Consider the following 42,443-nt stretch of genomic DNA (forward strand, 5'->3'; position numbering starts at 1 on the left):
TAATCAATGCACTAATTTTAAATAATGAATGATCAATTTTAAATTACAAATGCAATTCAACATTTAACATCAAAAATTCAAAATCAAATGCCTAACTACAATCCGCAAAAATCTTTGCTCAAAGTATTTAAGTATCTACATTTTATATCTCTTTAAACATCTTAGAAACCTTGATAACAAGGCATTCCACCGACCACTCTCAGTGAGAACAGGAGTCAATTCTACAGATTTTTTTTTACTTGGCAAGCTGTTTTTGAGCGTTTTTTAAAGTTTGTGTTGACCTGTATTTTTTACACTCAAAGCATCTTTGATTTAGCACCCCTATACCTAAGTTTCAGTTTTTACCTATAATCCAGTTATATAATGTATTGTTTTTACATTATACTAACTCTGGGTGACAAAATATTAATGGAGTAATCAAATATGCCTGGAATATTAATTGTTTTTTTCTTATTAGTAGTAAGTGTTATCAGTGTATGGTTGCATCGCACAATAGGAATACTCTTTTTCTGCATTTTTCTCATTGCAATGAGTCTTGTGTTTTTGCACCACGCAACAGATCATCTTGGTTTGTACTTTTAATGGCAAAAGGAGCTTCAATATGCAACGATCCAAAATAAACAACTTTGTAAAGTGTCTTAATGCCATTGAAATACTTGCCATTATTCTTGTAATTGTAATGGCCTTCTCTTTTCAATTTATTTTAGGAGAGCTTCCTTGTCCACTATGTTTACTGCAACGCCTTGGGCTTTTAGGTATCGCTTTTGGTTTTTTACTTAATATAAGGTACCACGTGCGCCCTGCTCACTACAGCCTCTCATTACTCTCAGCTGTATTAACCTCATTCATTGCTATGCGTCAGATTGCACTTCACATCAATGACCCGCATGGCTACGGCTCGGCAGTTTTAGGATTACACATGTATACATGGGTATTTGTACTTTGTATCGTTGCTATTATTTATATTGCTATTACGCTAGGGCTATCATCACAATATGACATCAAAGCAAATAAAGGTGAAATCGCAGAAGCCAAAAGTAAAAAAATAAAAATATTTACGCATGCTGTCTTTGCTCTATTTGTCATTATTATAGCGGCTAACTTAATTTCTACTTTTGCCGAATGTGGATTAAGTGAGTGTCCTGATAATCCAGTTGTTTATACGCTATGGCATTAGCAGTTCGTATATAAGCTCTGAGAATTCGGGGCAACGCAAATAACCATAAGATTTGTGAGGATTATGATGATATCTACCAAGCTTTTTGTTGAAAATTCCATATTCATTAAATACTAGTTGATCAACTACTTGTACCCCTTGATGATTTGGGCCATAAAGCGGCCCCATCTTCAAGCGATAACATGCAACATCACGTGGGTCAGAAAAATTATACCAAGACTTTACAGCACTTGGAGTGCGTGGCTTATTTCTAAAATGCCCATCTGTAAGCTCTAAAAACGGGTGTTTATAGGTAATTGCGTAAGTCAAAGGTGATCCCATGGTAATAAAACATCTAATATTAATCTCAGGTAAAAATGAACGAATATTACGTAATACGTCATAGCAAATAATTGACCCCATCGAATGTCCAATAACAATAATTTCTTTACCTTCCTTAGCATGCACACTCAAAACATCCATCAATTCACACATCAAAATCTTACGTAATGGCTTTTTTTGTCCTTTACGATCATGGATCTCAACTGCATCGTTATAATAGTACGCCATATCACGAAATAATTTATTAGCCGCCCAAAAAGATACTGGATCATATTGCTGAATTAAGTTAACAAATTTACGTATTGCATTTTGTCCAAGCAACCCTACTCTTTTAACTAATGAGTCTGCATAACGCGGAAAGTTTTCTTTTTCTAAATAATAATATGGCTCATCGTCATATAGCTCATCAAAATAATATGTCTCATCATTATGCAATGGATATTTATGCAAAAGATCTGCCCAATAGACCATTTGAAAGTTCACACCACCATAATAACCACAAGTTTTCTCCAAACCTTCTTCAATAGCAGACTTCCACCATATCTGAATAGTCTCTCTGGCATTTTTATTTAACAGCCCATGCACACCTAATATAATTTTATCCATAATTTATTATGACTACCTGTTTATTATGCTAACAAATAATGTGAATCTCATTACCAAAGTCTAATATGCACAAATAAAAACACAAATAAAACAGGCAGATGAACACATAATATATTATAGTCTTGACTTATATATTCATCACACAAGCTTAATAAACATACTCAAAAGTAATTTCCCCTCATATTCATGCATACCTAAATATATTATGATCTATCAATATCATACATAAAGCACCATAACATCATGCTAACTCCCCAACTGCTACACCGCTTAATACCATTTCCAGATGATGTTTATACTCAGTCATTTTCTTTGGCAAATCCGGATTCTGTATCACATCAAAAGCGTGAAAGCTTGATAGTTTTTTAACCCCTATATACTGTTGGGTAACATGTAAAGGCGCTAAAATATCATCAGGAGATAAATCAGCATAAGTTCCATCACCATAGAACGCACTTTCAGGCGCATTCCAAGTAGTTGATAACAAATAATGTTTATGTGTTAATAACCCACCCCTGCCATAAGAATCTGCTCTACCATGCGTCACCCCAGAAGCGTATACATCTTCCATATAGCGCTTTAATAATGCAGGCACATTAAACCAGTATACTGGCATTTGAAAAATAATCAGATCAGCTTCAAGCAGCTTTTGCTGCTCTAAATCAGTAGAAAACCCTTCTGACAGCTTTGAAACAATAACTGACCACCCTCTTGATTGGAAAAAATCTCTGGCAACATCTGTCATTGTCTGATTGTAACTGCCCTTAGCAATAGGTTTATTGTCTGCCGCATTGATAATTAAAAGTTTAGACATATCTTAGAATCCTTATATTCATTAATGTTAGTACATCATCATAATTTTTATTAGCACTGCAAAAAACAGGGTAATTTTGAAAACTTTATTCGGTTGAATGCAAAAATTGCCATCACATTCTTTTTGATTGCTCACGTTATTGCTCTTGAAAAATCGCAACACTTCAGGCAAAACTACTGACAAACATCCCATTTTGAGAGAACTGATGCTACCCAATTAGGTTTTGAATCATGGTAAATCTCATCCTCTGAGAAATCACTGTAATCCATGTCAACAATGTCATACTTTTTAAGTGCTCGTAAATAATGTAACAGAGCTCCAACATCTCCCCAGTCAGATCCTAACATACGGTGGGCATAGGATTGAAAGTCTTGATAATCATACTTTACCGACTCAATCAGTAAATCAAATGACATCGCTATTTCTCTGCCTTTTTATGATACTGTCGTAAGGCTTTATGCTATGAGTAACTTAGGCAAGAGAAAAGTAGCATTTTTCAAATTGACCATTGCATATTTTGCAAAAGGCTTATTTTTGCACCTTAAATTTATGATACAGATAATCAATAACTGCCTTGTTTTTCTTTAATGCTGCACTATGTTTGGTATAAATTAAATACATCCGATTATCAAAATGGTTTGGTGTCACTTGATAATCCGGCAAAATATGGCATAAACTGCCATCAGCAATATGTGGTAGAGCAATAATATCTGGCAACAGAGCAATACCCATATGGTTTAGTGCAGCACTTAACACCATCTCAGGGCTATTACTAGCGAGCTTAAAATGCGTACTAGGATTAAATCGAATTTCTTGAGCTTCTTTTTTAAATAACCAGGTATGATAGGAACTTCCTAGGTGCATCACAATAATCGAATCTCCTTTAAGATCATCGATATTAATAATCGGTTTGACTCTCTTAGCAAGGTATTTTGGTGACGCAACTAATAGATAACTATAGTCAAACAAAGTTTTTGCACGCAAGTTTGAGTCTTGCGGCTTCCCTGCACGAACATATAGGTCATAATCAGATCGCTCCGGATTGAGCAGCTCATTTGCACACTCAATTTCAAACCGAATATCAGGGTTTTTCTGGCAAAACTCATCCAATAATGGCGCAAGTTCCTTATGTGAAAAATACCAAGGACAGGAAATTCTTACAATACCATTTAGCACATCATTTTGATGCTGTAGCTGATATTGTAATATATCCATTTCTGACACCATACATCGTACTTTATCAAGAAAAATATCTCCCGCTTGAGTCAGTTTTATATGGCGTGTACTACGTTGCACAAGATCTATTCCAAGCTCATCTTCTAGCTGTTGGATTATTCTTGTCACGGATGATGTTGCCAAATTTAGCTGTTGTGCAGTCTTAGTAAAGCTATTCATATCTGCTAATAAACTAAATACTCGATAAGGAAATAGTATGTCACTCATAATGTTATAAAATATCATTATCTAAAAAACTTCATTCTATGAGAATATTGTCAAAAGGCAAATTTAAATATCAGCTTCCCAGCAATACAAAAAGCATCCCTAAACTGCATAAGTATTTATAACAGACTCCACCCACTGACTAAAATCATCCTTAATGCGTACTAGAGCTTCTTCATTATCAGCTTCAAATCTAAGTACTAAGCATGGTGTGGTGTTAGATGCTCGAACCAATCCCCAACCATCTTCAAACTCAACCCGCACACCATCAATGGTAATGACTTTTGCATTGTTGAATTTTGTATTCGCTTGCTTTACCAAGCTGTCAACCACAGTGAATTTTTGCTCTTCGGTTACATCAATATTGATCTCAGGGGTATTAATGCTTTGTGGAATGCGCGCAAAGATTTGATCTAAAGACGCATCACTATTTGCCAGAATATTTAACAATCTAACACCTGTGTATAAGCCATCATCAAAACCAAGCCAACGATCATTGAAAAACGTATGACCACTCATCTCACCTGCAAGCTCAGCACCAGTTTCTTTGATTTTCTTTTTAATCAGAGCATGCCCTGTTTGTGACATAATCGGCTTGCCACCCAGCTTCTCAACAAACTCAGTAAGATTTTTAGTGCATTTAACATCAAATAAAATCGTCGCTTGTGGATGCACTTTTAATACATCTTCGGCATAAAGCATCAACTGACGATCTGGGAAAATATTCTCACCCTTAGGTGTGATCACACCTAAGCGATCACCATCACCATCAAAGGCTAAACCAACATCAGCATGATGTGCTTTAACCGCAGCAATAAGGTCTTTTAAATTAGCAGGTTTACTTGGGTCAGGATGATGATTAGGGAATGTACCATCAATCTGACAAAATAGCTCAATGACTTCGCATCCTAGCTTTCTAAATAGTTGAGGTGCGATCTCACCTGTAATGCCATTACCTGCATCAATCACAATTTTCAAAGGCCTAGCAAGCTTTTCTTGTTTGGCAATATAATCAATATACTTATCATCAATCACAAGGGATTGGTAAGCACCCACTGGATAGTCTTTTGCTTTACCCTTTATGATGATTTGTTTTAACACTTGAATATCATCTTGTGCTAGGGTGTGTCCTGCAATCATCATTTTAAGGCCATTGTAATTTGCTGGATTGTGGCTCCCTGTCAACATAATACCTGTGCCATTGCCTTGTGTTTTCGCAGCAAAGTAAAGCACAGGTGTCGGGACCGCACCGACATCAATAACATCACATCCTCCAGCTTGCAAACCTTCAGCCAATGACTTTAACAAGATTGGTCCTGATAAGCGCCCATCACGTGCAATAAAAACCTTTTGCTCACCTTGTATACGTGCCTGCTGCGCGAATGCAACACCGATATTAAATACAACATTCTCATTTAGATCTTCTGGATATGTCCCACGAATATCATACGCTCTAAAAATATGCGCAGGGGTTAGTGCATTTTCTTTAAACAATTTATAACTCCTTTATGTTTTATAACAAATAACTCAGATCAATATCATCAAATGCTTCAATCACGTCATTATAGCCAACAGATAATGCCATGACTTTAAAATTCTCAGCTAGCTCAGTACTCAGTGTCAGTAATTTAAGCTCTTGATTTAATCGCAATAGCTCTTTTTCATCTAAATCTATCTGTAGATTTTTATAGACGTTCATAATCCCTGCCTGACTTAGGAAACTGCCTTGTGTGACAAAACCATCAAGCACAAAACCAAGACTCTCAGCACATTCAACAACAGTTGTAAAATCAACGTGTGCCGTGATATCTTGCACGCCTGTGTAAATCAGCGGATTGTCATGCACATGATGCTTAAAATAGCATTGCAATGTCCCTTTGCTGCGTGCACTACTGTAATACAAATCACGTTGATAGCCATAATCACAGATAAAAATTACACCATGATTCAATACGCTACGAATTGATGTTAACCACGGTTCAATCCATAGATTGATTTCTGTTTGATAATCATTAATGGATAGCAAATTTTCTAGTGGTAAACGGTTAATCGCCGCTGCTAATAATGGATCAGTAATCTTTTCATCACACCACATAAATTGATCTTGTTGATAGTCGACTAGCATGCGTTTTAGTGATTTTTCCTTGATAGAGATCAACTCAACCGGCATGGCATCGATTACTTCATTGGCAAAAATAATGGCATTAAGCTTTTCTTTGGGCAACTCATCCAGCCAGTGAATATGGTTGTAATAATCGCCTAATGACTTCAATAAATGCTGTTGCTTAGCTTTTAAATCAGGGCTTACTTCAATAATATAATATGCATAAGGCAACGTATTAAGAGATTTAAGCTTTTGCAAACAATCCAATGCAAACTTCCCTGTGCCTGCACCAAACTCAATAATGAGAGGATTTTCACCCAGCTTTGGCAAGATATCTGCAAACTGTAAGGCAAAAGTTTGTCCAAACAGGCTTGAACTCATTGGTGCCGTCATAAAGTCGCCCGATTCACCAAGCTTTAATTTATTCGCCGTATAATACCCCAAATTTGGCGCATATAACGCCTCTTGCATAAAGCGTTTAAAACTAATGGCGGATTTACTCTTAGCAATGACACCAGCAAGATGCGCAGTCATATTTGCCACACGCGCACACTCATCTGCGTTTAATTCCGGCAGCATTGTTTGGTTCATGATTAACGCTTACGATCTAATTTATCAAGCAAACTCTTTGGAAAGAAAAAACGCTTCATTTTAACGCTTTGGCGTAGTGCATTGACATCTTGCGGACTTAGCTCCTCTGATTTACCTGCACTTAAATATCTTGGTAAAGTGATATTGCCATAACGCACGCGTGTTAGGCGGCTTACTTGCACACCAACGGCCTCAAACATTCGACGTACTTCACGATTTCGACCCTCTGATAAAGTCACATGATACCATTTATTCATGCCTTCACCGCCGACAAAGCGCACACTACTAAACTTAGCTTCACCATCGTCAAGTACAATCCCCATTTTAAGCTGCTCAATCACACTATCCTCAATATCACCAAATAAACGCACGGCATACTCACGCTCGACTTCATACGATGGATGCATTAAACGATTGGCAAGCTCACCATCGGTGGTAAATAACAGTAATCCCGTGGTGTTAATATCCAAGCGCCCAACCATAATCCAGCGCCCGATTTTCAATCTTGGCAAGGCATCAAATACTGTTTTGCGCCCTTCGGGATCTTGTTTAGTACAAATCTCACCATCGGGCTTGTTGTAGATAATCACGCGAGGGCGCGATAAGACAACTGCTTGATTACGCAACGGTTTACCATCAACAATAATCTTGTCATCAAATGACGCACGATCACCAATTTGTGCAACTTTACCATTAACACTCACGCGTCCTGCGAGAATTTTTTCTTCCATCTTTCGTCTTGAACCAAGTCCTGCTAATGCTAAGAGTTTCTGCAGCTTATCTTTATGATTATTATTTTTTTTAGGATGTTGATTACGCATTTTTATGTACTTCGTAGGATAAATTCAATTACTGCGGGAACTTTACCCCATTTTCACTCATTCGCCAAGAAAAGTGTTCATATACGCCTGTTTTTCCTTGCTCAATTAATTTATAAATTTCCGCTTGATTGATCTCAAAATCTGTCCCTACAATATCCAAGGTATCAATAAAAATCACACGATTCCAATTGCTTGGCTCTAAATGACGTTTTAATGATGCTAGTGAGTAGAATTTCATAAACTCTCGGGTAAACTCAAAAATATGCCCGATCTTGTGAAAGCTATCTGATTTTTTACGCATTTGCTTTAACGGATCTTCTTTGGGGTCTAAGCGAAAACCTAAAGTTTCGGTATTAAATACTTCATCATTTGATGCACCATTATACAAAGCATTAAGGCTATTGTGCATATATTGTTTATCATCAAATAACTCTAATGGACAGTTCCAAATTAAGCCACCATCAACCAAAATGTTTTCTTCTTTACCATTTTTACGTTTAACCGCGCGAAATAACATCGGAATACACGTTGAGATTCTTAACGCCTCTACTACTTGCATGGTTGGTGTCGTCTCAGCACTGTAAACTTCAGCACACTCTTTGGTGAGATTGGTGCCAATAATATATAAATCATTGCCTGTTAATTGCTTAAGTGTAGCAAAATTAATAAAACCATCGGGTAATTTGCGCGCAATAAGCTCAGCCATATGACTAATAAAGAAGTCTCCCTTGTACCAGCCAAAATCGGTAATTAAACGTGTTGAATTACTAATAAAATTACGACTGGCATCCATAAATAATCGATAATCCAGTTGACTTACGATTTCCTCTACATCTTTGGCATTAAAACCAACCGCTAACAAAATGGCATAAATTGCACCTGCTGATGTGCCGGCAAAACGATGAATATTTTTCAACACCCCCAGTGATTCAAGTGCAGTAATCGCACCACTATAAGCGATTCCTCTAACACCTGCGCCCTCAAACACCAGATTATGAAAGGCATGAATATTTAACTCATCAATTGTCTGACTTAAAAAGTGATTAACACGCGTTTTTGATTGACGCATTGGAAAAGGGGAAATGCTTTCAAGGGGTTTCACACGTGCGCGATAAAATACCTTATAAAAATTATCGACCCTCTCTCGTTTTGCCGGCAGATATTTTACCGAGCGCAATACCATCGTTTTGATACGCAGTTTACTATGATGCATATCTAAAGCCGGTAGTCTTAACAACGTCTGATAATACGCTCTAATTACCCAAAGTCGCGGCAAGCTTGAGCTATTATTCCCTTGTGATTCAACTTGCGCTCCATTTAAACGAAAAAAACGATAGCCCCATGAAAATGGCCATTGTAAATACCATGGCACGTCAGTCAATTGCTCATAAGGCATTGGGTTGATTAATAATTGTTTTTGAATCAACTTCGGATATTTCTCACATAATAGCAAACTCATCAATGCACTATAGCCATAAGCAATAATCGTAATATTTTCAAGTTTAAAATACTCGATCACGCTTTGCGCATCAAGTACACTTTGCACTATCGAACATTCAATTACTTTTTTCGGGCGACCACTTTGCCCATGACCATATAGATCATAAGCCACAATATTATACTCAGATGAGAACTTCCTAAATTGCGCCTGCCAGTTGATCGCGCTACCCGTAATACCATGCAAAAAAAGTAAGGTTTTACGTTTGTGATCAATCTCATTATGATAAACACAAAGCCTGCGATTGGTCCTAAACAGACGTTTTGTAATCGATAAGATCATCTATAAACCTTATTCGTACAATTTAGAGCTCAACTGCAAACGCAACGTTGCCGCCTCATTGTAATCACCTAAGGCTTGTAATATATCCATCTTAAGCTTAATATTCTCTTGTGTTTTACCTGCTAACTCAATATAACGATTAACCATATTAAGCGCATCTTTATAGTCTTTTTCATGATACTCAAGTTGCGCAAGCTCCCAATAAGACAAGGTACTTCCAGCACCCTGATCTATCGCTTTTTCAAAATAACGTTTGGCTTGCTTGCTATTGCCCTGCGCCAATAGGCAACGTCCATAAAGGGTAAAAGTCTCAGCCAAGTTAATATTTTTTGGCAACACAATTGAGCGTTGAAATAAATTATTGGCTTGTTGATATTGATGTTTATCCATACACAGAAATTGTGCATAGAAATTATAGGCCTGAAAATCATTTGGCGCCATGCGTAGCGCTTTCTCGTAAGAACGCTCGGCAATATCTGGCATCCCTAAGTTTTGATAATATAAGCCTTCCGCGTAATATATTGTTGGTACATGAGGGTCTTGTGACTTCGCTTTTAACAGCTTCTCTTTAGCGCGATCAAGCATCTCACGTTGTGCGTAAACAACGGCTAACTCAGCGTTAATCTTTGCTGCTTTAGCATAATCAACAGTAGGTGCCTCGGGAATATCTGGTAATTGTTTGGAGTTATTTGCACATCCTGCAACCATTATAATAATTACAAATAGTCCCGCCTTGACCAATAGATTCCTTATTTTTCGCATTATGCCTCACTTAAGCTACGTTGATATCGCACTTGACGCTTGGTTTTATCTTGCACTTTACCTGCAAGCTGTCCGCATGCCGCGTCGATATCATCACCTCTGGTTTTCCTGATCGTTGCCACAAAACCTGCTTCCATTAAATATTGCTGAAAGCGATGCATTCGATTGTTACTGGGCTTCTTATATGGCGTACCAGGGTATGGGTTAAATGGTATAAGGTTGATCTTAGCCGGAACCTGTTTTGACTTCAATAGTGTTACTAGCTCTTTTGCATGTTCAAGCGCATCATTAATATGTTCCATTAGTGTATATTCAAAGGTGATTTCCTTATGTGGTCCACGTTGAGCATAAAGCTTACATGCCGCCATTAGCTCATCAATATTATATTTCTTATTGATTGGCACAAGCTCATTGCGAAGCGCATCATTAGGCGCATGCAATGATACCGCTAATGAAACATCTGATTGCTCAAGCAGATCATAAATTCGTGGCACCACACCCGATGTGCTTAGAGTCACACGCCGCTTTGACAAGCCATAAGCTAAATCATCCATCATAATATCCATGGCACTGACCACAGCATCAAAGTTCATCAATGGCTCGCCCATACCCATCATCACCACATTGGTCACTTGTCGATCGTGCTCGCCTTGTTGCTTTGATAATGCACGCACTGCCGTCCATACTTGACCAATAATTTCAGCCACGGTTAAATTGCGATTAAACCCCTGCTTGCCAGTCGAACAAAAACTGCAGTTCAACGTACAGCCCACTTGCGAAGAAACACATAAGGTTCCACGCGAACCTTCTGGGATATAAACAGTTTCAACAAGATTACCACCAACATCAATAAGCCACTTATGTGTGCCATCATTCGAGGGTTTATCTAACACCACTTTGGGTGACACTACTTCAGCCACATCGATTAGCTTCTGACGCAAGACTTTACTTAAATCACTCATGTCATCAAAAGATGTCACACCCTTTTGGTGAATCCACTTAAACACCTGTTTAGCACGAAATGGTTTCTCATCAATACTTGCAAAGTACGCTTGCAGGTCTTTTTGACAAAAATTCATTAAGTTTGTTTTTACTACTACTTTCCCAATTGCCATGTCTTGCATCTATATACTCTATGTCGTTTTATTCTATTGATTTAATCAATGATTAAGATTGCATAGGGCATTATACAGATGATTATTTTGCATTCAATGATTTTGTAAGATCTACCGGCTTTTTCTTTGTAAATTAATCCACTCCGCAATCGCATAAATTGGTGTGCCCAGAAAGAATAAGATCATGCCATAGTAAACAACTTCTTGACCTGAGCCTAATATTGTCCAGAATGAATAAGCACATGCCAATACGGCAACAATAATCGCCATTTGCCAGAAAGGACTATCTTTATCTTGTTGTTTAATCACTAAAATATTCGATATCGTCGTATAGAAATACGGCACTAAAGCCGTTAATACCGCCATGAGAATAATTAACTCAAACTGCTCAACCAAAGCTTTTGACATCGTTAATAATAACAATATAGTCATTAGCACAGCAGATAAGATCAAACTAAAGCTTGGCGCACCATAGCGGTTTTCTTTGGCAAAAACCTTAGGAAAAAGGCTGGTCTCGGCAATTGATTTAGAGACTACTGCAGTGACCATAATCCAACCATTAAGCGTTCCTAAACATGCAATAACTGCAGCTATTGCAATAAATACACCACCGGCTTTACCAATGATTTCTGTTGCTGCTAATGCAAATGGGGCATTGGAATTTACCAACTCCGCCGCTGGCACCATACCCATAATCACCGTTGAACTTGCGATATAGATAAATGCTGCAATCAATGTACCGGTTAGTGTCGCCAGTGGAATGGTTTTTTGCGGATTTTTGACTTTACTTGCCGTCACCGCCGCTGATTCTAAGCCAATAAATGCCCAAAGGATCAATGATGCTGCAGCACTTAACGCACTTAGGTTTGAGCTATCTGTGCGATTAAACTCAAGATAATACTCCGGATGAATATACCAAATCCCGGCAAAAATAATAAACAATAGTGGGATCGTTTTACCAATCATTGACAATAATTGCAGCCAACCCACCGTGCGTGCGCCAAACATGTTAAATAAAGTGATGGTCCAAATAACGCCAATGGCTGCAATTGCAGTCATTAACTTATCTGACAAAATTGGGAAGAAAAAACTCAAGTAACCCACCATTGACAAAGCAATAGCACAATTACCCACCCACAACGATACCCAGTAACCAAAGCCGCTTTGAAAACCAAGAAAGTTCCCCATACCAACACGCACATAGGTATACGGTCCGCCATCAACCTTGGGTACCAAGCGACTAAAACTGCAAAAAACAAGCGCCAATAACATCGAACCAATTGCTGTGAAAATCCATGCCAGAATGCTAATCGAACCAAATTTTGCCAAACCTGATGGCAATAAGAAAATCCCTGATCCAACCATATTGCCAGAGACTAAAGCCACCAGCATCCAAAAGCTCATATATCGATTTTTCTCTTTTACACTGTTCTGCATTTAAACATTACTCCCAGATTTTTTATATTTCTCATTCAATAATAGTCAAAATAAATACCACATCATGACTAACTATCAAAGTAAGCTTGTGTTAACGGCAGTTACCCTAACAGGATTGACTCTAAACAAATAGATACAAAATCATACGATTTTAGATATTTAAATATTAAGTATAAAAAAAGGGTGTGCTGTCAACAGCACACCCTTTAATTCAACTCGCGCTTACTATTTAAGCTGCTAATGCTGATTTTGCTTTCTCAACCAACTGTGCAAATGCATCTTTATTGAATACTGCTAACTCAGCCAATACTTTACGATCAAGCTCAATATTTGCTTTTTTCAAACCATTGATAAATAAGCTATAGCTTAAATCATGCTGACGCGCTGCTGCATTAATACGTACAATCCAAAGTGCTCTGAATTGTCTTTTTCTTTGCTTACGGTCACGATACGCATATTGACCGGCTTTGATAACTGCTTGCTTAGCAACACGGTAGACACGCGAGCGCGCACCATAGTAGCCTTTAGCTTGTTTTAAAATTTTCTTATGACGACGACGTGCTTCCACGCCTCTTTTTACTCTAGGCATAATCTACTCCACTTTAAAAATTTGTTATTAACACTTATGCATAAGGCATTTGTTGATTCAAACTTGGAACGTCTACTTTAGCAACTTGAGACATACCACGTAAATGACGCTTACGCTTAGTTGTCATCTTTGTGTTAATGTGAGCGCGGTTCGCTGAACGATGCTTGAAACCACCCTTACCAGTTCTTTTAAAGCGCTTAGCAGCACCTCGGTTTGTTTTTATTTTTGGCATAATATACTCCGCATTTTACCATTGTATAACAGGCTCAAGTTTGCACTTGGCATATGTTTATTTTTTCTTAGGCCCTAAGACCATAACCATTTGGCGACCTTCCATTTTCGGTCGGTGCTCAACCACGCCGTATTCATCCAAGTCAGCTTCCAAGCGTTTAAGCATATCAACACCTAATTCTTGATGCGCCATCTCACGACCTCTAAAACGAACAGTGATCTTGACTTTATCGCCACTTTCAAGGAACTTTATCAGGTTGCGTAGTTTTACCTGATAGTCCCCAACATCAGTTCCAGGACGGATTTTAATTTCCTTGACCTGCATCTGCTTTTGCTTCTTTTTTGCAGCAGCTTTCTTCTTGCCTTGTTCAAACAAGAATTTGCCATAATCCATGATACGGCACACTGGCGGCTCTGCCTGTGCGGCAATTTCTACCAGATCCATACCATGTTCTTCTGCCTGTGTTAACGCTTGCCTTAACGACACAACGCCAATTTGCTCTCCTTCCGGTCCGATTAAACGGACTTCTTTCGCCCTAATATTTTCATTAATCGGCGCTTTCTGGTCTGCTTTGTTAATAACTCAAACTCCTAATTTAGGTTTACTCGACCTTTCCTCTTAATTTCTGACAATAAAAGTTCAGCAAGCGCATCAATTGTTAATGCGCCCAGATCGGTACCATCTTGTTTTCTGACGGTAATTTGACCCAAAGACTGCTCTTTTTCCCCAGCAATGGCCATAAATGGCACTCGTGCTAAAGTGTGCTCGCGGATTTTAAACCCTATTTTTTCATTTCTCAAGTCAATTTGTGTCCGAATACCAAGTTTTCTTAATTTTTGCTCAATTTCTTTGAGATATTGGTCTTGTTTGTTGCTAATTCCAGTCAATATAACCTGTACTGGTGACAACCACACTGGTAACTTACCTGCATAATGCTCGATCAAAACACCAATAAAGCGCTCTAGTGAACCAACAATCGCACGATGCAACATTACCGGTACTTGCTTGTCACTATTTTCATCAATAAATGTCGCACCCAAACGCATCGGCATTGACAAATCTAACTGAATTGTTCCACACTGCCAACTACGCCCTATCGCATCTTTTAAGTGAAATTCAATTTTAGGACCATAAAATGCACCTTCCCCAGGCAAATATTCAAAAGCAACTTTTTGATTATTCAGCGCATCTGCTAAAGCTTTTTCTGACTTATTCCAAATCTCGTCAGATCCGACGCGACTCTCAGGGCGAAGGGCAAGCTTGACATCGAAATCGCTAAAACCAAAATCTCGATAAACCTCAAAACATTGCTCAACCATTTGTGCTACTTCAGCTTCGATTTGTGCCTCTGTACAGAAAATATGGCCATCATCTTGCGTAAAGCTTCTCACACGCAACAGACCATGCAAAGCGCCAGATGCTTCATTTCTATGAACCACACCAAACTCTGCCATGCGAATCGGTAAATCACGATAGCTATGCAAATGATAATTATAAACCTGAACGCAGGTTGGACAATTCATCGGTCGGATCGCATAATCACGATTCTCTGAATGCGTCATAAACATATTCTCAGCGTATTTTGCTGCATGTCCTGACTTCTGCCACATCGAAATATCAGCGATTAATGGTGTTCTAATCTCAGTGCAACCATATTTCTCATTCGAGGCACGCATATAATCTTCAACAACACGCCAAATTGCTGTCCCCTTTGGATGCCAAAAAGCAATACCAGGTGATTCTTCTTGAAAATGATATAAATCAAGCGCCTTACCAATCTTACGATGATCACGCTTTTCAGCCTCTTCAAGTCGTGTTAAATATTGTTTTAATTGCTTTTTATCCGCCCAGCACGTGCCATAGATGCGCGTTAACATTTCATTCTTTGAGTCTCCACGCCAATAAGCACCTGCCACACGCATTAATTTAAAAGCCTTTAGATGTGATGTATTTGGCACATGTGGTCCACGACACAAATCAGTAAAATCACCTTGTGAGTATAAACTTAACACTTCATCTTGTGGTAGATCAGCAATAATCTCTGCTTTATATTTCTCACCAATTGCTTCAAAGTAGGTAATAGCCTCATCACGTGATTTAACAGAGCGTGTCACGACTTCAGCTTGTGCCGCTAATTCATACATACGCTTTTCAATCTTCTCTAAATCTTCGGGTGTAAATGCACGCTCATAAGCAAAGTCATAATAAAATCCATCCTCAATTACAGGGCCTATCGTCACCTGCACATTAGGATAAAGCTGTTTGACCGCTTGCGCTAATAAGTGCGCACAGGAGTGGCGTAAAATTCCTAAGCCTTTATCATCCTTTGCCGTAATTAAGGTCAAAGTTGCATCGTGTTCCACGATAAAACTCGTATCTACTTCTTTACCATTGACAATACCTGCCAGAGTAGCTTTTGCTAATCCTTGGCCAATATCCAAGGCAATGTTATAAACAGAAATAGGCTTCTCAAACGCGCGCTGCGACCCGTCTGGCAAGGTAATTACAGGCATTATTTACTCCAGATGTTATTGTTTTCATTAGGCTTGCTCCAACTTCAATAAAGCGACAAGACCATGGGGAGAGTATTTTCAAGGATTCCAGTAGCTGCTGTCAAGCGTTGTGATTTTGTTCCAGCACTTTTAATTCAATGAATCCATAACCATCACTTATAGAATTTTTATTTATGTAATTTTTGTTTAACTTCTTGGCGTAAATTTTTGGCAAATTCAACAATAAACACGATGATCGTTGCTAAAATTAGTGATAGGATAATGCCTAGCACAGCGATGATGGGCGATGTTAGGCCAACGGGGTTATAGGCTCTGACTATCCCACCTAATATCGAAATATTTTTATTCAAAGTTTGTAACTGTGATTTATAATGCTGTATTTGAATATCATTGTGAAACATCTGATTTTGGTATGATAAAATTGTATTCGAAAGGCTGTTTAATAACGCTTGGCCATCGAGTGTCGCAAGCCCTTTGAATTGCGTCGAGACACTCATATTATGCTGAAACTGCTTAACCACATCACCATAGGTTTTATTCTGTTGCTGTAAATGCTTTAAGTTAAACTCAACGTTAACTTGCCAATTGTTAATATGACCAATATATTGTTGTTGACTTTGAATATATGAAATCAATTGATTGAATAATTCATTGACCTGCTTTTTTTCATCTTTTTTTGCTTTTATACTAATCTGTGACTTATCTGGATCAAAATGTATCTTGCGAAGAAGATCAACATATGATGAATTATCAATATCTAGATATTGTTTATAGTAAATATTTACTAGCTTTGAAAACTCATTATCATTCATAACACGCTGCACCTGCCCGCCATCGATATAGCTCGGTCCCAAAAGATAAGCGCTATATTCATAATTATCTTTGTGCATAAAACCATACAACACACTCAAAACAACACCAATAGCTACTAAGGCTACCCACAGTTTAACATGCTTAGTTAGTGTCACCAATAAATCACTGATACTGATAATATCGTTATCCGGTTGCGACATATTTTTCCTTATTTTATTTTTTCTAATCAACTTTAAATACTGGCAGAAATATAATAAATTAAAAGCAACTATGCAATGAAAGGTTTTAGTTATTTTGCGCCAAACCCAGTTAAGATCGTATAAACCGTTTTCACTACAATTTTAAGATCCATAATAAGTGAGTAATGCTTTACATAATACAAATCATATTGCAGCTTCTCATAATTGCCATCAGCACCGGTCGTATGCCCTTGAGTCACTTGCGCCCACCCCGTAATACCAGGTTTTACAATATGTCTTAATCGATAAAGGGGAATCTCTTTTTCAAACTGTTTCGCGGTCTCTACCCATTCAGGACGTGGGCCAATAAGGCTCATATCACCTTTTAAAATATTCAGAAACTGTGGCAATTCATCGATTCTAAATTTACGCATAAAAGCACCAAATTTAGTAATACGCATATCTCCAGATACCGTTTCACCGGATTGATCAGCATTTTTAACCATTGATCTGAATTTATATACTTTAAATGGTTTATTCTTAAATCCCATTCTTGATTGCATATAAAACACAGGGCGCCCCATGGTGACAATAATAACCAACGAGACCACACCAAAAACAATGAGTAATAGTGGCAACAATAATAATGCTAATAGAAATTCACAACTGTTTTTAAAAAATTGATACCATAGCGGAATATTAAACCCTGCATACATCCAATTCTCATTTAACTGTGTTAGTGATAGGCGCTGTTCAATTAACTCTTCATAGGCACTTAAAGTTATTACAGGAACATCATGCTGACTGGCATGGAAAATGAGTTGATTCCAATCATTGTCATAATGAAAGTGTCTATCTACGACAATTGCATCAACACGCTTTAAATCTTTTGGAATGACTTTATCTTTTGAGATTAACTTGACTTTATGACTTAATGCAAGTTTTGATAGCAAATGTGAGTGCACTAAAATACGGTAAGGATGCCCAAATGCTCGTATAATGATAAAACGAGCAAGTGTAACCACTAAGAACCAACTAATAATAGTGCAGCTACCCACTAAAAAAACATGCGATGCTTTACGTAAAACCACAGTAACCAAAGAAATAATAATAAAGAAAAAGATTGTCACAATAATAATATGTGTATAGTACTCCAACAGCATGCTAGAGCGTTGATAGCGATATAACCAACTGAAACAGAAAATGACTACCATAAATACAAAGCTCTCCTGACTTAAGCTCCATATATACTCATAAGCCCAGACAAATAGCACAAAAACAAGCGCTTCTAAAATAAAACTAATAACCGATGATTTATTCATATAGATCGATTAAATAAATTCCTATGGCGCTGAAGTATATACTAAAAGCACTGACCTTTCTTGATGTTTAGTTCAAAAACTCAAACTTCTCTCGGCAGAATGAAGTGATTCGATCATAAACATCAATCAAATCTACACATGATTCATAAATTGCATTGAGACTGTCAACCATATCAACCACATTAAATCCATATTCATGCGCAACACTATTTCTGATTTTTCTTAATCGAAGCCAATTATCAGTGTATAACAACCCTAGCGCCTCTAATTTATTAAGAATATCAATAAACGACTGACGCTTAACATCCTCCGCCAATAGCATAAGCACCGTTGGAAAAAGCTTCTCACCCATCACATCTTGCAACTTAGCAAAGCGAAATAAGAACTGATCAATATGCTCAATTTCTTCATCACGAAATTTCTCATAATTAACCACATCAAAAGGTAATTTGTGTTTCATATTACTATAAGCGTAATTTATTCTCTTTTTGTGCTGATCACATTCATATAAAATTTTAACCATTTTATCTTGCAATGGGTTCATAGCTCAACTCCATCTCTTAAGGCTATATCATCTACCAGGCGTTTATCATCACCAGTTTTTGCGATCACTATATCAATTTTTTGCTCACCCAGTGCTTTCTCCAATTCAACCAGTAAATCAATTTTCCTGCCATAAGCCCCTTCAATTTCCTCGTTTTTTTTGGGCAAAAGATATAAATCAACATCCCCTCCTCGCTGTGCATCATCAACCCGACTACCAAATAAGAATACTCGCATATCCCCACCAAAAACCGAATGAACACAAGCTTTTATTTTCAACGCATTTTCTTTACTTAAGCGCATAAAACATCCTTCTAAACATGAGCAAATACTCGTTATATTTACTTAAGCAACTCTATAACTAGCTGTTAAACCAAAAATAGTTGTTGCTTTCATTTAACCATCAACCTTATTTAAACATCATACTTTCTCAACATATAAATCAGCCATATTGCGCTGTTTATCATCAAAACTCATCCCAATCAAATAAATTGGTTTACCATAAGATTCATACTTTTGTGCATATTGGCGTGCTTTAATCTGTGCAACAGCCTCTTTGGCATCACCATATTTCTGTAGTTTAAATTCAATAATCATCACCTTATCTGGCATGACAAGTGTTAAATCAATTCTCCCATGATTTGTCACATCTTCAGCAATTAAATCATAGCCAAGCGCTGCTAAAAAGCTATAAACAATACTGGCATAAAATCCCTCGTACCTCTCAATATCATTATTACGATACCAATCATGTGGAATGCTTGCAAAGTGACTACATATAATTTCACCTAAGCGCTCGAAATCATTTTTTTCAAAAGCGCTAATCATATGATCTATCACTTGATTTTTCTTACTGTCATTTGTCGCTATCGTTGCTAGGCTGTTATTAAGGCTATATTTGACCTCATAATTTGGATATCCTAACCGATAAGCAATGACATGCCCACGGAGAAACATTTCTTTAATCGTTAAGTATCCTGTCTGAAATAAAAGTGTTTCAATCGGCATATTATCAACATCAAAGGTTCTCAACAAATGCTCGTTGACCACAACACTTTCAAAATCAGGGATAAAATAGTGATTGTTTTGCACCATTTTCACTAAAAATGTTGGTGTTGCTGTTTCAAACCAATAATTACGATAATGAAAATCTTTACTTATAAATAATAAGATATCAAAGGGATTATAGACTTTTTGCTTTTCACTTCCTGCAAAGTTATAACCATTATACCAACGCCTTAATACATCATAATCTACTTTACCTTGCTGTAAATGCTCGTTAAAAGCCTCGACTAATTCTGCTTGGTTATAACCACAAATATCAGCATATTTAGCATCTAAGGTTATATCGTCTAAATTATTTAAATCACTAAACAAACTGACTTTGCTAAACTTTGAAACGCCGGTTAGCATAGTAAATTTAATACATCTATCATTCTGTTTAATGTAAGTATAAAGACCTTTCAGAATTTCACACATTTGCATTGCTAATTCATTATTGATGATATTATCCAAGATGGGCTTATCATATTCATCCACTAATACAACAATGCCTTGCGGATGTTTTTCATGTAGCAATCTAATTAATTCTCCAAACTTAACACCATAATCTGTCTGCCGTAATACAACACCATATTTCTTTGCATGTTCATCCAACATACTATGCACTTCAGTAAAAAAGCGCTCTTTACTATGATAGCTCGAGCTTATACCTAAATTAAGGTGTATCACAGGGTATATTGTTTGCCAATCCCAATTTTTCTCAAGATGGAGGCCTTTAAATAATGCTTTATTACCTTCAAAGGCATGTTTGATTGTATCAATTAATAATGATTTACCAAAGCGCCTAGGCCGTGATAAAAAGTAACGCCCCGCACCTTTATTCACCAACTGATCAATATGCTTGGTTTTATCGATATAAACATAGTTTTCAGTGATAATTTTCTCAAAACTTGAGATACCAATCGGGAGTTTTTTCATACAATTACCTTTTATCACTTACCAGTAATCCAACATATCATCTAAAGAAAATCCTTCATAATGGATAGTATAACCTCGCAATTGCGACTGAACCAAATTCTTTGCTTTAGATTTAAGTCGATTTAAAACAATTTTATTTTTTGCTCGTTTAACTTCAACAATTAATGCTTCACGATTACGCTCATTAATCGCAACAATATCAATTTCATTCTGATTACCTCTCTCCCAATAACGTCCAATCTGACTATACTGCTTCTTAAGCTTTAATATATCAATCATATACTCTTCTAAATAACGCCCACTATATGTGGCAAAATCCTCTCGGATAATTTCCTTTATATAATCATAATTTTCCAACTCAATAGCGCTTTGATATTTATAGACAAAACGAAACCAAAAATTAAGAAAATGATCATTGATCACATATTTTTGAATTCTACTTCCTGGTTTCGCAAATATCGGTTTAATCGTTTGGATAATATTATATGTAATCTCAAGCTTTTCAAGATAGCCTCCTATTGATTTACCAAGGATAGATTCTAGCTCTGATCGCGAAGTTTTAGAACTTGCAATTAATGATAGAATTGAAAAATAAGTCGTATATTCTTTACCAAACTCTTCTATTAAAACATCGCGACCCTCATTAATAAATAATGAGCTATGACTAAAAAACACATCTAGTATGCTTTCTAAAGAAAATGCTTGATTCTCAATAAAAATCTCAACATACTTAGCCACCCCTCCAGTTATTGTATAAAAAGCCAATAAATTCTCGGGACTTGGCAGCGCATTATGGTCTTGAAAAATCTCTACCAATGTAGGAATATTAAACCCCTTAAGCATCATTTTCCTATTAGCTCGCCCATACAAAGGCTGTTTCGAATGTTCAAATATTTTATGCATTAAAGAATAAATAGACCCTGAAAGCACTAGGTTTAATTTACTCTCATCTTTATGTTTATCCCAAAGATGTTGAATATCTGAATAAATCGCAGAATTCACATAATAAAATTCTTGAAACTCATCAATAGCCAAAGTGAAGTTAATTTCTTTAGATAACTCTAATATGTATGCAAAAAAATCAGAAAAACGCCTAAACTCTCCATGTATCTCAATTTTTAGTTCACGCTTAAGCTCTTCGACAAACTCACTACACAATAAATTTTCAGACTTCTTAGAAACAAAAAAGTAGACCATATTACCAGTAAAAGCCTGCCTAATTAACTTTGTCTTACCAATACGCCTACGTCCAACAATGAAGGTCATTTTAGCAGATAGCAAAGACTGTTGCTTAACCTCATGAAGGAGCGAAAGTTCTTCATCACGATTATAGAATTTCATTTACGCAATCTGTATTACAGTAATACACATTACTATTTCATGTTTTAATTAATAGATCAACCTTAAATTCGCATTCAAAATTCAAGGTATCAAATATATACTGTGCGCAGTCATAGTCAGCGGGAATGTGTGAAGCATTTTGTTGTAGATTTGGCGTATTAATTTGCAGACAATAGCCAGCTCTATTATCAAAAATGAATACGTCAAAGATGCTCAAAAGGCAAAGACAAAAACCGAAAATTGTGACCGCACGCAGTATAGTATTGAACGACAATTATCTTTGCTGGGCGGTGTTCATTCATCTTCTCGGTTATAAAACTTCATGATTATAATAACCCAGGTTGTGATAACTTGGATTAGGTGGTGTTCTACTTTAGCATTTAATATGTTTCGTCCCCACTCAACTCGATTGATATAAAGACCAATGACCGTGTCATGCATTAGCTCAGTTTTTGAAAAACAAATGCTTTTCCTAGCAAGTCGCTTGATTCTGGTTCTAAAAGTCAAAAATTTACGCTCAATCTTTTGAGTGTTGCGTTTGCCTATATCGTGATATTCTTTTGGAATATACTTTGAATAACTACTCCAATCATCACTAAAAAATAGTTCTACTTTGAAATGCCGCAAGGTTTTAAGTAATAACTCAAAGCTTTCATGTGTACGTCTACCAAAACAATAAGCCACAATTTGACTTGTTTTATGGCAGATGGCTAGCCAGAGCCATCTTTGTTGCTGTTTCTCACCAACATAAGACCACTGCTCATCAAGCTCCATGAGTAATGGTGTCAAGATCACTGAGCTTGTACTAATCAATAAATCCCAATTACATTTCAGCAACTTACAGGCTTTTTTTTATCGTGTTTATCACTGTTTTTGTGCTCACCTTCAATACACGAGCTGTATCACGAATACCGCTCCCATTACTACACATATCAACGATTTTTTCTTTCGTTTCGGGTAAACGTCCTATAGCTTTATAAGTCATTTGAAAATATTTACCGCAAACCTGACAGCGATATCTTTGTACTCCATCTGAGTTGGATTTTAATTGGTTCTTTCCTGCTTTAACTGTTTTTGCTGAATTGCAATTCCTACAATGTACGTCAATTTTAGCCATTTTTGATTTAGCATTATAAAAACAAATATGCTAGAAAACCACACTACCAGTTATTTCAATACTCCCTTGAATCAACACTCTAAAACAAACCACCCCATTTACGCCAATACTTAAATGCAGATTTAATTGCTTCATTACGCAATTTTTTATTTTTATATGCATCACCCTGGTACTCATGAACAACTCTAACACTTGGAACATATGCTGTGCGCGAGACTTCTAAGGCTCTTCGTGATAAGTCACAATCATCCATATAATAAAAAAATCTCTCATCAAACCCCCTCACAGCCTTAAAAACATTGACTCTAAAAAACATAAAGCAACCTGTACAATTTGGTACATCATATATTTCAGAGCTATATGAGTGATCTTGATATTCATACCTTTCTAGATAAGTTTTGAAAAAACGTTTCTCATGTTTAAATGTAAATCTTAAAAATTGCGAAAAAAGTGTCGGGTTTTTTTTGCATGAAAATTGCAATTGAGAATTTTGGTCATATATCATTGGGGTTAATAACCCGACACCTTTTTGCGCCTCCATAAACTGGATTGCTTTTAAAAAAGTATCCTCAAAAAAAATAATATCCGGATTTACAACCAAATGATAATCTCCGTTTACTTTATCTAAAACAAAATTGTTGCCATAACCATATCCTCCATTCTTATCTGAGTTAATGAACTCAATGGATAGAGCGCTAGAATTATTTTTTAGCTCATTAATTTCATAATCTATCTCTTTAGATGTGTCATTATTCACTATATAAAGCTGAAACTTTGCATCCAATGCATGCTGAGCATACAACACAGATTTTTCGCATGATAGTAAAAAATTTTTAAGCATAGTTTGTGAGTGCTTATAAAGCACAACTGTTAATGTTATTTTCACTTGTAAACACCTAGTTATTTTCGATAAACATTATCAGCAGATTTTACTTCCGCTCTTTTTTTTATTAGCTCCAAAATCTCCTTGTCACCTTTTTGTGAGTCACTAGGTGCAAACAATGCTTTTCCCCTGCGAGAAGATGTCTCTCTTGCTTCTGATAAATAATAAATGGCTAAAGATCGACGGGCTTCATTCTCTGGACAAGTTATTACCTTAGGCAGACCATGCCAACTATTACATGTTGTATCAAATATAACAGCACGATTAAATACTGGCTCTACTGACTTTATTAAATCTTTAGGTTGATTTTCAGCATCATCATGAGACCACAACCCCAAAGCCCCACCCCATTCAGACTTATATTTTTCATTAATATATATAATAATATTCAGCCTTCTTTCCATGCCAAGCTTAGGGTGGATTGAGTAGTCTAAATGCGTATTTAGTTTACCTCCAGCACCATGGGCATGCCAACCACCGCCATTCAACCCCATATCAGGCCATAATTCAACTTCTGGCATCATTTGGTTCAACTTATCGATAAAACGCTTACTATTTAAGTATGCAAAAAATTGATAGGTTTTACTAGGAAATGCCTCCCAGTGATTATAAGTTTTCTTATACTCAATTGCATTTTTATACTTATACCATAAATCACTATCTAGTGACGGAAACTCTTGATCTAACGCTCGAGCTAACTCCAAATCTAAAAAGTTATCTATCACAACATGTGGGAAGGGATTTGCTTTAGCAAAATCCTCTTTTAGAAGATTAAAATCTGAAAAAACTTTCTTTTCAAGGTTTAGCATTTACTTTTCTCCTTGCATTAAATAAAACTCAATCGTCTGCTTAAACATTTTCTTAAAGTCTTTCGATGGCTTCCAGTCTAACTCATTCTGGATTTTGCTATTATCAATTGCATAACGCCAATCGTGACCTTTTCGATCTTCAACAAATTTAATTAACTTTTGGTGTGGCGCATTGTCTGGATGATACTCATCCATCAACTGGCAAATAGTTTTAACCAAGGTTAAATTATCTACCTCATTCTTTCCACCAATATTATAAACTTCTCCTACTTGACCTTTCTCAAGAATGCATTGGATTGCATCACAATGATCCTCGACATATAGCCAGTCACGAATATTACTGCCATCTCCATAAACTGGAATTGCTCGTTGTTCAATACAACTTTTAATAACCACTGGAATTAACTTTTCAGAATGCTGGTAAGGTCCATAGTTATTAGAGCAATTCGATATTGTCACGGGCAGTTTATAGGTATGATAATATGATCGCACAATATGATCAGAGCCTGCTTTTGATGCTGAATAAGGTGAGTTAGGTTCATAGGCTTTGCCTTCTGTAAATGCCGGTGCTTCCTTTGTTAAAGTACCATACACCTCATCTGTAGACACATGATGAAAACGACACTGAGTCTCATCAAGTCCTTTCTCATCCAGCCAAAATTGTTTAGCCTGTTCTAGAAGATTAAAGGTACCCATCACATTGGTTTCAAAAAATACTTTGGGACCGGCTATTGAGTTATCAACATGCGATTCTGCGGCAAAATGCACAATAGTATCAACATTATGATCCCTTAATACTTTTGCTACTTGATTTTCATCACAAATATCACCTTGTATAAAGATGTGATCTTCAGCATTTCGCAAATTCTCAAGATTCTTTACACTACCAGCATAAGTTAATTTATCATACGATATGATTGTTTGATGCCTATTACTGGCCAATAACATACGCACAAAATTGCTGCCAATAAATCCGGCAGCACCGGTTACTAGGACTACTTTAGCTTGAAACATTTCTATATCACCTATCTGAAATTTATCTTACTCTGACTCTACAGTTTCTTGAATGTAATCAAGCCAAGAATGCTGTTTGATACCATAATCCTTAACAATTTTACTCACATTTAAACCCGAATTTTGCGGTCTTTTGGCTTTCAAAGGATAATCCTTAGTCTCAATTGCATCAATTGTCAAAACCCTTTTTCCATCGACAAAAGGTAAAACCCCAGAAGCCAACTGCTGCCAGGTTGTTACTGGATAACCGCAATAATGATATACTCCCCAACATTGCTTTTGACTCTGCACGACATCTAATATCACACGCGCAATATCGCGAGCAGCTGTCGGTGCTCCATATTGGTCAGCAATAACTGCTAATTCTTCCCTTTCTTTTGATAAACGCGCAATCGTTTTAACAAAATTATGGCCATGACGCCCAAAGACCCAGCTTACGCGAAGAATGAGGTACTTTTCTAACTTTTGAACCTGTTGTTCACCTTTTAACTTAGACACCCCATAAACGCCACTTGGATTGGTCACATCTAGCTCGTTATAAAGTGCTTTTTTTTGCCCATCAAACACATAATCCGTTGATATATGCAATAACGGGATACCATACTGTTGACAAATTTTCGCGACCACGCCTACTGCCTGATGATTAACAAGATCAGCCAATTCAGGCTCATCTTCAGCTTTATCTACTTGAGTATAAGCCGCCGCATTGATCACAAAATCATAATTATGATGTTTAGCAAAGAAACGTCTTATGCCCTCAAGATCAGTTAAGTCCAGCTCATCACGAGCTGTCGCATCAAAAGAAATATTACACGCTTTACAGGCTTCAACAAGTTCATAACCAACTTGACCATTTTTACCAATAATTAAAATATGCATAGGCTAGCTCCAATCCTGATACCTTGGTAACTTACCCTGCTCAAGTAGCTGGTCAATTGTTAGTGCTTTTTGGTCTTTTTCCGACAAAGATACATTTACTTCAGAAACAGGCCAATCAATTGCAAGCCTAGGATCATCCCATCTCAATGCCAACTCCGATTGAGGGTAATAATAATCGGTACATTTATAAAAAAAATCTGCCGTATCACTTAGCACAACAAACCCATGCGCAAACCCAGGCGGCACCCAAAATTGACGTTTATTGTCCTCATTTAACTCAACTGCTACAGACTGACCGAAAGTCGGTGAACCAACGCGTATATCAACTGCAACATCAAAGACTGAGCCTCTTAACACACTAACAAGCTTACCTTGCGTGTGTTCTTGTTGATGATGAAGTCCACGTAGCACACCTTTAGCTGAACGCGATAAATTATCCTGAACAAACGGATAATCTATCTCTAGCATTTTTTGATAGCGACTTTGCGAAAAACTTTCATAAAAAAAACCGCGATGATCTCCATAGACCTTAGGTACAATAATTTTAACCTCGGAAATAGTTGTATCAATAATCTTCATTTAGATTTTCCTAAACTAAATTCAGCAAATACTGGCCATAGCCAGTTTTCTTTAAGGGGTCTGCCAATTCTAATAATTTATCTTTATTAATCCAACCCTTATGAAAGGCAATTTCCTCCAAGCAACCAATTTTTAGTCCCTGCCTATGCTCAACTGTAGCAATAAACTGAGATGCCTCCATCATTGAATCATGCGTTCCAGTATCAAACCATGCATAGCCTCTACCCATTAATTCAACTTGAATTTTTGATTGTTCAAGATATATTTGATTCAAACTACTGATCTCAAGCTCACCCCTTGCTGAAGGCTTCACCTCTTTCGCATACTCACATACTTTAGAATCATAATAATATAAACCTGTTACTGCAAAGTTAGATTTTGGCTTTTCAGGTTTCTCAATAATGGAAAGCACTTTACCTTGGTCATCAAACTCAACCACACCATAACGCTCAGGATCATGTACTTTATATCCAAACACCGAAGCTCCACCAGAGCTTAATACCGTTTCCTTTGCTTTTAACAAAAGCTGAGGCAAACCATGCGCATAATAGATATTATCTCCAAGCACCAAACAAGCTGAATCGCCTACTAAAAATTCTTCTGCCAAAATAAAAGCTTGCGCTAAACCATCTGGACATGGCTGTACAATATACTCAAATTTCATACCCCATTGAGTCCCATCCCCTAGCAAGCGCTTAAAAGCAGCTTGATCATGCTCTGTCGTAATAATTGCAACCTCTGTTATTTCAGATAGCATCAATATCGACAAAGGGTAATAAATCAATGGTTTATCATATATTGGAATCATTTGTTTACTTATCCCGCAAGTAGCTGGATAAAGCCTCGTCCCGCTACCACCTGCTAAAATTATGCCTTTCATTTAACTCTCCAAAATACTGCTTCTGTAGCTTGATTAATCACAAAAAAGTTGCCTAACTTGATTGGTAATAGATTTTGAATCATAAGTAGCTAAAATTTCCCCAAATTCACCCCATAAGCACTATGAGAGACTTTCTTCATTCCAATCTTTCTATACCAAATGTAACAAGCTCTATAAAATCAGCACCCTTTAACCAATAGCATCTTTAAACGATCTAGCTCTTGCATCCTGCGTAAACTTTTGCAAGTGAGTTTCCAGCCCAAATAGCAATTTCTCTCTTGCACTTTTATCCATCGCCAGTCCGTATACTTCCTTGGCCAATTGCTGTGGATCATAGTGATCACAATCCACAATACAACCATGTTTCCCCACAACATCCGAAAGTCCACCTCGATTGGAATGTATCACTGTACTGCCAGAGGCTAATGCCTCAAGGGCTGCAACACCAAAGCCCTCGTATTCCGATACTTGCCAATAAAACAGATTGCTCTTAAGATATTCCAGTTTTTTATCCTCATCCACCACTCCTGTAAAACACACTGACTTTTCGAGTCCAAGCTCCGCAATGATGCGCTTTAGATAAATTGTTCCCTCCCCTGGGGTACCAATAATATAGGCCTTTGCCTCGGGCATAAGCTTTAGATATTCACGCATAAAATACAATAATTTATCAACCCCTTTCCTTATCGGGGTATAATCATCACCCATCCACGAAATGGTAATGAAATTGTGTTTTCTTTCAATCTCATCACTTTGGTAAGTCGACCCTACTAAGTCTGATGACAGTGGAGAATAAACTAATTTCTCGTGGTTCTTGATTAATTTTTTCATATGCAATAATTCAGCATTTGACATTGCCATAGTTTTGTCAGAAAAATGATAACCCAATTTAAAAAAAATCCGAACCAGATAATTTATGACTTTAACTTTGTATATTTTTTGATCGCAACTAAAGTCTGCTATAGCTCCATTAAAAACAACTTTTTTGCCCAATATTTTTGCTATTATTGCAGCAAACACACTAAATGTCCAAAAATAAGGTACAAGACAGTCATATTGAGACCACTTTAATGCATCTCTTACCTTGTTGGTGATTATTACTTCATACCCTGCAATAGAAAGGGCTTGAATATCATTCTGGTAATACCCTCGTAAAAAATTTTCCGTATTTTTATGATTTGCATAAAATAACACCCTTTTCATAAGCCATCCAATTGATATTTATTTACGTTCTTAATGCTAAACATTGGTATACTTCTTATAAACACTGATCGCGTATACGCTTTAAATCAGCTAGCATCATTGTATTCACCAACTCTCTGAAGGTTGTTTTAGGGTTCCAGTTCAGCTGTTTTTTTGCTTTACTTGGATCACCAAGCAGAATATCAACCTCTGCAGGTCGATAAAATTTAGGGTTAATTCGGATAATCTTTTTGCCTGTTTTTTGATTCACCGCAAAAGTTCCCTCTCCTTGACCATGCCACTCCAATACTAAGTCTATTGCTTCAGCAGCAATATTAATAAATTCCCTTACCGTGTGCGTCTCCCCAGTTGCCAAAACATAATCATCAGGTGTAGCCATCTGAAGCATTTTGTACATACCTTCCACATAGTCTCCAGCAAATCCCCAATCTCTTTTCGCATCAAGGTTGCCAAGCTCCAGTACCTCTTGCTTACCATTAATAATATTTGCCAAACCAAGCGTTATCTTCCTGGTTACAAATTCAATACCTCTTAGTGGTGACTCATGATTAAATAAAATTCCACTAGAGGCATGCATGCCATAAGATTCGCGATAGTTTACCGTAGACCAATGACCAAATAGCTTAGCAATACCGTAAGGACTTCTGGGATAAAAGGGCGTTGCTTCACTTTGGGGAATATCCTGTACTTTTCCATACATTTCTGATGTCGATGCTTGATAAAATTTAATATCACCTTTTACTGCACGAATTGTCTCCAAAATACGCAAAACACCCATTCCATCAGCCTCTGCCGTGTAGATGGGCTGCTCAAAAGACGTGCCAACGAAGCTTTGTGCAGCTAGATTATAAAACTCATCAGGTCGTGTTTTTTCCAACAGTCTTAACATATTGGTTATTTCCAATAACTCAAACTCGCAAAACTCAATTTCTTTTTCCACGCCTAGCTCTTTTAAGCGCCAAAAATCAAGATTGGCACACCGTCTATGCAGACCCAACACCCTATAGCCCTTTTCTACAAGAAGCTTAGCCAAATAAGCACCATCTTGCCCTGTTATACCTGTAATCATTGCTGTTTTCATTTTAATCTTTACTCCTTAAATTAATCTATAAACCAATAATTTTTCACAAAACTCTCCTTATCCTAAGATAGCTTATAGCAGTTAGCAGGATGAATACCTCGCCACTAAAATAAACACCCCCTCTCACAAACATTTCCACTGAAAATCCTAAAATTGCACTAAGTGCAATTTTATCCTTTACAGTAATTCCATTATTTATTTGCTGCTCATTTAACCTGATTAACAACAGGCAAGCTCTAACAGCGTAATATAGATAGAGTATTACAATAAAAACCCCATACACACCAAGTTCAAAAATAATTTTTGCGGCCAAAAACCCACCATCCTGTCTATTGAGACTTCTACCCAAGATTGATATTATTTTATAGCCAGCTTTGGTCACATAATTACTGTCACCCATCGCTTGAAACCCCACACCAATGCCATTAAATCCATGTGCAATCAATTGTATTCCTTGCAAGTATACAAGCGCTGATAAATTATCTGACTGTGATGTTACCAACAATCTATCTTGAAAATAGGGCAGTTGCCACAAACAAAAAAATAAAATTAAACCTACTAGAAAGATAGATGCGACATGCTTACCACCCCATATAACCAACATAATACAAGCAAACATAAGTAAAGTAAGATTAGGAAGCAATAAGGCTAAGATTAGAACTAAAACTAACAGTAGCAACCGATATTTACTAGAGGCACAACAACTAAACAACATGATAGCCGTCATTCCAAAAAACAAGGCAAAATGACTTGCCTCTCCTCCAAAAGGCCATATATGAGCCCTGTCTCCGATAAAGATAGCATTAATATAACCTATTAAACACAGGACTACAACGACAAATGCAAGACTCTTTCTGACGATATTTGCCTGTAAATGGTAAATAAAAAAGCCGCTCACCGTTGATACAACAAATAGAAATAATATAAGAAAAAACGAGTAGAATTGCTTTGAGCCAAGAGAGCTATAAATCGAAAGTGTAGATTGAAATAGCAAATATACCACTGTCAAAGTAACAAACATTCCCCATATTCCAAAAAAATACTTCAAACAACTTATGTAGCTTATTAAACATAGTGCAATGACAATCATCGTAATCGTAATGCCCAACGACACTATACTAGAGCTAAAATAAGCAACGCCAATATCATTAGCAGTGCCTAGACATACCATAGTCAACGACAATATTAAAATTCTGAATCTAATTAAAATTATATTATTACCTGCTTGTGCCACGTTCTTACCTATAATAATTTTCATGTTCAACATTAGTTAAGTTAACTAGGGTTTCACTTACTAATGCCTTATTCTTCTTATAAACTGAAATAATTTCCCTCGCCCAAGAATAGTTCTAACCAAAAAATGGGGGGCATAGCGAAGCAAATACAAAATAGAATAGCCTTTGGATATTTTAAAAATCTGTCTAAAGATTTTTTTGAACTGTTCGAAATTAATTTTATAAGCACCAAACAATAAAGATCTAATGTGCATAGCTACCCATAATCTCACACTCATATCCCTATATTGCAAAAAATATTGTTGCATTTTAAAGCGATCATTGAACCAATCAATCTCTTTTGTTTTAGTGGTTAAGTTATGCGTATCAATTGTATAGTAACATAAGACCTCTTCTGTATAAGCTACTCTTCCATGTACTGCACAGCGCAAAATTGTTGCCATATCTATCGCTAAACCATAACAACTAAACCAATCTACTTTTACTAAAACATCTGTTTTGATAGCCACAGAAACCCATGTAGGAAAGCGTTTTCCTTTTAACCAGCCCTTAATAAAGGAATACCCTTCTTCATAGGAAGGTGACTTTTTCGTCCGATAGAGCAGTTCTTCTTTATGATTCACATAATTAGCTCGGCAATACCACAATGCAAGTGTACTATCATTTTCCAAAACACAAACAGCTGTTTCAACAAATTCTGGAGTCAGGTAATCATCATCAGAAAGCACACTCATATATTTCCCATGCACATAATTCTTAATTTGCTGAATATTCTTAGTAAACCCAATATTCATTGCATGATGTACCACTTTTATTTGCTTATATTTACTTGCAATTTCGTTCAAATATTGCTTTGTTCCATCCGTTGATGCATTATTAAGCACAATTATTTCAATATTTTCATATGTTTGATCTAAAGCTGAATTTAAAGCTCTTTTTAAAAAATTTAATCGATTAAATGTTGGTATAACTATGGTAAACAGTATTTTATTCATTATTTTTCCTTCGTTGAAATTTCATCGCACCTTCTTTGAGTTTCAAAAAGGCATATTTACTCTCATTAGAAAATACAATTGCCATACTTCCCATCACAACAAATAACAACAACAAGGCTGCTCCAATGGCTTTACTGAGAGAAAATGAAGTATTTAAAAAATCACTCAAACCCCACATTCCTCCACCAATTAACATTGAAAACACAATCAGCTGAAAATATAGTCTAAAATACTGTGAAAGCTTCATATCAGTATGTTTTATAAAGACCCAAACTACATACCAATTATTTGTCAGTAATTGTGTTAGCAAAATAGCTATTGCTGCACCAACAACACCATAATATTTAATGAAAAAGTAACTAAATATCAAATTTAACATTCCAGCCACAATAGCTACTCCTGCAAATCGCACATAGCCAAGAGCCAAACAAACTTGGGCGCACGCCACATGATGCACCTCTAAAATAGTTGTAATCAGTAATAATATGAGCACTAATTCATTAAAGCCCATGTGTTTTCCTAACCATGCTTGAGCAATTATTACTTGAAAAAAATAAACGAAAAACGCAATAGTCAAGGCAATTACTGTAGAAAATTTTACGGTTAATTCCGACAAGAAATCAACTCTTTGATTTTGAGATTGTCCCTTAGCTATTGAAATAAAAGGAACTAAAGTTACTCCAACACAACTAGAAACAGATAAAATTGCAACTGATAACTGTTTAATGACGGCAAATTCAGTTACATACTGAACACCCATCATCTCAGATATAAAAAAATTACTTGCTTGTAGAATAAAAATAGCGCCTAATGACATCACTGTCCATTGGACAGAAGGCATAAGAATTCGCTGTACAATAATTTTAGAAAACTTTATGCTCTTTTTTATAAAAAGAAGTCTATTCATCAATAAAACAGACAAAACATAAAGTAAAGAATAGCTTACCAAATAAGATAAAGTTACTCCAAGCAGTCCATACCCCATACGTAGCGCAATTATACTTAATACTGTACTAGATATAACAGAAAAGCTAAGAAGGTGCCTATTTAAGCTGACAAAGCCAACACCATACAATGATGCCAGCAAAGGATTAGATAAGAATTTGACTATTAATGCAACACCAAAAACAATATATGCATAAGCAACCAAGGTAGAGTGGCTTTGCGTTGCAATAAAAAAATAATATAAGAGAAGCAATACCATACAAAGAATTAATATCAAAGCACCATTAATTACTCTGATTGTTTTAAAAAGGGAGCTGATTCTAAAAAGCATATTCTTTTTATATGCTGCTAACCCAATTTCCCGACTTAGAGTAGCACTCAATCCAAAATCACAAAAAGATACTATACCTATAATGCTTAAAAATAAAAACCATATTCCCGAATCAATTGTATTTAAATATCTAACGATAAAAGCAGATTGCACAATAGTTCCAAGCCCTGCACTCACTATGTAAACAAACGATGCAACAGCGCCACTAAAAATACTTCTATTCATCAAGACCTTCTGGAAAAGTATAAGTTGCTTGCCAATTAGGTAAAATTTTATAATTTTCCCAAAGCTTCATTACCTCCCTACTTCTATATGATTTCGCACCCCACTCAATATTAAGTTTTTTACCTATATAGTGTTCATAACGATTTACAATTTCTTTTAATGATGACGAGATCTGCGTTGTAACTGCAAACTCCTCATACTGAACCTCATCTAAACTTGTCAATCTTTCACTTGCCATAATAAGCGCCCGAACAACATCATAAATGTGCACAAGATCTAGTTGCTGTTCTCCTGGAGACATCTTTAAATTATCTTTTGTTTTTGCAAGTTGTACTAACAAATGGACTAGCTTCTTCCTTGGATCATCTGAACCATAGGTATCAAATAATTTTAATGTAATACACTTAAACTGATGTGCCTTTACATAATAAACAATTAATTGTTCAAATGCTTCTTTTGTTGCTGCATATAAGCATACTGGGTCATATTCTTGATTATTGTAGTGCTGCCAAGAGGTGCCTGTGTTAACCATATTTTTAATGCCATTTTGCTGCATAGCTTCCAATAAATGTGCTCCAAACAATATATTTGACTCAATTAAATCCGTCACCTGGTGACTTTTATGCTCAGCAATAAAGCACGAAGCAAGATGAAAGACCACGTCAATTGAATATTGTTTAATGCCTGCAATCAATGAATCGACTGTTTTATCCCAATAAATGAGTTTAATATCATTTTTAACTGACTCTAATAGAGAAAGGTCTGAACTCTTTCTCACAATACAAATTAATTGATAACCATTTTTAATCAGTTGTTTTGCTAATTTTGAGCCAATATAACCACTAGCTCCAGTAATTAAATAATTCGTCATATTTCCCTCAGTTAAAATACAAATGGGGATTCAAACTCAGATAAAAGTGGATGGTTTTTATCTCTCTTTGAAAGGATAGGTAGACTTGATATTTTCCAAATATTCTCACAACTCATCCAATGCACCCCAAAATCACTCGTTGGATTATATACCGTAGAAGTTTTATATACCATTATTGCTTGTGGTGAAAGCGTAAGAAACCCATGCGCAATACCTTTAGGAATATAGAGGATATTAGCCTTTTTGTCAGACAACTCAATAGATATTGCTTTTAAATAAGTGGGAGAACCCTTTCTCAGATCCAATAGAATATCTTGAACCTGTCCATTAATACAATACACCAACTTCACATGATCGTCAGGAGGTAATTGAAAATGGAGTCCTCTTAGTGCTCCTTTAGCTGAAATAGAGTAATACTCTTCTTTAAATAGTGTCTCCTGCAACCCATTTTCATGGAATACTTCTTCATGAAAAGTCTTAATAAAAACACCCCGACTATCTTTTATGACATTTGGGTGAACTTCATAAACACCTGGCATTACTAGCTCATTAAATTTCATTTATGGCTTCGCTCTATTGGCTTATCTAATTATATTGTGCAGCAAATTTAGTAAATCTCTTATGAACATAGTCCATCATCTCTTCTGTTAAACCATGATGACAGGCTAAAAGTATTCCACCACGCATTACCTGATCTGCATAAGGATAGCCTTCTTTATATGCTTTATGAGGAATATTTTTAAAACCTGGCTGACGTAGAATATTACCTGTAAAGACAGTACGAGTCTGAATATTGCATTTTTCTAAAAATATCTGCATTTCAGTACGAGTGAAAGGCGCATTGTCTTTTATAGTCAAAGGAAATGCGAGCCAGCCAGTGCGGCAATTTTCAAGTGTCTCAGGTAAAATAAACCACTCTTCATATGCTTTAAAAAACTCTAGCTGCTGGCTAAACCATTTGTTTCTAGCATTTATATTATCTTGAAGTTTAGAAAGTTGAACCAATCCAAATGCAGCGCCCATTTCAGATGGTTCAAGATTATAGCCAAGCGCTTCAAATACAAATTTTGCATCATAGTTAACACCATCTACAACAACATTAAAACGATTTTCAACAGCTTCTGATTCAACAAATAAAGAAGAGCTTCGACCCCAACTTCTTAGCAGTTTGGCTCGTGCGTTTAACTCCTTATCATTCACACAAAGCATACCACCATTTCCAGCGCAGTTAATCACGTGAGAGCCATAAAAGCTTGTCGTGCTGATATCAACGAACCGGCCAGAGGATTTATTCCCAATCTCTGCACCAAGGGTATCACAGGAGTCTTCAATTGTTATTAAATTATATTTATCCGCAAGTTCTCTTAATTTTTGCCAATCAGGTAAATTACCCAATAAATTTGGGATCATCATGGCTTTTGTTTTTGAGCTGATCATTGATTCAACTTTATTTACATCAATATTATAAGTTCCAGGCTCAACATCGACAAACACAGGAATCAGCTTATTTTTTACTAAAGGAGCTACAGTTGTAGAAAAAGTTAAAACAGGCGTAATTACTTCACTCCCTTCAAGAAGATCTAAAATCTCAATTGCTAAGTAGTTTGCAGAAGAGCCCGAATTAACCATAATACCATACTCTTTAGCATACAATTTTGATACTTTTTCTTCCATTTCTCGGACATGCTTACCCATTTGCGTAGAAGTTTTTAAACAGCTCACAACTGCATCAACCTCTTCCTGCCCATGAACCGTACACCCATAAGGAACAAATATTTTTTTCTCTACAACATTCGACATCTTTTATAACCTTTAATTAACAATTTTTCGATTCAAAAGCTTTAATTTGAGCCAATGTTAACTCAAACATATCTTTTCCACAAGAATAAGCATCATACCATTCAATAATGCTTTTAAGTGTCTGCTCTAAACTCCAACGTGGTTGCCAGCCCAAATAGGTTTTAGCCTTTGAAATATCCAATTTTAAAAATTTAGCCTCATGCGGCTGTTTACTCTCATCAAATCTCCACTCAACATTTTGATGCCAATGAGTCGCAAGATACTCAACAATATATTTAACATCTTTCACATCTGAGTCTAATGGACCAAAGTTCCATGCCTCGGCATACTGCTTAGGGTCATGCCACATCTTCTCTGCTAATAATAAATACCCTGACAAAGGTTCAAGGACATGCTGCCAAGGCCTAATTGCTGCAGGGTTTCTAATATTAACAATTTCTTGCTTAATAAAAGATCCGATAACATCTGGAATAAGACGATCTTTTGCCCAGTCCCCTCCACCGATAACATTTCCAGCTCTTGCACTTGCGACAGCTTTGCCATGTTTATTCACCTCAGCGGGGTTAAAGTAGGAATATCTGTAGGAAGAAGTGATTAGCTCTGAACATCCTTTACTACTACTATAAGGGTCATAGCCTCCCATAGGCTCATATTCTCTATAACCCCATTCCCATTCTTTATTTTCATAACATTTATCAGTCGTTACATTAACAACGACTTTAACAGAATTACAGACCCGTACACTCTCGAAAAGGTTAACCGTCCCCATAATATTTGTTTGATATGTTTCCACCGGATTCTCATAAGAGTAGCGCACTAGGGGCTGAGCAGCCATATGAATGATAATATCAGGCTGCACATTAATAATACGTGCTTTAAACGCATCTAAGTCACGGATATCCCCAATAAAGTGGTCAATCCTATTATCCATTCTAAGCAACTTAAACAATGACGGTTCGGTGTTTGGCTCCAATGCATAACCATAAACTTTTGCACCCGAGGAATTAAGCCATAGACTCATCCAAGTTCCCTTAAAGCCAGTATGTCCCGTCACTAAAATTTTTTTACTCTTCCAGAACGCTTTATTCATTCCACATTTTCCAAGGTGCTTTTCCAGATTGCCATAGCTTCTCTAATAAATGTTTTTCTCGCAATGTATCCATCGGTTGCCAGAAGCCCTTATGAAAATAACAGCTCATTTCACCATTCTCAGCAAGCTTCTGCATCGGCTCTTGCTCCCATACTGTTTTATCATCCTCAACATAACCAATGACAGCTGGCGATAAAACAAAAAAACCACCATTAATCCATGAGCCATCACCTTTGGGTTTTTCTTGAAATTTGTTAACTTTATTACCAGCAAAATCAAGCGCACCAAATCGACCAGCTGGTTGAACTGCCGTTACCGTTGATAGTCTTTTTCCCTTATTATGCAAATCGATAACCGATTTTATATTGATATCAGCCACACCATCACCATAAGTGAAGCAAAAAGGCTCATCTGGTGTCAAATAATCCTTAATACGTTTCAAGCGTCCGCCTGTCATAGTATCTGGACCTGTATCAACCAAAGTAACACTCCATGGCTCTGCCTTTTTATGATGAACCTCCATTTTATTTTCACGCATACAAAAAGTTACATCTGACATATGAAGGAAATAGTTTGCAAAATACTCTTTAATTACATAACCCTTATACCCTAAACATATAATGAAATCATTAATACCATAGTAAGAATATATCTTCATAATATGCCATAAAACAGGCATCCCTCCAATCTCAACCATTGGTTTTGGTTTTAAGGAAGTCTCTTCACTTAAACGAGTACCCAAACCACCTGCTAAAATTACTGCTTTCATCATTTAAACCTTAAAATCTCTCTATATCATCTTCAGAGATATAATTCCCTGACTGTATCTCTAACATTTCAAGCGGCAAAATACCAATTGCCAATACCTGATGCTTTTTCAAAGGTGTAATATTAATCGACATCCCCTCAGATAACAAGTGCTCCTCCCCTTCAATTACTACCTTAGCTGCACCACTTAAAACCGTAAAGTACTCACTTCGATGATGATGCATTTGTAAAGAGCTTTTTGCCCCCACTTTGAAATAAAGCTTATTGACAATAAACTTCTCGCCTCTAACAAGCTGATCACTGTACCCCCAAGGACCATAGTACCGTTTGTGTCTGATATACTCTTGGCGATTATCTTTTTTAAGTTCATCCACAATTAATTTAATATCTTGTGCCTGGGTAGCATCGGCAACAAGAATGGCATCGGCTGTCTCAACAACAACCAAATTTTCCACACCAACAGCAGAGAGCATACGACTATGTGTGCGAAAATAACAGTTCTTTGAGCCAACTTGGTATACATCTCCCTTTGCAATATTCCCATTTTGATCTTTCTCTCCAAGCTCAAACAATGCTTTCCAAGACCCCACATCGGACCAGCTAGTTTTTAAAAGCGGGATAACTTGTACATTTTTAGCCTTTTCCATCACTGCATAATCAATAGAGACATCCTCACATTGAGAAAAACCCTCCTCTGGAATACGAATAAAATCCAAATCTTGCTGTTTTTTATCAAATTCTCGAGAACAAATCTCGTGTATCTTTGGCTTGTATTTTCTTAGTGCATCTAGATAAGCTTTTGCTTTAAATAAAAATATACCGCTATTCCAATAAAATCCATCGTCTGTAATATATTTTTGAGCAGCTTCTAATTCAGGCTTTTCAATAAAGCGTTTAATATGATAAGAGAAATTATTCTTTTTCTCTCCAATTTCAATATATCCGTAACCAACCTCTGGCGCCTTAGGTTTAACCCCAAATGTATAAAGTTCATGATCAGAAACGTTCAAACCTTTAAATATATTCATTAATTCTGAATTATCTTTAATATAATGATCTGAAGGCAAAATAAGCATAATACCATCAGAGTCACTTTCCAAAATAGTCAATGCAGCAAGCGCAATAGCAGGAGCTGTATTTTTAGCGCAAGGCTCTAAAATAATTTTTGCATTCTCAACACCTATTCCACGAAGCGATTCGGCAACCTGAAAACGATGTACTTCATTACAGACAATCACAGGCGAGTGAAACATCGATCGTTCACTAAAACGCAAACAGGTGTTTTGCAACAAATTTTTGTCATCAATTAGAGGAATAAACTGCTTTGGAGATTTTTGCCTTGATAGTGGCCACAGTCTAGACCCAGAACCCCCTGATAAAATAACCGGATAGAGATTGCTCAAATTTACTTCTTTAATATCCATAGCTTTCAAAAGTTAACCATTTAATCATAAGACCACACACTCAGATCACTAAACTAAATTAAGTGCCTAAAAACGATGGAGTATATTAGCCATTTTCAGTAATCACCACAAGCATATCAGAGATTTTTTTACCATTTTACTACAGAGCAAAGAGCCTTTTGATTACATATCAAACATTCAATTCATAATTAGTTTAAAATCTCTCCACTGCCAAATCCGCCATATTGCGCTGTTTATCATCAAAACTCATCCCAATTAAATAAATAGGTTTATTGTGCATTTTATATTTTTGAGGATAGTTGCGAGACTTTATCTGTGCAATAGCATCTTTGGCATCACCATATTTTTGTAGTTTAAACTCAATAACCATCACCTTATCGGGCATCACAAGTGTTAAATCAATTTTCCCATGATTTGTCACATCTTCGGCGATCAAATCATAGCCAAGTGCAGCCAAAAAGCTATAAATAATACTGGCGTAGAATCCTTCGTAACGCTCAATATCATTATTACGATACCAATCGTTTGGGATTGAAGCAAAGTGACTGGTAAAGATCTGAAATAAGCTTTCAAAATCGTTTTGCAGTAAAGCTTGGGCAATATATTGCAAATGTTGATTTTTGACCATCATATTAGTTGCAACACTCGCCAGAGCACCATTTAAGCTAGCCTTAACCTCTAGATTTGGATAAGTTAAAACATAAGCATATTGCGTGCCTATCGTTGTCGTATTTTTCACCGTTAAATAGCCTGTTTGGAATAACAAGGTCTCAATAGGCATATTATCCACATCAAAAGTTTTTAAGACATCCTCACCGACGATAGCATTTTCAAGATTGGGAATAAAATAACGATACTTCTCAATCATTTTAATTAGAAAAGTCGGTGTTGCCGTTTCAAACCAATAGTTTTGGTAATGGTAGCCTTCATCAATAAATAGTAAAATATCAAAGGGATTATACACTTTTTGCTTTTCACTTCCTGCGAAATTATAACCATTATACCAGCGCTTTAACAAGTTTCTGTCAACATTACCCTGATCTAAATGCCCTTTGAAAGATCCATCAATCTCTAATTGGGTATAACCACAAATATCAGCATAGTTAACACCTAGAGTAATATCTTTTAGGTTATTTAAATCACTGAATAAACTCACTTTACTAAACTTTGATACTCCAGTTAACATCACAAACTTAATATACCCATCTTGCGCTTTAATTACACTATAAAAATTTTTCAAACGCTGGCGCATTGCTATAGCAAGATCACTGTTATCGATATTATCTAAGATCGGTTTATCGTATTCATCGATTAGAATAACCACTTGCTGATACTTATTGCCAAGTGTATTAATTAGATAAGAAAATTTGCTACTGATTTCACTATAAGATTGTTCAATATTATAACGCTCATAGTACACATCTAAAAATGTAGCAATTTTTTCATCTAAGGCCTCTGGACTTGAGATATTTCCCTCACCAAAACTAAAATGTAATACAGGATAAGTCGTTTGCCAATCCCAATGATTTTCAAGATGCAGCCCTTTAAATAATGATTTATTACCTTCAAAGGCGTGCTTGATTGTATCAATTAATAACGATTTACCAAAACGTCTAGGACGAGATAGAAAATAACGCCCAGCACCTTTGTTCACCAACTTGTCAATATGTTTGGTTTTATCGATATAAACGTAACCTTCAGTAATGATTTTCTCAAAACTTGAGATACCAACAGGGTCACCTCATTAAAATTTAGCCCTTAAAATTTCGTCTAGAAACACGGGATTCCAACCTGCCATTTTTCTCATTACTTTAAGGCTTTTCCTTTTGTGCTC

Annotated in this window: 43 protein-coding genes; 2 read left to right on the plus strand and 41 right to left on the minus strand. The window is 36.4% G+C overall.

Going from position 1 to position 42,443, the window contains the following annotated elements; genetic code table 11:
• Window positions 1-423: 423 nt before the first annotated feature.
• Together DNK85_RS11850 and DNK85_RS05840 are read left to right on the plus strand one after the other, a co-directional pair.
• Window positions 424-582, plus strand: a complete 159-nt coding sequence (locus DNK85_RS11850; RefSeq protein WP_235842388.1) for a DUF5993 family protein — start codon at window positions 424-426, stop codon at window positions 580-582.
• A 19-nt stretch (window positions 583-601) separates the two neighbouring features.
• On the plus strand, window positions 602-1,177 hold the full coding sequence (locus DNK85_RS05840) for a disulfide bond formation protein B (RefSeq protein ID WP_119328642.1): 576 nt from the start codon (window positions 602-604) through the stop codon (window positions 1,175-1,177).
• On the opposite strand, the gene DNK85_RS05845 is transcribed toward DNK85_RS05840, so the two are convergent.
• The 41 genes from DNK85_RS05845 to DNK85_RS06045 all read right to left on the minus strand — a co-directional run bounded on the left by DNK85_RS05845 (window position 1,166) and on the right by DNK85_RS06045 (window position 42,335).
• Window positions 1,166-2,104, minus strand: coding sequence for a lipase/acyltransferase domain-containing protein (locus DNK85_RS05845; RefSeq protein WP_119328643.1), 939 nt, complete (start codon window positions 2,102-2,104; stop codon window positions 1,166-1,168). The two genes, DNK85_RS05840 and DNK85_RS05845, sit on opposite strands and share 12 nt — an antisense overlap.
• A 241-nt stretch (window positions 2,105-2,345) precedes the next feature.
• Window positions 2,346-2,918, minus strand: a complete 573-nt coding sequence (locus tag DNK85_RS05850) for an NAD(P)H-dependent oxidoreductase (RefSeq protein WP_119328644.1) — start codon at window positions 2,916-2,918, stop codon at window positions 2,346-2,348.
• A gap of 173 nt (window positions 2,919-3,091) precedes the next feature.
• Window positions 3,092-3,334 carry a hypothetical protein gene (locus DNK85_RS05855; RefSeq protein WP_119328645.1) on the minus strand — a complete coding sequence of 81 codons (243 nt, stop codon included), beginning with the start codon at window positions 3,332-3,334 and terminating at the stop codon, window positions 3,092-3,094.
• A gap of 112 nt (window positions 3,335-3,446) precedes the next feature.
• The gene (locus DNK85_RS05860; protein ID WP_162896553.1) at window positions 3,447-4,361 is read right to left on the minus strand and encodes a LysR family transcriptional regulator; all 915 of its coding nucleotides are present in this window, start codon (window positions 4,359-4,361) and stop codon (window positions 3,447-3,449) included.
• A gap of 99 nt (window positions 4,362-4,460) precedes the next feature.
• Window positions 4,461-5,852, minus strand: coding sequence for a phosphomannomutase/phosphoglucomutase (locus DNK85_RS05865; protein ID WP_119328647.1), 1,392 nt, complete (start codon window positions 5,850-5,852; stop codon window positions 4,461-4,463).
• 19 nt (window positions 5,853-5,871) lie between these two features.
• A complete protein-coding gene (locus tag DNK85_RS05870) occupies window positions 5,872-7,053 on the minus strand; it encodes a class I SAM-dependent methyltransferase (protein ID WP_119328648.1) in 1,182 nt (393 codons plus the stop codon).
• 2 nt (window positions 7,054-7,055) lie between these two features.
• Window positions 7,056-7,874, minus strand: coding sequence for a 23S rRNA pseudouridine(2605) synthase RluB (gene rluB, locus DNK85_RS05875; protein WP_119328649.1), 819 nt, complete (start codon window positions 7,872-7,874; stop codon window positions 7,056-7,058).
• A gap of 28 nt (window positions 7,875-7,902) precedes the next feature.
• Complete coding sequence (locus DNK85_RS05880) at window positions 7,903-9,654, minus strand: alpha/beta fold hydrolase (protein WP_119328650.1); 1,752 nt, start codon at window positions 9,652-9,654, stop codon at window positions 7,903-7,905.
• 9 nt (window positions 9,655-9,663) lie between these two features.
• A complete protein-coding gene (pilW, locus tag DNK85_RS05885) occupies window positions 9,664-10,416 on the minus strand; it encodes a type IV pilus biogenesis/stability protein PilW (RefSeq protein ID WP_119328651.1) in 753 nt (250 codons plus the stop codon).
• Entirely contained in the window at window positions 10,416-11,495 is a 1,080-nt protein-coding gene (gene rlmN / locus DNK85_RS05890) for a dual-specificity RNA methyltransferase RlmN (RefSeq protein ID WP_407919663.1), read from the minus strand. The genes pilW and rlmN overlap by 1 nt, the downstream gene beginning before the upstream one ends.
• A 147-nt stretch (window positions 11,496-11,642) precedes the next feature.
• A complete protein-coding gene (locus tag DNK85_RS05895; protein WP_119328652.1) occupies window positions 11,643-12,968 on the minus strand; it encodes an amino acid permease in 1,326 nt (441 codons plus the stop codon).
• A 229-nt stretch (window positions 12,969-13,197) separates the two neighbouring features.
• Window positions 13,198-13,557 carry a 50S ribosomal protein L20 gene (gene rplT / locus DNK85_RS05900; protein WP_117003271.1) on the minus strand — a complete coding sequence of 120 codons (360 nt, stop codon included), beginning with the start codon at window positions 13,555-13,557 and terminating at the stop codon, window positions 13,198-13,200.
• 34 nt (window positions 13,558-13,591) lie between these two features.
• Complete coding sequence (rpmI, locus tag DNK85_RS05905) at window positions 13,592-13,789, minus strand: 50S ribosomal protein L35 (RefSeq protein ID WP_119328653.1); 198 nt, start codon at window positions 13,787-13,789, stop codon at window positions 13,592-13,594.
• Between the two features lie 57 nt (window positions 13,790-13,846).
• Window positions 13,847-14,368 (minus strand): translation initiation factor IF-3, encoded by a 522-nt coding sequence (infC, locus tag DNK85_RS05910; protein WP_119328654.1) that lies wholly within the window; start codon window positions 14,366-14,368, stop codon window positions 13,847-13,849.
• An 11-nt stretch (window positions 14,369-14,379) separates the two neighbouring features.
• On the minus strand, window positions 14,380-16,302 hold the full coding sequence (thrS, locus tag DNK85_RS05915; RefSeq protein WP_119328655.1) for a threonine--tRNA ligase: 1,923 nt from the start codon (window positions 16,300-16,302) through the stop codon (window positions 14,380-14,382).
• Between the two features lie 167 nt (window positions 16,303-16,469).
• Window positions 16,470-17,315, minus strand: a complete 846-nt coding sequence (locus DNK85_RS05920) for a Wzz/FepE/Etk N-terminal domain-containing protein (protein WP_119328656.1) — start codon at window positions 17,313-17,315, stop codon at window positions 16,470-16,472.
• Window positions 17,316-17,404: 89 nt separating this feature from the next.
• The gene (locus DNK85_RS05925; protein WP_119328657.1) at window positions 17,405-18,616 is read right to left on the minus strand and encodes a sugar transferase; all 1,212 of its coding nucleotides are present in this window, start codon (window positions 18,614-18,616) and stop codon (window positions 17,405-17,407) included.
• Window positions 18,617-18,683: 67 nt separating this feature from the next.
• Window positions 18,684-19,160 carry a hypothetical protein gene (locus DNK85_RS05930; protein ID WP_208123146.1) on the minus strand — a complete coding sequence of 159 codons (477 nt, stop codon included), beginning with the start codon at window positions 19,158-19,160 and terminating at the stop codon, window positions 18,684-18,686.
• Window positions 19,157-19,462 (minus strand): nucleotidyltransferase domain-containing protein, encoded by a 306-nt coding sequence (locus DNK85_RS05935; RefSeq protein WP_162896554.1) that lies wholly within the window; start codon window positions 19,460-19,462, stop codon window positions 19,157-19,159. The genes DNK85_RS05930 and DNK85_RS05935 overlap by 4 nt, the downstream gene beginning before the upstream one ends.
• A gap of 117 nt (window positions 19,463-19,579) precedes the next feature.
• A complete protein-coding gene (locus tag DNK85_RS05940) occupies window positions 19,580-21,139 on the minus strand; it encodes an ATP-binding protein (RefSeq protein ID WP_119328658.1) in 1,560 nt (519 codons plus the stop codon).
• An 18-nt stretch (window positions 21,140-21,157) separates the two neighbouring features.
• Window positions 21,158-22,480, minus strand: a complete 1,323-nt coding sequence (locus DNK85_RS05945; protein WP_119328659.1) for an ATP-binding protein — start codon at window positions 22,478-22,480, stop codon at window positions 21,158-21,160.
• 294 nt (window positions 22,481-22,774) lie between these two features.
• Window positions 22,775-23,254, minus strand: a complete 480-nt coding sequence (locus tag DNK85_RS05950) for an IS1 family transposase (RefSeq protein ID WP_208123147.1) — start codon at window positions 23,252-23,254, stop codon at window positions 22,775-22,777.
• A 64-nt stretch (window positions 23,255-23,318) separates the two neighbouring features.
• Window positions 23,319-23,597, minus strand: coding sequence for an IS1 family transposase (locus DNK85_RS05955; RefSeq protein WP_119328661.1), 279 nt, complete (start codon window positions 23,595-23,597; stop codon window positions 23,319-23,321).
• A gap of 79 nt (window positions 23,598-23,676) precedes the next feature.
• Window positions 23,677-24,483 (minus strand): glycosyltransferase, encoded by an 807-nt coding sequence (locus tag DNK85_RS05960; protein ID WP_119328662.1) that lies wholly within the window; start codon window positions 24,481-24,483, stop codon window positions 23,677-23,679.
• Between the two features lie 14 nt (window positions 24,484-24,497).
• Complete coding sequence (locus tag DNK85_RS05965; protein ID WP_119328663.1) at window positions 24,498-25,289, minus strand: 2OG-Fe(II) oxygenase; 792 nt, start codon at window positions 25,287-25,289, stop codon at window positions 24,498-24,500.
• Entirely contained in the window at window positions 25,290-26,303 is a 1,014-nt protein-coding gene (gene rfbB, locus DNK85_RS05970) for a dTDP-glucose 4,6-dehydratase (protein WP_119328664.1), read from the minus strand.
• Between the two features lie 27 nt (window positions 26,304-26,330).
• Window positions 26,331-27,182, minus strand: a complete 852-nt coding sequence (gene rfbD, locus DNK85_RS05975) for a dTDP-4-dehydrorhamnose reductase (protein ID WP_119328665.1) — start codon at window positions 27,180-27,182, stop codon at window positions 26,331-26,333.
• A gap of 3 nt (window positions 27,183-27,185) precedes the next feature.
• Entirely contained in the window at window positions 27,186-27,761 is a 576-nt protein-coding gene (rfbC, locus tag DNK85_RS05980) for a dTDP-4-dehydrorhamnose 3,5-epimerase (protein ID WP_119328666.1), read from the minus strand.
• Window positions 27,762-27,771: 10 nt separating this feature from the next.
• Window positions 27,772-28,641 (minus strand): glucose-1-phosphate thymidylyltransferase RfbA, encoded by an 870-nt coding sequence (rfbA, locus tag DNK85_RS05985; RefSeq protein WP_119328667.1) that lies wholly within the window; start codon window positions 28,639-28,641, stop codon window positions 27,772-27,774.
• 189 nt (window positions 28,642-28,830) lie between these two features.
• The gene (locus DNK85_RS05990; protein ID WP_119328668.1) at window positions 28,831-29,844 is read right to left on the minus strand and encodes a glycosyltransferase family 4 protein; all 1,014 of its coding nucleotides are present in this window, start codon (window positions 29,842-29,844) and stop codon (window positions 28,831-28,833) included.
• 55 nt (window positions 29,845-29,899) lie between these two features.
• Complete coding sequence (gene gmd / locus DNK85_RS05995) at window positions 29,900-30,925, minus strand: GDP-mannose 4,6-dehydratase (RefSeq protein WP_119328669.1); 1,026 nt, start codon at window positions 30,923-30,925, stop codon at window positions 29,900-29,902.
• Between the two features lie 43 nt (window positions 30,926-30,968).
• A complete protein-coding gene (locus tag DNK85_RS06000; protein WP_162896556.1) occupies window positions 30,969-32,183 on the minus strand; it encodes a hypothetical protein in 1,215 nt (404 codons plus the stop codon).
• Between the two features lie 36 nt (window positions 32,184-32,219).
• Window positions 32,220-33,155: a glycosyltransferase family 2 protein gene (locus DNK85_RS06005; protein ID WP_119328671.1), complete on the minus strand. Its 936-nt coding sequence runs from the start codon at window positions 33,153-33,155 to the stop codon at window positions 32,220-32,222.
• Window positions 33,148-34,656: a polysaccharide biosynthesis C-terminal domain-containing protein gene (locus DNK85_RS06010; protein ID WP_119328672.1), complete on the minus strand. Its 1,509-nt coding sequence runs from the start codon at window positions 34,654-34,656 to the stop codon at window positions 33,148-33,150. The genes DNK85_RS06005 and DNK85_RS06010 overlap by 8 nt, the downstream gene beginning before the upstream one ends.
• Complete coding sequence (locus tag DNK85_RS06015) at window positions 34,649-35,527, minus strand: NAD-dependent epimerase/dehydratase family protein (RefSeq protein WP_119328673.1); 879 nt, start codon at window positions 35,525-35,527, stop codon at window positions 34,649-34,651. The genes DNK85_RS06010 and DNK85_RS06015 overlap by 8 nt, the downstream gene beginning before the upstream one ends.
• Window positions 35,528-35,538: 11 nt before the next feature.
• The gene (locus DNK85_RS06020; RefSeq protein WP_119328674.1) at window positions 35,539-36,087 is read right to left on the minus strand and encodes a dTDP-4-dehydrorhamnose 3,5-epimerase family protein; all 549 of its coding nucleotides are present in this window, start codon (window positions 36,085-36,087) and stop codon (window positions 35,539-35,541) included.
• 25 nt (window positions 36,088-36,112) lie between these two features.
• Complete coding sequence (locus tag DNK85_RS06025; protein WP_208123148.1) at window positions 36,113-37,327, minus strand: aminotransferase class I/II-fold pyridoxal phosphate-dependent enzyme; 1,215 nt, start codon at window positions 37,325-37,327, stop codon at window positions 36,113-36,115.
• A gap of 16 nt (window positions 37,328-37,343) precedes the next feature.
• Window positions 37,344-38,417, minus strand: coding sequence for a CDP-glucose 4,6-dehydratase (rfbG, locus tag DNK85_RS06030; protein WP_119328675.1), 1,074 nt, complete (start codon window positions 38,415-38,417; stop codon window positions 37,344-37,346).
• A complete protein-coding gene (rfbF, locus tag DNK85_RS06035; RefSeq protein ID WP_119328676.1) occupies window positions 38,410-39,186 on the minus strand; it encodes a glucose-1-phosphate cytidylyltransferase in 777 nt (258 codons plus the stop codon). Before rfbF ends, rfbG begins: the two co-directional genes overlap by 8 nt.
• 10 nt (window positions 39,187-39,196) lie before the next feature.
• The gene (locus tag DNK85_RS06040) at window positions 39,197-40,609 is read right to left on the minus strand and encodes a mannose-1-phosphate guanylyltransferase/mannose-6-phosphate isomerase (RefSeq protein ID WP_119328677.1); all 1,413 of its coding nucleotides are present in this window, start codon (window positions 40,607-40,609) and stop codon (window positions 39,197-39,199) included.
• A 193-nt stretch (window positions 40,610-40,802) separates the two neighbouring features.
• The gene (locus DNK85_RS06045; RefSeq protein WP_119328678.1) at window positions 40,803-42,335 is read right to left on the minus strand and encodes an ATP-binding protein; all 1,533 of its coding nucleotides are present in this window, start codon (window positions 42,333-42,335) and stop codon (window positions 40,803-40,805) included.
• Window positions 42,336-42,443: the final 108 nt, after the last annotated feature.

This window comes from Cysteiniphilum halobium (assembly GCF_003574425.1).
GTDB lineage: Bacteria > Pseudomonadota > Gammaproteobacteria > Francisellales > Francisellaceae > Caedibacter > Caedibacter halobius.

Coding starts and splice junctions, on each gene's coding strand:
- DNK85_RS05965 (WP_119328663.1), bottom strand. CDS start 25,289: ATGCTAAACCTTGAAAAGAAAGTTTTTTCAGATTTTAATCTTCTAAAA.
- DNK85_RS05850 (WP_119328644.1), bottom strand. CDS start 2,918: ATGTCTAAACTTTTAATTATCAATGCGGCAGACAATAAACCTATTGCT.
- DNK85_RS06010 (WP_119328672.1), bottom strand. CDS start 34,656: ATGAATAGAAGTATTTTTAGTGGCGCTGTTGCATCGTTTGTTTACATA.
- DNK85_RS06015 (WP_119328673.1), bottom strand. CDS start 35,527: ATGACGAATTATTTAATTACTGGAGCTAGTGGTTATATTGGCTCAAAA.
- DNK85_RS05955 (WP_119328661.1), bottom strand. CDS start 23,597: ATGGCTAAAATTGACGTACATTGTAGGAATTGCAATTCAGCAAAAACA.
- DNK85_RS05855 (WP_119328645.1), bottom strand. CDS start 3,334: ATGTCATTTGATTTACTGATTGAGTCGGTAAAGTATGATTATCAAGAC.
- DNK85_RS05845 (WP_119328643.1), bottom strand. CDS start 2,104: ATGGATAAAATTATATTAGGTGTGCATGGGCTGTTAAATAAAAATGCC.
- DNK85_RS05990 (WP_119328668.1), bottom strand. CDS start 29,844: ATGAAAAGGGTGTTATTTTATGCAAATCATAAAAATACGGAAAATTTT.
- DNK85_RS05895 (WP_119328652.1), bottom strand. CDS start 12,968: ATGCAGAACAGTGTAAAAGAGAAAAATCGATATATGAGCTTTTGGATG.
- pilW (WP_119328651.1), bottom strand. CDS start 10,416: ATGCGAAAAATAAGGAATCTATTGGTCAAGGCGGGACTATTTGTAATT.
- DNK85_RS05920 (WP_119328656.1), bottom strand. CDS start 17,315: ATGTCGCAACCGGATAACGATATTATCAGTATCAGTGATTTATTGGTG.
- rluB (WP_119328649.1), bottom strand. CDS start 7,874: ATGCGTAATCAACATCCTAAAAAAAATAATAATCATAAAGATAAGCTG.
- DNK85_RS05930 (WP_208123146.1), bottom strand. CDS start 19,160: ATGAACCCATTGCAAGATAAAATGGTTAAAATTTTATATGAATGTGAT.
- DNK85_RS05950 (WP_208123147.1), bottom strand. CDS start 23,254: ATGGAGCTTGATGAGCAGTGGTCTTATGTTGGTGAGAAACAGCAACAA.
- DNK85_RS05925 (WP_119328657.1), bottom strand. CDS start 18,616: ATGAATAAATCATCGGTTATTAGTTTTATTTTAGAAGCGCTTGTTTTT.
- DNK85_RS05935 (WP_162896554.1), bottom strand. CDS start 19,462: ATGCGCTTAAGTAAAGAAAATGCGTTGAAAATAAAAGCTTGTGTTCAT.
- DNK85_RS06020 (WP_119328674.1), bottom strand. CDS start 36,087: ATGAAATTTAATGAGCTAGTAATGCCAGGTGTTTATGAAGTTCACCCA.
- gmd (WP_119328669.1), bottom strand. CDS start 30,925: ATGAAAACAGCAATGATTACAGGTATAACAGGGCAAGATGGTGCTTAT.
- rfbC (WP_119328666.1), bottom strand. CDS start 27,761: ATGAAGATTATTGATACAACTATTTCCGAGGTTAAAATTATTGTACCT.
- DNK85_RS06040 (WP_119328677.1), bottom strand. CDS start 40,609: ATGGATATTAAAGAAGTAAATTTGAGCAATCTCTATCCGGTTATTTTA.
- DNK85_RS05880 (WP_119328650.1), bottom strand. CDS start 9,654: ATGATCTTATCGATTACAAAACGTCTGTTTAGGACCAATCGCAGGCTT.
- rpmI (WP_119328653.1), bottom strand. CDS start 13,789: ATGCCAAAAATAAAAACAAACCGAGGTGCTGCTAAGCGCTTTAAAAGA.
- DNK85_RS05840 (WP_119328642.1), top strand. CDS start 602: ATGCAACGATCCAAAATAAACAACTTTGTAAAGTGTCTTAATGCCATT.
- DNK85_RS05870 (WP_119328648.1), bottom strand. CDS start 7,053: ATGAACCAAACAATGCTGCCGGAATTAAACGCAGATGAGTGTGCGCGT.
- DNK85_RS05945 (WP_119328659.1), bottom strand. CDS start 22,480: ATGAAATTCTATAATCGTGATGAAGAACTTTCGCTCCTTCATGAGGTT.
- rlmN (WP_407919663.1), bottom strand. CDS start 11,495: ATGAATTTTTGTCAAAAAGACCTGCAAGCGTACTTTGCAAGTATTGAT.
- DNK85_RS11850 (WP_235842388.1), top strand. CDS start 424: ATGCCTGGAATATTAATTGTTTTTTTCTTATTAGTAGTAAGTGTTATC.
- rfbA (WP_119328667.1), bottom strand. CDS start 28,641: ATGAAAGGCATAATTTTAGCAGGTGGTAGCGGGACGAGGCTTTATCCA.
- DNK85_RS06025 (WP_208123148.1), bottom strand. CDS start 37,327: ATGTCGAATGTTGTAGAGAAAAAAATATTTGTTCCTTATGGGTGTACG.
- rfbG (WP_119328675.1), bottom strand. CDS start 38,417: ATGAATAAAGCGTTCTGGAAGAGTAAAAAAATTTTAGTGACGGGACAT.
- rfbB (WP_119328664.1), bottom strand. CDS start 26,303: ATGTTTCAAGCTAAAGTAGTCCTAGTAACCGGTGCTGCCGGATTTATT.
- DNK85_RS06005 (WP_119328671.1), bottom strand. CDS start 33,155: ATGAATAAAATACTGTTTACCATAGTTATACCAACATTTAATCGATTA.
- thrS (WP_119328655.1), bottom strand. CDS start 16,302: ATGCCTGTAATTACCTTGCCAGACGGGTCGCAGCGCGCGTTTGAGAAG.
- DNK85_RS05940 (WP_119328658.1), bottom strand. CDS start 21,139: ATGAAAAAACTCCCGATTGGTATCTCAAGTTTTGAGAAAATTATCACT.
- rplT (WP_117003271.1), bottom strand. CDS start 13,557: ATGCCTAGAGTAAAAAGAGGCGTGGAAGCACGTCGTCGTCATAAGAAA.
- DNK85_RS05860 (WP_162896553.1), bottom strand. CDS start 4,361: ATGAGTGACATACTATTTCCTTATCGAGTATTTAGTTTATTAGCAGAT.
- DNK85_RS06000 (WP_162896556.1), bottom strand. CDS start 32,183: ATGAAAATTATTATAGGTAAGAACGTGGCACAAGCAGGTAATAATATA.
- rfbD (WP_119328665.1), bottom strand. CDS start 27,182: ATGCATATTTTAATTATTGGTAAAAATGGTCAAGTTGGTTATGAACTT.
- rfbF (WP_119328676.1), bottom strand. CDS start 39,186: ATGAAAGCAGTAATTTTAGCAGGTGGTTTGGGTACTCGTTTAAGTGAA.